67 protein-coding genes and 3 pseudogenes are annotated in these 56,068 nt (G+C 37.7%); 32 read left to right on the top strand and 38 right to left on the bottom strand.

The window, feature by feature from the left end; all coding sequences use genetic code 11:
- Positions 1-98: 98 nt before the first annotated feature.
- The 7 genes and pseudogenes from MCS_RS06935 to MCS_RS08885 all read left to right on the top strand — a co-directional run bounded on the left by MCS_RS06935 (position 99) and on the right by MCS_RS08885 (position 8,255).
- The gene (locus MCS_RS06935; protein WP_004856840.1) at positions 99-389 is read left to right on the top strand and encodes a CopG family ribbon-helix-helix protein; all 291 of its coding nucleotides are present in this window, start codon (positions 99-101) and stop codon (positions 387-389) included.
- Positions 386-658 carry a type II toxin-antitoxin system RelE/ParE family toxin gene (locus MCS_RS06930; RefSeq protein ID WP_004856836.1) on the top strand — a complete coding sequence of 91 codons (273 nt, stop codon included), beginning with the start codon at positions 386-388 and terminating at the stop codon, positions 656-658. The genes MCS_RS06935 and MCS_RS06930 overlap by 4 nt, the downstream gene beginning before the upstream one ends.
- A 160-nt stretch (positions 659-818) precedes the next feature.
- Positions 819-1,813: pseudogene (locus tag MCS_RS06925) on the top strand (DUF3987 domain-containing protein); the annotation flags it as partial.
- A gap of 680 nt (positions 1,814-2,493) precedes the next feature.
- Positions 2,494-7,476 carry a DEAD/DEAH box helicase gene (locus MCS_RS06920; protein ID WP_004856829.1) on the top strand — a complete coding sequence of 1,661 codons (4,983 nt, stop codon included), beginning with the start codon at positions 2,494-2,496 and terminating at the stop codon, positions 7,474-7,476.
- 293 nt (positions 7,477-7,769) lie between these two features.
- Positions 7,770-7,955, top strand: coding sequence for a type II toxin-antitoxin system RelB/DinJ family antitoxin (locus MCS_RS06915; RefSeq protein ID WP_004856827.1), 186 nt, complete (start codon positions 7,770-7,772; stop codon positions 7,953-7,955).
- Complete coding sequence (locus MCS_RS08925) at positions 7,883-8,038, top strand: type II toxin-antitoxin system RelB/DinJ family antitoxin (protein WP_425290176.1); 156 nt, start codon at positions 7,883-7,885, stop codon at positions 8,036-8,038. Before MCS_RS06915 ends, MCS_RS08925 begins: the two co-directional genes overlap by 73 nt.
- 1 nt (position 8,039) lies before the next feature.
- The gene (locus tag MCS_RS08885) at positions 8,040-8,255 is read left to right on the top strand and encodes a type II toxin-antitoxin system RelE/ParE family toxin (protein WP_004856823.1); all 216 of its coding nucleotides are present in this window, start codon (positions 8,040-8,042) and stop codon (positions 8,253-8,255) included.
- On the opposite strand, the gene MCS_RS06910 is transcribed toward MCS_RS08885, so the two are convergent.
- From MCS_RS06910 to MCS_RS06890, 4 genes are all read right to left on the bottom strand, one after another.
- Positions 8,177-8,800, bottom strand: a complete 624-nt coding sequence (locus tag MCS_RS06910; RefSeq protein WP_004856820.1) for a Fic family protein — start codon at positions 8,798-8,800, stop codon at positions 8,177-8,179. The two genes, MCS_RS08885 and MCS_RS06910, sit on opposite strands and share 79 nt — an antisense overlap.
- A gap of 705 nt (positions 8,801-9,505) precedes the next feature.
- Positions 9,506-10,507 carry an enolase C-terminal domain-like protein gene (locus tag MCS_RS06900; protein WP_004856816.1) on the bottom strand — a complete coding sequence of 334 codons (1,002 nt, stop codon included), beginning with the start codon at positions 10,505-10,507 and terminating at the stop codon, positions 9,506-9,508.
- Positions 10,504-11,919 carry a phenylacetate--CoA ligase family protein gene (locus tag MCS_RS06895; RefSeq protein ID WP_004856813.1) on the bottom strand — a complete coding sequence of 472 codons (1,416 nt, stop codon included), beginning with the start codon at positions 11,917-11,919 and terminating at the stop codon, positions 10,504-10,506. The genes MCS_RS06900 and MCS_RS06895 overlap by 4 nt, the downstream gene beginning before the upstream one ends.
- Complete coding sequence (locus MCS_RS06890) at positions 11,906-13,141, bottom strand: ATP-grasp domain-containing protein (RefSeq protein WP_024864286.1); 1,236 nt, start codon at positions 13,139-13,141, stop codon at positions 11,906-11,908. The genes MCS_RS06895 and MCS_RS06890 overlap by 14 nt, the downstream gene beginning before the upstream one ends.
- 235 nt (positions 13,142-13,376) lie before the next feature.
- Here MCS_RS06890 and MCS_RS06885 point away from each other — a divergent pair, with 235 nt between their 5' ends.
- From MCS_RS06885 to MCS_RS08745, 6 genes and pseudogenes are all read left to right on the top strand, one after another.
- Positions 13,377-14,519, top strand: coding sequence for an aminotransferase class I/II-fold pyridoxal phosphate-dependent enzyme (locus tag MCS_RS06885; protein ID WP_004856804.1), 1,143 nt, complete (start codon positions 13,377-13,379; stop codon positions 14,517-14,519).
- Between the two features lie 11 nt (positions 14,520-14,530).
- Complete coding sequence (locus MCS_RS06880) at positions 14,531-15,496, top strand: NAD(P)-dependent oxidoreductase (protein WP_004856802.1); 966 nt, start codon at positions 14,531-14,533, stop codon at positions 15,494-15,496.
- A complete protein-coding gene (locus tag MCS_RS06875; protein WP_004856797.1) occupies positions 15,459-16,829 on the top strand; it encodes an FAD-binding oxidoreductase in 1,371 nt (456 codons plus the stop codon). Before MCS_RS06880 ends, MCS_RS06875 begins: the two co-directional genes overlap by 38 nt.
- Complete coding sequence (locus MCS_RS06870; protein WP_004856794.1) at positions 16,823-18,220, top strand: hypothetical protein; 1,398 nt, start codon at positions 16,823-16,825, stop codon at positions 18,218-18,220. Before MCS_RS06875 ends, MCS_RS06870 begins: the two co-directional genes overlap by 7 nt.
- Complete coding sequence (locus MCS_RS06865; RefSeq protein ID WP_004856791.1) at positions 18,208-19,551, top strand: MATE family efflux transporter; 1,344 nt, start codon at positions 18,208-18,210, stop codon at positions 19,549-19,551. Before MCS_RS06870 ends, MCS_RS06865 begins: the two co-directional genes overlap by 13 nt.
- A 121-nt stretch (positions 19,552-19,672) precedes the next feature.
- Positions 19,673-19,861 (top strand): annotated as a pseudogene (locus MCS_RS08745) (recombinase family protein); the annotation flags it as partial.
- A gap of 29 nt (positions 19,862-19,890) precedes the next feature.
- Here the strand turns inward: MCS_RS08745 and MCS_RS06860 are convergent.
- Positions 19,891-20,274: a Fic family protein gene (locus MCS_RS06860; RefSeq protein WP_004856790.1), complete on the bottom strand. Its 384-nt coding sequence runs from the start codon at positions 20,272-20,274 to the stop codon at positions 19,891-19,893.
- Between the two features lie 16 nt (positions 20,275-20,290).
- On the opposite strand from MCS_RS06860, the gene MCS_RS08880 reads away from it, so the two are divergent.
- The 4 genes from MCS_RS08880 to MCS_RS06845 all read left to right on the top strand — a co-directional run bounded on the left by MCS_RS08880 (position 20,291) and on the right by MCS_RS06845 (position 24,530).
- Complete coding sequence (locus tag MCS_RS08880; RefSeq protein ID WP_081486278.1) at positions 20,291-20,434, top strand: type II toxin-antitoxin system mRNA interferase toxin, RelE/StbE family; 144 nt, start codon at positions 20,291-20,293, stop codon at positions 20,432-20,434.
- Positions 20,435-22,240: 1,806 nt separating this feature from the next.
- Positions 22,241-23,068, top strand: a complete 828-nt coding sequence (locus MCS_RS06855; protein ID WP_004856788.1) for a hypothetical protein — start codon at positions 22,241-22,243, stop codon at positions 23,066-23,068.
- 85 nt (positions 23,069-23,153) lie between these two features.
- Positions 23,154-23,654, top strand: coding sequence for a hypothetical protein (locus MCS_RS06850; RefSeq protein ID WP_004856785.1), 501 nt, complete (start codon positions 23,154-23,156; stop codon positions 23,652-23,654).
- Between the two features lie 96 nt (positions 23,655-23,750).
- Positions 23,751-24,530, top strand: a complete 780-nt coding sequence (locus MCS_RS06845; RefSeq protein WP_004856784.1) for an LbetaH domain-containing protein — start codon at positions 23,751-23,753, stop codon at positions 24,528-24,530.
- Between the two features lie 770 nt (positions 24,531-25,300).
- Here the strand turns inward: MCS_RS06845 and MCS_RS06840 are convergent.
- From MCS_RS06840 to MCS_RS06820, 5 genes are read right to left on the bottom strand one after another with little or no spacing between them, the layout of a single operon-like run.
- Positions 25,301-26,392 carry a phage tail protein gene (locus tag MCS_RS06840; protein WP_004856780.1) on the bottom strand — a complete coding sequence of 364 codons (1,092 nt, stop codon included), beginning with the start codon at positions 26,390-26,392 and terminating at the stop codon, positions 25,301-25,303.
- Entirely contained in the window at positions 26,392-27,219 is an 828-nt protein-coding gene (locus tag MCS_RS06835; RefSeq protein ID WP_004856776.1) for a baseplate J/gp47 family protein, read from the bottom strand. Before MCS_RS06835 ends, MCS_RS06840 begins: the two co-directional genes overlap by 1 nt.
- On the bottom strand, positions 27,216-27,557 hold the full coding sequence (locus MCS_RS06830) for a GPW/gp25 family protein (protein ID WP_004856773.1): 342 nt from the start codon (positions 27,555-27,557) through the stop codon (positions 27,216-27,218). The genes MCS_RS06835 and MCS_RS06830 overlap by 4 nt, the downstream gene beginning before the upstream one ends.
- Positions 27,554-28,243 carry a phage baseplate assembly protein V gene (locus tag MCS_RS06825; RefSeq protein ID WP_004856769.1) on the bottom strand — a complete coding sequence of 230 codons (690 nt, stop codon included), beginning with the start codon at positions 28,241-28,243 and terminating at the stop codon, positions 27,554-27,556. Before MCS_RS06825 ends, MCS_RS06830 begins: the two co-directional genes overlap by 4 nt.
- Entirely contained in the window at positions 28,224-28,772 is a 549-nt protein-coding gene (locus MCS_RS06820) for a hypothetical protein (protein WP_004856766.1), read from the bottom strand. Before MCS_RS06820 ends, MCS_RS06825 begins: the two co-directional genes overlap by 20 nt.
- 49 nt (positions 28,773-28,821) lie before the next feature.
- Between MCS_RS06820 and MCS_RS06815 the strand changes: the two genes are divergently transcribed.
- From MCS_RS06815 to MCS_RS08215, 3 genes are read left to right on the top strand one after another with little or no spacing between them, the layout of a single operon-like run.
- Positions 28,822-29,094 (top strand): toxin HicA, encoded by a 273-nt coding sequence (locus MCS_RS06815; RefSeq protein ID WP_004856763.1) that lies wholly within the window; start codon positions 28,822-28,824, stop codon positions 29,092-29,094.
- Positions 29,084-29,401: a type II toxin-antitoxin system HicB family antitoxin gene (locus MCS_RS06810; RefSeq protein ID WP_004856761.1), complete on the top strand. Its 318-nt coding sequence runs from the start codon at positions 29,084-29,086 to the stop codon at positions 29,399-29,401. Before MCS_RS06815 ends, MCS_RS06810 begins: the two co-directional genes overlap by 11 nt.
- 42 nt (positions 29,402-29,443) lie before the next feature.
- On the top strand, positions 29,444-29,590 hold the full coding sequence (locus MCS_RS08215; protein ID WP_004856758.1) for a CopG family antitoxin: 147 nt from the start codon (positions 29,444-29,446) through the stop codon (positions 29,588-29,590).
- 48 nt (positions 29,591-29,638) lie between these two features.
- On the opposite strand, the gene MCS_RS06805 is transcribed toward MCS_RS08215, so the two are convergent.
- The 11 genes from MCS_RS06805 to MCS_RS06755 all read right to left on the bottom strand — a co-directional run bounded on the left by MCS_RS06805 (position 29,639) and on the right by MCS_RS06755 (position 38,422).
- Entirely contained in the window at positions 29,639-29,917 is a 279-nt protein-coding gene (locus MCS_RS06805; RefSeq protein ID WP_004856756.1) for a hypothetical protein, read from the bottom strand.
- A complete protein-coding gene (locus tag MCS_RS06800) occupies positions 29,914-30,651 on the bottom strand; it encodes a phage regulatory protein/antirepressor Ant (protein ID WP_004856752.1) in 738 nt (245 codons plus the stop codon). The genes MCS_RS06805 and MCS_RS06800 overlap by 4 nt, the downstream gene beginning before the upstream one ends.
- 313 nt (positions 30,652-30,964) lie before the next feature.
- Positions 30,965-31,318: a head-tail joining protein gene (locus tag MCS_RS06795; protein ID WP_004856749.1), complete on the bottom strand. Its 354-nt coding sequence runs from the start codon at positions 31,316-31,318 to the stop codon at positions 30,965-30,967.
- Between the two features lies 1 nt (position 31,319).
- Positions 31,320-32,396: a major capsid protein gene (locus MCS_RS06790; protein ID WP_004856746.1), complete on the bottom strand. Its 1,077-nt coding sequence runs from the start codon at positions 32,394-32,396 to the stop codon at positions 31,320-31,322.
- A gap of 12 nt (positions 32,397-32,408) precedes the next feature.
- A complete protein-coding gene (locus MCS_RS06785; RefSeq protein WP_004856745.1) occupies positions 32,409-32,777 on the bottom strand; it encodes a head decoration protein in 369 nt (122 codons plus the stop codon).
- Positions 32,774-33,040, bottom strand: coding sequence for a hypothetical protein (locus MCS_RS06780; protein WP_024864292.1), 267 nt, complete (start codon positions 33,038-33,040; stop codon positions 32,774-32,776). The genes MCS_RS06785 and MCS_RS06780 overlap by 4 nt, the downstream gene beginning before the upstream one ends.
- Positions 33,037-34,119: a S49 family peptidase gene (locus MCS_RS06775; RefSeq protein WP_004856742.1), complete on the bottom strand. Its 1,083-nt coding sequence runs from the start codon at positions 34,117-34,119 to the stop codon at positions 33,037-33,039. The genes MCS_RS06780 and MCS_RS06775 overlap by 4 nt, the downstream gene beginning before the upstream one ends.
- A complete protein-coding gene (locus MCS_RS06770; RefSeq protein WP_004856741.1) occupies positions 34,109-35,665 on the bottom strand; it encodes a phage portal protein in 1,557 nt (518 codons plus the stop codon). The genes MCS_RS06775 and MCS_RS06770 overlap by 11 nt, the downstream gene beginning before the upstream one ends.
- Positions 35,665-35,913 carry a phage head-tail joining protein gene (locus tag MCS_RS06765; protein WP_004856737.1) on the bottom strand — a complete coding sequence of 83 codons (249 nt, stop codon included), beginning with the start codon at positions 35,911-35,913 and terminating at the stop codon, positions 35,665-35,667. The genes MCS_RS06770 and MCS_RS06765 overlap by 1 nt, the downstream gene beginning before the upstream one ends.
- Before the next feature lie 3 nt (positions 35,914-35,916).
- On the bottom strand, positions 35,917-37,863 hold the full coding sequence (locus MCS_RS06760) for a phage terminase large subunit family protein (protein ID WP_004856734.1): 1,947 nt from the start codon (positions 37,861-37,863) through the stop codon (positions 35,917-35,919).
- On the bottom strand, positions 37,853-38,422 hold the full coding sequence (locus tag MCS_RS06755; RefSeq protein ID WP_004856730.1) for a hypothetical protein: 570 nt from the start codon (positions 38,420-38,422) through the stop codon (positions 37,853-37,855). The genes MCS_RS06760 and MCS_RS06755 overlap by 11 nt, the downstream gene beginning before the upstream one ends.
- An 84-nt stretch (positions 38,423-38,506) precedes the next feature.
- Here MCS_RS06755 and MCS_RS06750 point away from each other — a divergent pair, with 84 nt between their 5' ends.
- The 3 genes from MCS_RS06750 (at position 38,507) to MCS_RS06740 (ending at position 40,265) form a co-directional block, all read left to right on the top strand.
- Positions 38,507-38,773 (top strand): BrnT family toxin, encoded by a 267-nt coding sequence (locus tag MCS_RS06750; RefSeq protein WP_004856729.1) that lies wholly within the window; start codon positions 38,507-38,509, stop codon positions 38,771-38,773.
- On the top strand, positions 38,751-39,056 hold the full coding sequence (locus MCS_RS06745; RefSeq protein ID WP_004856727.1) for a BrnA antitoxin family protein: 306 nt from the start codon (positions 38,751-38,753) through the stop codon (positions 39,054-39,056). The genes MCS_RS06750 and MCS_RS06745 overlap by 23 nt, the downstream gene beginning before the upstream one ends.
- 162 nt (positions 39,057-39,218) lie before the next feature.
- Complete coding sequence (locus tag MCS_RS06740) at positions 39,219-40,265, top strand: Fic family protein (RefSeq protein WP_004856725.1); 1,047 nt, start codon at positions 39,219-39,221, stop codon at positions 40,263-40,265.
- A 64-nt stretch (positions 40,266-40,329) separates the two neighbouring features.
- On the opposite strand, the gene MCS_RS06735 is transcribed toward MCS_RS06740, so the two are convergent.
- The 7 genes and pseudogenes from MCS_RS06735 to MCS_RS06705 form a co-directional block, all read right to left on the bottom strand.
- On the bottom strand, positions 40,330-40,608 hold the full coding sequence (locus tag MCS_RS06735; protein WP_004856721.1) for a hypothetical protein: 279 nt from the start codon (positions 40,606-40,608) through the stop codon (positions 40,330-40,332).
- Positions 40,605-41,360, bottom strand: coding sequence for a phage antirepressor Ant (locus tag MCS_RS06730; protein ID WP_004856719.1), 756 nt, complete (start codon positions 41,358-41,360; stop codon positions 40,605-40,607). The genes MCS_RS06735 and MCS_RS06730 overlap by 4 nt, the downstream gene beginning before the upstream one ends.
- A gap of 677 nt (positions 41,361-42,037) precedes the next feature.
- Positions 42,038-42,289: a hypothetical protein gene (locus MCS_RS06725; protein WP_147290501.1), complete on the bottom strand. Its 252-nt coding sequence runs from the start codon at positions 42,287-42,289 to the stop codon at positions 42,038-42,040.
- Positions 42,290-42,659: 370 nt separating this feature from the next.
- Complete coding sequence (locus MCS_RS06720) at positions 42,660-43,376, bottom strand: enterotoxin A family protein (RefSeq protein ID WP_004856711.1); 717 nt, start codon at positions 43,374-43,376, stop codon at positions 42,660-42,662.
- A gap of 74 nt (positions 43,377-43,450) precedes the next feature.
- Positions 43,451-43,741 (bottom strand): annotated as a pseudogene (locus MCS_RS08735) (phage antirepressor Ant); the annotation flags it as partial.
- Positions 43,742-44,160: 419 nt separating this feature from the next.
- Positions 44,161-44,745, bottom strand: coding sequence for a hypothetical protein (locus MCS_RS06710; protein ID WP_024864293.1), 585 nt, complete (start codon positions 44,743-44,745; stop codon positions 44,161-44,163).
- A 3-nt stretch (positions 44,746-44,748) separates the two neighbouring features.
- Complete coding sequence (locus MCS_RS06705; protein WP_004856706.1) at positions 44,749-45,069, bottom strand: hypothetical protein; 321 nt, start codon at positions 45,067-45,069, stop codon at positions 44,749-44,751.
- A gap of 333 nt (positions 45,070-45,402) precedes the next feature.
- Between MCS_RS06705 and MCS_RS06700 the strand changes: the two genes are divergently transcribed.
- Positions 45,403-45,585 carry a type II toxin-antitoxin system HicA family toxin gene (locus tag MCS_RS06700; protein WP_004856704.1) on the top strand — a complete coding sequence of 61 codons (183 nt, stop codon included), beginning with the start codon at positions 45,403-45,405 and terminating at the stop codon, positions 45,583-45,585.
- Between the two features lie 20 nt (positions 45,586-45,605).
- On the top strand, positions 45,606-46,028 hold the full coding sequence (locus MCS_RS06695; protein WP_004856701.1) for a type II toxin-antitoxin system HicB family antitoxin: 423 nt from the start codon (positions 45,606-45,608) through the stop codon (positions 46,026-46,028).
- A gap of 3 nt (positions 46,029-46,031) precedes the next feature.
- Here the strand turns inward: MCS_RS06695 and MCS_RS06690 are convergent, their stop codons facing one another.
- The 3 genes from MCS_RS06690 to ssb are packed head-to-tail and all read right to left on the bottom strand — an operon-like array spanning position 46,032 to position 47,157.
- Positions 46,032-46,574, bottom strand: coding sequence for a hypothetical protein (locus tag MCS_RS06690; RefSeq protein ID WP_004856699.1), 543 nt, complete (start codon positions 46,572-46,574; stop codon positions 46,032-46,034).
- 11 nt (positions 46,575-46,585) lie between these two features.
- Positions 46,586-46,714 carry a hypothetical protein gene (locus MCS_RS08860; RefSeq protein WP_280641964.1) on the bottom strand — a complete coding sequence of 43 codons (129 nt, stop codon included), beginning with the start codon at positions 46,712-46,714 and terminating at the stop codon, positions 46,586-46,588.
- Positions 46,711-47,157: a single-stranded DNA-binding protein gene (gene ssb, locus MCS_RS06685; protein WP_004856695.1), complete on the bottom strand. Its 447-nt coding sequence runs from the start codon at positions 47,155-47,157 to the stop codon at positions 46,711-46,713. The genes MCS_RS08860 and ssb overlap by 4 nt, the downstream gene beginning before the upstream one ends.
- 188 nt (positions 47,158-47,345) lie before the next feature.
- Here ssb and MCS_RS06680 point away from each other — a divergent pair, with 188 nt between their 5' ends.
- Positions 47,346-47,627: a type II toxin-antitoxin system RelE/ParE family toxin gene (locus MCS_RS06680; protein ID WP_004856694.1), complete on the top strand. Its 282-nt coding sequence runs from the start codon at positions 47,346-47,348 to the stop codon at positions 47,625-47,627.
- Positions 47,628-47,643: 16 nt separating this feature from the next.
- The gene (locus MCS_RS06675; protein ID WP_004856691.1) at positions 47,644-47,937 is read left to right on the top strand and encodes a HigA family addiction module antitoxin; all 294 of its coding nucleotides are present in this window, start codon (positions 47,644-47,646) and stop codon (positions 47,935-47,937) included.
- 49 nt (positions 47,938-47,986) lie between these two features.
- Here the strand turns inward: MCS_RS06675 and MCS_RS06670 are convergent, their stop codons facing one another.
- The 4 genes from MCS_RS06670 to MCS_RS06655 all read right to left on the bottom strand — a co-directional run bounded on the left by MCS_RS06670 (position 47,987) and on the right by MCS_RS06655 (position 50,552).
- Positions 47,987-48,313, bottom strand: a complete 327-nt coding sequence (locus MCS_RS06670; protein WP_004856689.1) for a hypothetical protein — start codon at positions 48,311-48,313, stop codon at positions 47,987-47,989.
- 155 nt (positions 48,314-48,468) lie between these two features.
- Positions 48,469-48,987: a hypothetical protein gene (locus MCS_RS06665; protein ID WP_035452307.1), complete on the bottom strand. Its 519-nt coding sequence runs from the start codon at positions 48,985-48,987 to the stop codon at positions 48,469-48,471.
- On the bottom strand, positions 48,902-50,083 hold the full coding sequence (locus tag MCS_RS06660; RefSeq protein WP_004856684.1) for a DUF1376 domain-containing protein: 1,182 nt from the start codon (positions 50,081-50,083) through the stop codon (positions 48,902-48,904). Before MCS_RS06660 ends, MCS_RS06665 begins: the two co-directional genes overlap by 86 nt.
- Entirely contained in the window at positions 50,073-50,552 is a 480-nt protein-coding gene (locus MCS_RS06655) for a crossover junction endodeoxyribonuclease RuvC (RefSeq protein WP_004856681.1), read from the bottom strand. The genes MCS_RS06660 and MCS_RS06655 overlap by 11 nt, the downstream gene beginning before the upstream one ends.
- Before the next feature lie 29 nt (positions 50,553-50,581).
- Here MCS_RS06655 and MCS_RS06650 point away from each other — a divergent pair, with 29 nt between their 5' ends.
- Positions 50,582-51,454, top strand: a complete 873-nt coding sequence (locus tag MCS_RS06650; RefSeq protein ID WP_004856678.1) for a hypothetical protein — start codon at positions 50,582-50,584, stop codon at positions 51,452-51,454.
- 1 nt (position 51,455) lies between these two features.
- Here the strand turns inward: MCS_RS06650 and MCS_RS06645 are convergent, their stop codons facing one another.
- From MCS_RS06645 to MCS_RS06635, 3 genes are all read right to left on the bottom strand, one after another.
- Positions 51,456-51,893 carry a hypothetical protein gene (locus MCS_RS06645; RefSeq protein ID WP_004856675.1) on the bottom strand — a complete coding sequence of 146 codons (438 nt, stop codon included), beginning with the start codon at positions 51,891-51,893 and terminating at the stop codon, positions 51,456-51,458.
- Between the two features lie 149 nt (positions 51,894-52,042).
- Positions 52,043-52,408: a hypothetical protein gene (locus tag MCS_RS06640; RefSeq protein ID WP_004856671.1), complete on the bottom strand. Its 366-nt coding sequence runs from the start codon at positions 52,406-52,408 to the stop codon at positions 52,043-52,045.
- A 99-nt stretch (positions 52,409-52,507) separates the two neighbouring features.
- Positions 52,508-52,783, bottom strand: a complete 276-nt coding sequence (locus MCS_RS06635) for a helix-turn-helix domain-containing protein (protein ID WP_004856669.1) — start codon at positions 52,781-52,783, stop codon at positions 52,508-52,510.
- A gap of 94 nt (positions 52,784-52,877) precedes the next feature.
- On the opposite strand from MCS_RS06635, the gene MCS_RS06630 reads away from it, so the two are divergent.
- The 4 genes from MCS_RS06630 to MCS_RS06615 all read left to right on the top strand — a co-directional run.
- A complete protein-coding gene (locus MCS_RS06630; protein ID WP_004856665.1) occupies positions 52,878-53,531 on the top strand; it encodes a LexA family protein in 654 nt (217 codons plus the stop codon).
- Between the two features lie 19 nt (positions 53,532-53,550).
- Positions 53,551-54,606: a type I restriction endonuclease gene (locus MCS_RS06625; protein ID WP_004856661.1), complete on the top strand. Its 1,056-nt coding sequence runs from the start codon at positions 53,551-53,553 to the stop codon at positions 54,604-54,606.
- 408 nt (positions 54,607-55,014) lie between these two features.
- Positions 55,015-55,419, top strand: a complete 405-nt coding sequence (locus MCS_RS06620) for a hypothetical protein (protein ID WP_004856660.1) — start codon at positions 55,015-55,017, stop codon at positions 55,417-55,419.
- Positions 55,420-55,456: 37 nt separating this feature from the next.
- A partial coding sequence (locus MCS_RS06615; protein WP_004856657.1) for an antA/AntB antirepressor family protein occupies positions 55,457-56,068 on the top strand: 612 nt, incomplete at its 3' end.

Raw genomic sequence — 56,068 nt, 5'->3', positions numbered from 1 at the left:
AAATAGATATAAAATATCTATTCTAATAGTACCTATTGAAGAAACAGTAAAAATACATTACATTAGAACTACATTGTAACACATTAAGTGGTCGTAAAATGGCTGAGACAACATTTACCTTTCGCGTCGATGATGTATTAAAAAATGAATTTTCCAAAGCAGCAAAGGCGTGTGATAGATCTGCTGCACAATTATTGCGCGATTATATGCGCGATATCGTAAAAGAACAAAAAGAAAAAAGTGCACACGATTTATGGTTTCGGGAACAAGTTCAATTAGGGATAAATTCTGCTAATGCAGGTGATATAATATCTTCTGAAGAAATCGAAGCAGAAGCAAAGGAATGGCGCTTAAAAACACAAAGTAAACTCGATAGATCGATTTTATGAAGCTAATTTGGACACAAGTAGCACACGTTGACCGCAAAAAGATACGTGAATACATATCACAAGATAATCCTTCTGCTGCCTTAAAGTTTGATCAACTTTTATCTGAAAAAGTAGAAAAACTTGTTAAACTTCCTACTCTTGGTCGTTTAGGACGAATTGTAAATACACGTGAACTTATTGTACATCCAAATTATATCATGATTTATGATATTTCAAATGGCGTTGTGCGTATTTTACGTGTGCTTCATACAAAGCAAAAATTTCCTTAATTAACTGTATTTTTATTTATTTGGTAATTGAAGCAAATTATTTTCTACAATACTGCGCTCCTTATCAGTAAGTAATGATAGATTACTATTTTTATAATGTTGCGAATATGATTGCATAATGCACTTTGCACACCGCTTAGTTGCTACTCGTAAAAATAATGATGATACTCTTGGTAAACGACGTTTTATTATCAATGATGTCATGGTCGAAAAGCTTGGGGAACTGTTAAAAGAAACCCCCGTGGTCTCTTAATGGTGCGTGATGAATTGTCTGGTTTTTTAGCCAATCTAGAACGAAGAGAATATCAAACAGACCGTGCTTTTTATCTAACAGCTTTTAATGGAGATGATCAATTTACCTATGACCGTATAGGGCGTGGAACCATTTTTATCCCTCATGTCACTTTATCCATAATTGGAGGCATTCAACCTTCTCGCATTCTCCCCTTTATACGCAATGTTTTATATGGCAAAGGCAATGATGGTTTCTTACAACGCTTTCAAATGCTGGTGTGGCCCGATGATACAAAAAATTGGAAGTGGGTTGATAGACCTCCCAATCAAGAGGCATGGGAAAGCTATCAAGGGGCATTTCGTTCTCTTTCTGGTAAACCCCTTTGTTCACCAGAACATCCGCTTGTGATGCGTTTTTCTGCCGAAGCCCAAGAAATGTTTCGTGAATGGATGCAAAAGATTTTTAAAGAAGCCAAAGAGAATAACCTTTCTGAAAGCTTACAAGCGCATGTTTTGAAAATGCCTAAAACCATAGTAAGTCTTGCATTGATTTTTGAATTAACCGAAGGGGGTCGTTTTGAAATTGGACTCTATGCCATCACAACAGCCTTGCGTTGGTCAAACTATCTGTTAAGTCATGCCAAACGTCTTTATGCGGCGCATGATACATTAACAGCAGAGCGTGCAAAATTAATTGTAGAGCGCTGTGATCATTTACCCGATGTTATTACAGCAAGGGATATTCACCAAAGAGGTTGGAGGTCTTTAAAAGACAATCAAGCCATTAAGCAAGCTTTAGAGCTTTTATGCCGTTGTAAATATATTCGTGAAATCTCTGGAGATAATAGCTCTCAAGGCGGTCGACCTACCATACGCTATAAATGGCATCCTTTGGTCAAAAACAACAGCATAAAACAATAAAGCCATTGTAATTTTTTGTTATCCTTCAAACCTTCAAAGATCTTATCGTTCCCTACAGAGAGTTCACGAATTATCTTTGAGAGTTTTGGTTTTATAATTTTTAAAAGAAGAGACATACAGAGGTCCTTTTAAATCTTGTGTCAAAGATATCCAAAACACAACCTCTATAGATTTCGAAGGGGTTTTGAGTTTTGACGGTTGCTTCTTTTGTATAAAAAACGATAAAAAGTAAAAACGTTATATTTCAATGTGTTAATATTTTACAGATCTTTAAAAAACAACCTATATTGATAATACAACCTCTAAATTCAATCAATAATATACGTTTTGTAGGGGTTTTGACAATTTTTATACCGTCAAAACCTATCTATAAAATAATTCATAAAACTTATCAAAATACTCATTCTGATATTTTAAAGCCCATGGTGCATTTGTCTTGATTAACAGGTCAATTAACACATCAAATAAATAGAAAATTTCACTATTTTGCTGATCTAACCTCTCTCATGGGTTGTGGATAAACAGCCTTTAAAAAACCTTTTGAAAAAATTTATCCGCTTTTGAATGACTTTACCTCTTCTGATACTCGCTATTTATCCTAAATGGATTTAATTAACTTCATTTCGATTCTTTTGAAGAGAATTAATCAATAGAATATATTGTTATGGAGTTTATTCTTTATGTCTCACCTTCATAAGTCTGATCATGAACATGTCACTTTACGCTCTTTGTTAGAATATTATCGTCAACAAGCAAAATCACCCCGTGAATTGGGAACATTGTTTGAAAATCTTGTAAAAGCTTATTTATCTGAAGACCCTTTACAAAAGCAGGAATACGAAAAGGTTCAGACTTATTTGGAGTGGGCTAAGGAGCATGATGAAGATGGACGTGATATCGGCATTGATCTGGTCGCTACAATCCGTGATCAAGGAGGTTATGCAGCTATTCAATGTAAATGCTATGATACTTCTCACATCATTAAAAAAGAAGATATTGATAGTTTTATAGCAGCTTCTGGCAAAAAGATCTTCACCCGTCGTATTCTAGTTGATAGCACGGAAACAGATTGGAGTGATAATGTCGAACTGACTTGTGAGGGGCAAGAGGTTCGTATTCAACGCATAAACCTTTTTGATTTAGAAAACAGTCAAATCGATTGGGGGGCATATAAAGAAAAAGGTAAAGCGACCCTTAAAGAGCAACTCAAAAAAAAGCTTTTAGATCATCAGAAAGAAGCACTGAAAGATGTCTGTGAGGGTTTAAAAGAAGCAGACCGTGGCAAGCTGATTATGGCATGTGGAACGGGCAAGACGTTCACTAGCCTTAAGATAGCAGAGACCATAGCAGGAAAAGGCAAGCGTGTGTTGTTTTTGGTGCCTTCCCTTGCTTTGATGTCACAAACAATCCGTGAATGGACCCTTGATACAGAAGTGCCCTTGCGTTCCTTTGCGGTATGTTCAGATACACAAGTGGGCAAGCGTCGTAAAGGGAAACATGATGATGAGGCTAGTCTCGATGCCTCTGATCTTGTCTTGCCGGCTACGACCGATGCGCAAGCACTTGCGCGTAAAGCCAATAAGACTTCTCTTGATGTGATGACCGTGGTCTTTTCGACTTATCATTCAATCCAAGTGATTTCCGATGCTCAAAAAGATCATGGGTTACCCGAATTTGATCTGATCATTTGTGATGAAGCCCATAGAACAACTGGTGTTGTGTTGGGAACAGACAAGCATGAATCTGAATTTATCAAGGTTCATGACAATAACATTATTCGAGGCAAAAAACGCCTCTACATGACAGCAACCCCAAAGATCTTTAGTGACAAGCTGAAAAGGAATGCTGTCTTATCCAATAACGTTTTGGTATCCATGGATAATGAAAAACTCTATGGCAAACAACTTTATACTTACAACTTTTCGCGTGCTTTAGAGGATAAGCTGTTATCACCTTGTAAAGTTATCATATTAGTTGTCAACGAAGGAGAAGTAAGCCAATCCATTCAACATCTGATTACCGATAAGAATTATGAACTTATTCTCGATGATAGGACCAAGATTAATGGCTGTTATAGAGCCCTTACCAAAATGGACTTGAAAATTGATCTTGAAGATGACCCCAAGCCCATGCGTAGAGCTTTAGCTTTTTGCAAAGATATTGATACTTCTAAACGCATATGCAAAAGATTCAAAAAAGAAAAAGTGCAAGAATCTTTGCGCGCTCTTCATAAAAACTATAAAGATACTCCCCCTCTTAACTGTACCCTTGCTCATATTGATGGAACCTTTAGTACTAAAGAGCGTACAAAACAACTTGACTGGTTAAAGGAAGATGCGGGGGAAAATACTTGTCGTGTACTTACCAATGTACGCTGTCTTTCTGAAGGTGTTGATGTTCCTGCTCTTGATGCCGTTCTATTTTTACACCCGCGCAAAAGTCAAATTGAGATTATTCAAGCGATAGGACGCGTCATGCGTCGAGCTGAGGGTAAAAAAAGAGGCTATATCATTCTACCCATTGGGATACCCGCTGATATTCCGCCGGAAATAGCCTTAGAAAACAACCAAAAGTATAATGTCATCTGGCAAGTTCTCAATGCTTTACGTGCCCATGATGATAACTTTAATAAAATAATTCACCATATGCACAAAAAACAAGACGTAAGCTATGCTCTTGAAATTGTTGCTGCTTCTCAAGAACTTGCGTTAGAAGATACGACCACGGTTATTGATGATTTACCTATACGATCAAAATTAGAGTATTCAGGACTTAATATTGGATTAGCAACTTATGAATCTTCTCAAACATACGAAGCACAAGGAGAACTCCCCCTTTTTTCTAAATGTAAAGATGTCATCAGAGCTGCTATTGTCAATAGATTTTACGATCCTAGCTATTGGAAAAGATGGGCAATAAATGTTGCTGACCTTGCTCAAACTCATATCGCACGCTTAACTGAAGTTTTAACGAAATCAGAAAATGAAGCACGGCGGGTGTTTAATGATTTTATGAACGAATTGCGTAGCAATTTAAATACGACTATCTCCGAACAAGATGCGATTGAAATGCTTGCACAACATCTTGTGACGCGTCCAGTCTTTGATGCTTTATTTGAAGGGCATCAGTTTGTTCAAGAAAATCCCGTATCTTGCGCTTTACAACGTGTACTCGATGCCCTTGATAATTTTACTCTTAAAGAAGAATCTCAAGATCTTAAAAATATTTTTAGGAGTGTACAATTTTACACGCGTGGAATTACTACTCTTGAAGCACAACAAAGTTTAATTGTAGAGCTTTATAATGAATTTTTCCGTTATGCTTTTCCACGTACGGTAGAAAAATTAGGGATTGTTTATACCCCCATTGAGGTTGTGGATTTTATTATTCATTCTGTTGATGATGTATTGCGCGATGAATTTGGAAAGAGCCTTGGTTCACCGGGTATCTCTATTCTTGACCCTTTCACTGGAACGGGTACCTTTATCACAAGGCTTTTACAATTAGATCTCATAAAACCAGAGGATATGGAATATAAATATCGTTATGATATTCATGCCAATGAGATTGTTTTACTCGCTTATTACATAGCAGCCATTAATATCGAAGCAACCTATCATGGTCTCATGAAAGGGAATTATATCCCTTTCAAGCATATTGGTTTAACTGATACGTTTCAAATGCTTGAAAAGAAAGACTTGTTGCAAAAATTATTTAAAGAGAACAATGAATATTTAGAGCACCAGAAAAAACTGGATATCCAAGTTATCTTTGGCAACCCTCCTTATTCAACAGGGCAAAAAAGTGCTAATGATAATGCAAAGAATACATCTTATCCGATATTAAATGACCGTATTGCTGAAACTTATGCTGTTCAATCTAAAGCAAGCCTTATGCGAAATCTTTATGATAGTTATATCCGTGCTATTCGTTGGGCTAGTGACCGTATTGATAATGCTGGAGTTATCGGCTTTGTTTCTGGTTCTGGTTATATAGAAAAATCAACAATGGGCGGTTTACGAAAATCTTTAGCCAAAGAATTTACCAGTATTTACGTGCTTAATTTACGGGGGGATATTCGTAAAAACATGTTAAGCAATGGGAAAGCTCAAGAAGGTGAAAATATTTTTGGCAATGGAAGTATGACTGGTATTGCTGTAACACTATTTATCAAAAATCCCAATGTTTCTGGAGAGTGTAAAATTTATTATCATGACATTGGTAATAATCTTTCCACCGAAAGAAAACTTGAGATGCTTCAATACTTTGGTAGTGTTGGTGGTATTGCACGTGAAGACGGGTGGAAAATAATTACACCAGACAAGCACGGTGATTGGATACATCAACGTGATGACAGTTTTGAGAGGTTTATAGCATTAGGAGATAAGAAAGATCATAATAAAAAGCTCTTTGAAGCGTTTTCTTGTGGTATTGTCACTAGTCGTGATGCATGGGCATATAACTCAAGCCGTGAAGTTTTAGCAAAAAATATGAGTAACATGATTGATTTCTATAACAGCGAGGTGAAACGTTTTAATGATGCTTATGGACATGTTGATCGCAGAATACGTAAAAATGCTATAGACAATTTCGTCAATACAGATGAGAGCAAGATAAGTTGGAGCCGTGCACTTAAAAAAGATTTGGAAAAAGGAAAGATTTTTGAATTTGAGACTACATGCATTACGCAAAGTTCATATCGTCCTTTTACACAACAATGGCTTTATTATAACCAGAGTTTCAATGAAATGGTTTTACAAATGCCGCGGATATTTCCAATGGGGCAAGTAGTCGAAAATAAAGTAATACAAATTACAGGCATAGGAACACGAAGCGGTTTTTCTGTGTTGATGGCTAAGAATTTGCCTAATCTAGATGCAATAGAAAAATGTCAATGCTTTCCACGCTACATTTACCAAAATACTACGATCTCAAAAAATAAAAATGAAAAACAGTCACATTTGTTTGCAAATGCTACAGAAGAAAGCAAAAATGCTGATTTACAACGGCGTGATGCCATTACGGATGAAGGGCTAACCCATTTTAAAACTGCTTATCCGAATGAAACAATCACTAAAGATGATTTATTCTATTATATTTACGGAATTTTACATTCAGAAGATTATCGTACACGTTATGCTGATAACCTCTCTAAAGAATTGCCTCGCATCCCTTGTGTAAAAAGTGCTGATGATTTTTGGAAATTTGTTACAGCAGGGCGTGAACTTGGTCATTTGCACGTGAATTATGAAACTGTAGAACCCTATCCTGTTACCTTTAAAAAAGGCAATCCAAAACTGACTGATATCCAAAATCCTGAAAAATTCTATTATGTAACTGAAATGAAATTCGCAAAAGCAGGTAAAGAGAAAGATAAATCGACTGTTATTTATAACAGCAATATCATCATGACAGATATCCCTCTTGAAGCTTATGAGTATATCGTCAATGGTAGACCCGCTCTTGAATGGGTTATGGGACGTCAATGCGTTAAGACAGATAAAAAGAGCGGCATTGTGAATGATGCCAATCGCTATGCTGTTGAAACCATTGGCAACCCTGCCTATCCATTAGAGTTATTTCAAAGGGTTATTACTGTAAGTTTAGAAACAATGAAAGTCGTTAAAAACTTACCAAAATTAGAAATAAGAGAAGCTGAATAACTTATAAAGCATGCTCACATAATGGGTATGATAAACTCATAAGGAGTATAGGGTACTCTATACCTCTCTTGTTAATTTGCTTACATAAAATCTTCTTTACTATGAGGGATAACAAAATAAAGTTAAGAGAATAGGATTTTGCAACATTCCTCTTAATTATTGCGAAGCAAGGATTCTTTTCGTGGAGTTTTTTTGCCATACCTGCTATCCAAAGGGTTTTTAATTCTAAAAAATTGACTTGAGGCTATAGTGTAGCTACATTATAATAAAGGTTATGAATGGAGGTACCAATCATGAAAGCCGATTCTGTTGTTCGCGCTCGCATTCCTGCTGAAATGAAAAAACAAGCGATGATTACTTTAGAACGCATGGGATTAAGTGCATCAGATCTTATCCGCATAACTTTTTGCGTGTCGCTGAAGAAGGTTGTTTGCCTTTTGAGCTTAAAGTACCTAATAGTATCACACGTAAAGCTATAAAGGAATTAGATGAAGGTAAGACATTTAAAAACGCTGATGCCCTTAAAAACGCTGATGCCCTTTTTAAGGACTTAGGCATTTAATATGCTGATACCTGTTCGCTCAAGACAATTTAAACGTGACGTGCGCAAGGCGGAAAAACGCGGTAAAAATATGAATAAGCTGCATACACTATTAAGTCTTCTAATTGAAGAAAAGCCATTACCAAGACGTTACTGTGATCATCCACTAAAAGGCGATTGGGTAAGGTGTATAGCTAAGAAAGTAACATTAAAAATAGTAATCATAAGTAAAGGATGAAGATTGTTTAATTCATTGGTTTTATTAAACCAATCAATAAGCTCTTGCATTCGATACGGCGTATCAAATGGTGTTGCTGTTTCAAAAACAATACCAACCATTTTGCCTTCAGAATTGAATGCTGCTACATCATTACGTAATGTCTTATATTCCCCTCTATGACGTTCATCTTTATCGCTCTCATATAAAAGATCACGATGCAACTGTTTAATATGATTTTCTGTAATAGGAATATCTTTCCAAGATTGAAAGATTATTTCCATAACTTTTGCATAACCAATAACTTCTTGTTCATCACGGCTCTTAAAACTTTTAATTTCTAAGTTTAACAAAAGCTTTTCAATCTCACGGTCTGTTAATTTGTTTCCTTCAATACGTGTAGAAGATCCAATACTTTCAACAGTAGCAATATGGCGCAGAGCATTCAAACGTTCTGGAGCAAGAGTTCCAAAAGCACGCCACACACCTTTGAACTCATCAATCTCAGTAATCTCAGTAATGAGAGCCAACAATTCTTGTGTAATTTGGAGTGTATCTGTTTGCATACCGGATTACAATAAGACTTTTTACATTTGTTAATGTTGGTTTATGGTAGAGCCGTATTGCTAAGAGATTAAGAGTTAGCATAAATACTTTACCTTTGTTCATTGAAGGTAGGAATATAAACCACACAAAAATTAAGATAAGCTATACTAAGTTGATCACCCTCCTCCATGACCCGTTGAAAATCCTTTTTCAACTAATGATGTTAAGCTGGTAAAATGTCTGTTTGCATATCGGAATATATGCCTGATTTATCCTATTGCGATTAATTATACGTACATAATAAATACATGTTATTTATACAGTATTTATTCATTAAATAAGGAATTTTCCGTTTTTCTTTAACAGGTTTATTGCTAATTTATCAAATGATAACAAATGTATTACGCCTAGCCAATTACCTTCATGCAATATAATTTCATCAGCAAAATCTCCACTAGCCTCTAGAATAGCAAGCCTTGATTCAACAGCTGGTATATTCATTACTATTTATAGAAATCAAAAAACTGCGGATGTCTTCTCGTGCCAAGTTTTTACTCCCATCATTTTCTTTGACAAGAAGGGCTATTTGTTAAAATGATAAATTGCTAGGATATATTGGCTGTTACAGGTGATTTACGTCCTTGGAATTAGAAGGATATCTTTCTCTTTTTACAATAAAGAAAGCATTAATAGTCTTTTTACCCATATGTTGATTTTCTTCACTTTTATCCCCATAGCTCTTTCTTTGGTTTACTTATTCTACCAGATGACCACACCATAGCATTGTCGATATCTTGAGATAACATGGTTGGTCCATCTAAATCAATTAGATCACCTTTTTGCGCTAGCCACCAACATGGTGCTGCAGAAAGTGAAGTGCCAAGCATACAACCTATGAGAACTTGCAGCCCATTAGCCTTTGCTATCTGAATGGCGTTCAAAGCGGCTGTAACACCCCCAATTTTGTCAAGTTTTATATTAATCATATCGTAATATTTTAAAGCTATGTCGAAATGATTGACATTTAAAAAACTCTCATCGGCACAGATCAATACTGATCCGCGTTTAACCTGCAAGAGCAGGTCCTCATTACCGAAAGGAACAGGCTGCTCTAAAACTTTGACGCTATTATTGTTAAGCTCGTACAGCCATTCGCTTAAAGACACATTTAAACTGCCGTTTGCATCAACAATTAACTGAGTATTTGGAAAGACATCCTTTACTTTCGAAATTACACTGGTAGAGGTAGAATTATCAACCTTTAACTTGATGATTGGAAGTTGTTTATCGGTGAAATAATCTAATTCTTTGTTATTTTGCAGAATTCCGATAGTTTGCGCTGTACAGATTTCTCTGGAAGTTTCTATCCCAAGAAGTTTATTTACAGGGGTCTGGAGAATTTTACATTCTAAATCTATTAGAGCACAATCGATAGCATTTCGTGCAGGACCGGGGTACATAACTTCTAAGAGAGCTATCCGATTTATTCCGCATAATAACAGTTTTCGCACAGCTTCAATTTCAGCTTGCACACTTTCAAGATTATGACCTCTTACAGAATAGGGATTACATTCGCCTCTACCAATTATTCCTTTATGTTCAAGTATTACTGTTAAAGTAAGTACGTCATAGTGCACTTCCCCTGCTATACGAAAAGGGTAAGTTAAAGGTCGATTAATGATTTCTGTGTGTATGTTAGTGACTTTAATTGTATTTAAATAAGTCATAAAACTTTTCCTTTTAAAAAATCCTCAACCCTAATTAGTTGCCTTTTTCCAGAAAGAAATGTATTTAACTTATCTGTCACAGAGATAGAAATCTGCATTTTTACATAATGAAATAGTGAGGAGAAGCGAGTGATGAATTCTTTTACACACCGATTATCTAAGCCTTTAGAAGGGTCAATAGGCTTTATATAAAGGATTGCCTTATCTTGGGCAACTTGAACAATTTGATATGCCAGTACATTTGATTTATAGTCGACTAGAGTTTCATCGCAAAGTCCCAAGATTACATCTGCTGGTACAAAATTGTTAAATCCGTCCAGTAAATGTTCATCTTCTCTCCCCCTAAAGGATTGGATCATCCGAAAAGTAGATCCACAAGTACAATTTTCTGATGATGAGAAACGCACCAGATCACCTTGGTCATACCTTACAAAGGGCATGGCTCTATTACCAAAAGATGTTCCCACGAGTTTTCCATATCCATCCCTACCAACATTGATGAGCTCGAAGTAACCACTGTCCTCTACTAAGTGATACTGGCGGCAGTTACATTCATATGCAATTAATGACATTTCTTCAGAGGAATATTCATCTAGTACTGGAATCCCCAGTTTTTTAGATAAGTTAACTCGCTCTTCTAAACTACTACGCTCTGAATTTGTACCGATCGCTTCGATGCCAATGCTCTCTAAGTTAAGTCCTGTGCTAGCAAGCCTTTGTAAATAGCTTGGAAGAGAAAGCAATAATGCAGGTTTTAGCTCACGTAGATGTGTTTCAACAACTTTTGTAGGTGCATCTTGGGAAACAGTAACATATTTATAATCTCCCAAGAGAGAAGTAAAACGTTCTGCTACGAAATAAATGCCATAACGAAGGTCAGTTGCTTTCATTTGGCGGCCCAAAAGTAATTCGCAGTGTCGCATATACCGAACATGTCGAAAGTAAACACTATCGCTGTCTTGATAAATAGTCAAATTTAAACCGCTAGAGCCAGAGGTGCGGGCAGAGTGTAATACTTCTGGTTTTATCGTAGACATACATTGCTTATCAAATTCAGCTTCTACCATCATTTCCTTTGACACGATAGGTAAACATTCAAAGTCTGACCACGTACGTAAACATCCAGCTTCATATCCTGCATTTTGGTATAATTCCCTATAAAATGGTTTTGTTAAATAAACAAAATCAACTAACTCTACTAGTTGCTGAAATTGTATCTGCCGACGAATGGCAGGTGGAATCCGTAGAACTTTTCGTAAGGTAGATTTTTCTTTCATCCATTTTTTATACAACTTTTTTTGCGCTTCTACTGTCTCGCGTAAAAAGCGCTTGCTACGTCGTATGTATGGTGCAACTTCTAAATTGGTTGTGCACTGTGTTTCTACGTCAAAAACTTTACTAGATTCTCTCATTTTCAAGGCTCTTGTTATCTGGAGATACAAGGCGATGAAGTTTTACGCCTGAATCTTTTTCAAAGAGGGAAATACGTTCATTGCTTATTGAGATAAATTCTTCCATGCTATTAGCTTCTACAATTGAGAATCCTAAACGAACAAAAAAATCTTTAGGAGCTGCAGCTACTTTTTGCCCTGGTTTAACTTCCATGTAATGCTCTTGCAAAGTATTACTCAAATCTAGAGACGGAAAATTATTACTCACGATACCACCTTCTGTAGGGATAAAAAAGACAATACCAATTCCGCTTGTTACTGTGGAGATAAATTTGTGAGGAATCCCAAGGTAGCTCAATACAAGACTTGTTCCTGTTACACGACGTTGTAGATATGGAATTTTATCCCCACCTAAGCGCCCCGCTATTTCAACTGGAATAAGTTTATTATTAGATTGGAAATACTCAAGATGAAATATACTGTCACGAATATCAAGTGCTCTAACAACCTGGATAAAAAATTCTTTCTCCAAAGGAGAAGGTTTAATTTCTCGTGAACAAAAATGTCCTATTTCTTCAAAAAACGGCAAAGGTGTTTTGAATTTGACTGTTTTTGCTAGAGCAACTGCATTACCATTTTGCACATATCCCTCTATGCTATATTCTTGACCTAAAATTACGCTTTCTACTATAAAATTATCTGAATACACATTATTTTTTGTATTAAAGTATTCACGAAGTTCTGCTTTTGAACAGACAAATTGCACACCAATGCTAGAATAGCCCTTCTCTGGCTTAATAACTATTGGAAAATCTATAGATTGTTTTTGTAATGAGGTGGGGGAGCCTACACTATATTTGGGAGTCATTATATTTGCATGCATAAATGCCTCGCGTTGGGCATATTTACTTCTAACTAAATTTGTCTGATAGGGAGAAAGAAAATATATTCCTAACTTAGCGAAGAAATCAGCTGCCCAAAATAAAAGACCTTCAATATAGCAAATGCCTGTTACATTAGACCAGTGTTTTGATTTACATAGTAAACGCTCAGCTTCAGATATGGGGTCTGCACCAAAGTTTATTTTTATTGATTTACTAATTATCCCTATGTCACTATGCTCATCTACTTCATCGTCCGCCAACCAAATTTCTAAGCCTGCGGCGTGCATTTCTTCTAAAATATAGCCCCTGTATGCAAAAAATCCTTTACCAACGACTAAAATTTTTGTGTGTGATACCAATACCACCCCCCTCATGGATTGCAGATGTGAATATAGAAAGTCAATTTCTATATTAGATCTTGCGACATATTATATACATGTTTGTAAGAGTATATTTTATTTGCTACATGTCAATTACATATTTATATTTTTTATTGATTTAAATAAAAAAACTAAGCTATTATATGATTTTTACTTAATTGTTATTTTTGATTGTCTTAGATTTTATTATACTATTAAATGGGGGGGGTAATGGATGGTCAAGGTAGATAGTTTTATTTCTAAAACAACACTTACAGATTATGAGCAGGTAGGATTTTCAATTGAATTAAATTTAGCAGATGGACATGCTTACCAAGAATGTACGGACTGTCAGCAAAAAATAGTAAAGAGAATGAGTGAGATATGGCATGCGACAGAGCAGCAGCCTATCTTGGAGGCGGAGAAATCATTTATCCATTGTTATGGTAATTTAATCTCTTCTTCTGGATTGAGCGAAGTAGCATATTCTATGATACTTCCAACAGCTTCAAATTCTATTGATTTGGTGGCATCTTACTTAAGTCATAGAAATATGAAAACTCTTCTTACTTATCCTACCTTTGATAATCTAGCACTTTTGCTCCATAGGCGTGGTGTACCTGCATTCCCAGTTACTGAAAGTGAACTTATTGATCCTATTTATCTAAGAAAGAATCTTTCTGAAGTTGACGCATTATTCCTTGTAAATCCAAATAATCCTACAGGAACTAATTTAAAGGAACACGAATTTATCCATATAGTTGAGGAATGCAAACGAGCTAATAAAATAATTATAATTGATGCTAGTTTTAGACTTTATTATCCTCAAATTTGGGACTCTTATGAGATTCTTAATAAAACAAATTCTTCCTATATTATATTTGAAGATACAGGGAAAGTTTTTCCTACACAAGATATGAAAGCAAGTCTTATGTCATGCTCTGCTGACCATATGTTTATGTTGAGAGAACTTTACAACGAGATTTATCTTTGTGTTTCTAAATTTACTTTAGGCGTTTTATCAGAATTTTTTGCTGAAGCATTTACAGGTGTTAGTCCATTAGTAAATTTTCATGAGATAGTTGCTTTGCGTAGAAAATTTCTTCGTAATAAAATTAATGCGAGCCATATAGATAACAATGCTAAAAGTAGTTTGATTGGTGTTGAATGGATGAGGATTCCGCAGTTTAGTTTAAACGACTTAGATTTCGTAAGAAAAGTACAAGCGTTAGGAGTAGCAGTATTGCCGGGACGTAATTTTTTCTGGTCTAATGTCGGAAGTCCAGAGACTACAAACAATTTTCGGATAAGCCTTATGAAACCGTTGGGTATATTTCAACAGGGCGTTAGCATTCTTGCTGAGTACCTAGAACACTAGGGAGGTGGTAAATGAAAGTTTTAGTTTCTGGTATTGAAGTACCTACAGAAATATTAAATTATGTAAATTTATGTAATGGGCAGATTTTAACATTAACAGGCGAAAAATCTAAAGAAGAACTGGACCAAATTCTACCTAGCACAAACTTTTATCTTCTTGGTGGGAATGAATATTTAGATCATGAACTTCTTGATAAAGCGACGGAATTGAAGGCCATAGTTGTCTTGGCGGCTGGTGCGAGTTCTTTTGTAGATATAGAAGCAGCAAATGAACGTGGAATCACAGTACTTAATACTCCTGGTGCAAATGCACTTGCTGTAGCAGAATTTGCTGTCGCACAAATGCTAGCAACGCGAAGAAATCTTATTGGGTCTGTTTTAAACTCAATGGTACGATGCCGTTCTCAAGAAGTAACAAACTCTCGTATTGGGATATTGGGGTTAGGTGCAATTGGTTATCAAGTAGCACGCATACTTCGGTCAGGCTTTAATTGTGATGTCTCATACACTAGTCGCTCTCGTAAGTTAGACGTAGAAGAAAAGCTTAAAATAACTTATGTTTCTTTAGAAGAACTTTTTAATACAACTTCTACAGTAATTGTTTGTTGCGATCTGAATGCACAAACAGAAGGTTTAATAGGCTCTTCGCTTTTTGGAAGAAAAGCTCGTACAATCGTAGGAATATCTGATATACGAGTTTTTGATATTTTAAGTATTATTAATAACTTAAAAGATGGACATCTCGACGCAGTGACTCTTGATGTGAGTTTAGATCTGTTCTCTTCTTGTCTGCCTTCAAAAATTAATAGAAAAGAATTATCCTATCATGGGCTCTATGTAACACCTCATATAGCGGCTAATTCACATGAAGCTTGGGCACGTATGATTGTCATGGGTACAGATAAATTACTCCAAAGTATGGATAGCAAAGAAAATCATTATGCAAGAAAATATTATAAAGGCCCAGAGACGGCTTAGGGATGAAGTTGATCCTAATAATTTAATCTTCCCAGAGGAAAGAGAGTATGAAAATATTCGTTTGGCTTACAATCGTATGCATGATCGACGGCCAATGGCAATTATTCAAACGCTTGATGTAGAAACTTTACGAGCTGTATTAAAAATACGTAGAGAATTGGGTTTGAATCTTGCTGTTCGAGGTAGAGGACACCATATCGGCGGATTTTCTACAATAGATAACGGGATACTGATTGATTTTTCGCCGTTTAGAGGTGTTCAATATAATTGGGATTTAGATTTAGCAATTATACAACCTGGTGCATGTCTTCAAGACATTGATAGACAACTTGAGGTACATAAACGTTGTATACCTGCAGGCACGGTAAGTGATACAGGTATTACTGGTTTAACGCTTGGAGGGGGCATAGGTTGGTTGGTAGGATCAGCTGGTCTGACGTGCGATTATCTACATAGCATGCGTATTTTGCTTGAAGATGGAGAGCTTATTGAGGTAAATGATAAAAGCCACCCTGGACTTATGTCTGTGTGTCGTGGTGGTGGGATGGGCGGATTTGGCTTAATCCTTGAACTCCGCTTTCATACACTTCCATTACAAAAAATTACCGCTGGCTCTATTTTCTTCTCTCAGAAGGATTGTGTAAACGTATTAAATAAGCTTAGTAAAAGCCACTCTAAAAAACAATATTCTACCGTTTCAATGGCTCCAGTTCTCCGTAAAATTTATACTGGGGTTGAGCTATCAGTAGACTTGTGTTCTTTTGGCGATGATTTGAGTGAGTTAAATCGTTTGCAATCAATTATAGGAGGCGACTGGTCAAATGTAAAAGAAGTAGCTTATACAGACTGGCAATCGAATTTTGACTCTGATTTTTTGCCTCCGATGCGAGGTTATTGGAAATCAGTGCATTTTGGTTCAATACTTCCGAATTCATCAGTATTAAAAGAAATTTGTGATAAAGCTCCGTCCTCACGTTGCGCAGTCATGATAGAATTTTATAATCAACGAATTTTACAATTAAAAGCAATAAACTCATGCTATCCTCTGCGGAGTTCAATGGTAGGTGTTTTGGTGTCTGCACGCTGGGAGGAATTGAGCCATGATAACCTTTTTATATCTTGGGTAAAACAATCTGCCAACAAGCTTGCTATCTACGGCACTGTTGGGGAATATTCTAATTATTCTAGCGCGAATGAAACACATTTAATTAAAGGGTATTCTATAGACAAGATTAAAATGTTTTATGAATTAGGCCAGAGGTATGATCCTCAACAGGTATTTGCACATGGACATAGAAGCCGTATTTATAAAGGAGAATGTCTTAATTGTTAGAGAAAAAATTGGATGTTTTCACTATAGCGCGTATATATTGTCCAACGGCATTTCAACTTATAGATATTGATTCTAATTTGTCATTAAATGACTATGCCTTAGTAACTCATAATGCTAGCCAACTAAAATTCGTTGGCTCTTTAGTGCAGGAAGAGCGAAAAATTTTTGCTGAATGCCTATATTCTGAAGTTGAACAACGCTGGGGATCACAACGGGCGCAACAAGCACATGATGAAATTTTACAGAATCCAGTAATCCAAACAGGACCTCATTATCGCTTGATGTTTGATAATGATTTTAGTTCCACAATGGCATTTTCGATTCGTGGTCACGAACTTATGGGAAATGTCACCAATATAATGTTTACTTGTTCAACTGTAACTCTAGAAGAACAGGCTCGTTATGGCCCAGCTTGGCTTCGAATGGATGATACATCCTATAGAATTTTTGAAATGCCTCGGCGACGATTGGCTAAGAAAAGTGTTAGCGAATACCAAGATGATATTGCTTTATCATCAGAAGTTCAATCTTGGCTGCGTAGGCAGTTTCTGAAAGCAACGTTTCCAGAACATTTACTAAATACTAAAACAGCTATTGTAACGCACATTAATAATCTTAATGAATACGTATTCGAGCAATTTAGGCAGGGGCATAATATTTCTACTATCACATTACGAGAACCATTTTTTGCCATGTACGCAATAGAATTGTTGGAGCGACCTAGTTTTATGCGACGTCTTATAGATGATGGACGATTAGCAAAAATGGTTGAATTGCTTAAACTAGAGTCACAAGGGCTATGGAAAAATTTCATTCCCACTGCCACAGATCTATTTTGGCTATCGGTTGAGGGACGTGTACGTCCTCTCCAGCTAAGAGATGGTGCTTTATATTCAGATCGTTTTGGAGTGCGTATTGATTTTGAAACTAATTCCATTGTACAAAATCTTCGAACAGGACGATTAGTCCCTAGTTTATTTTTTATATTTTTAAGTGGTTCTTTATTGCCAAGAATTCGTTTTTTAGGGGGAGCATATCAAGTTTTGTACCAAGAAATTTTCCAAAAAATTTTATTGAAAATACTAAAAATGGATGTGCAAGATGAACAAAGGCTTGCTAAGGATATTTTATCAACAATTGTAACTGCTTGGGGGCATAATGTTGTACAAAAAAACGCATGGCATGAAGTCCAAAAAGACAATAAAGGCGCATTGCGCTTCTCCTTTAAGAACTGGATATCTCCTCTTAGCTTAATGAGTTCTCATTATGCATCTTTTACGCAAGATTTGCGATGGAAAGACTTGACAGAAAAAATCAATACGTTTTGTTTAAAAGATCCGGGTTTAATATGCCCTTCAATAGGGAAGGGTATTTCACAATGTTTGTTGTGATGAAGCAATTACTCCTTCTTGGCATGCCACTGGCTATTGGTTTTATCTCTCAGATGATGATTTCCTTCACAGATGCGGCACTTGTGGCACATTTAGGCGTTCAAGCCTTGAGTGGTACAATGTTGGCTCTAAGTATGTTTAGTTTTGTTATGTTGTTGGGACTAGGGATTATTACCGCAGTTGCACCAAAACTTGCGGAAAGTTTTCGCAAACAAGATAGAGATGCATTGAAGGCATGGTTTGATCAAGGAATATGGCTTTCCCTTTTGATTGGAATAATAAGTGCAATCATTTTACTCAATACGAGGAATATTTTATGTCTTCTCGGCCAAAATGAGGCAATTGCCAATATAGCGCAGAAATATAATAGTGGCGCTGCTATAGGGGTAGTGTTTTTTTATCTTTATGTAAATAGCCGTGGATTACTGTCAGCAATTGGTCATCCAAAGCACTTAACTTGGATTATGCTTGCCGCTATTCCTGTAAATTTTCTCATCTCTTGGCTGCTTATTTTTGGTATAGGTCCTGCAAGCGGATTTGGTGTCTTTGGTGCTGGAATTGCGAGTAGTTTGATCCGTATTTTGATTGTTATGGCAGTAGCAATAATTCTGTCCCGCAATTCTACTTTTAGTTCCTTTCACTTTAATTATTTAAGACCAAAGTTAGAAATTTCACGAATAATACAATTACTGTTCATAGGACTTCCCATTGGTATCCGTATTCTTATTGCGGAGGGCTTTCCTTCTGTCATTGCCTTCATGATTACAGCTTTTGGGGTCGAAGCTTTGGCTGCGCATACGATTGGAATGCGTCTTGATATGCTTATTTCTGTGGTAGCTTTGGGGATTTCCAGCGCAGCTGCGACCATAGCAGCGTGGTATCAAGCCGATCGGAATCATATGGCTCTAAAACAGTTACGTATGAATGTCACAATTTTTGCTATAGCTTATGTCTTGTTTTTATCAGGGGGTGTTTATTTTTCTTATGAATTCATTCTTTCAATCATCTTTGACATTTCTTCAGTCCACGTTATTGTTTTCTCTTGGGAGTTGCTTCCATTTATCTTATTGTCTTTTGCTTTTGGCACTTTAGGAGCCATGCTCAATGGCATACTTGTGGGTTTGCTTGATACGTTTTGGCCAACAATTGTTGTAACAATAAGCTATTGGGGGATAGGCTTATTTGGGGGAGCTCTCATGGCACATTTTTTTGAATATGGTTTTATGGGTTATTGGCTTGGCATGATTGGTGCAAGCTTAATCGTTTCTCTCTTTAATTATATGCGCGTGGGTTATTTAATAAAACGCAATTCTATTTTGGTGGTATGGTGAGTATTATAAGAGTGCCGTAAGCACTCACTGTGTAGATATAGCTTCACTGTCTATATAGTCTGTTTACTTCTGTGTAAATAATAATATAGGTTACAAAACCTGCTTAATATTGAAAATAAGAAGTATTGTTACGCAATTAAAGCTGGACAATCACATTGATAAAGTTCAAGCACTTATAAATGTTGGTTTATCACAGAGCCCTATTGCTAAGACATTAGGAGTTAGTGTGAATACCTTGCGCTTATTTATAGAACGCAAAAATATCAAACCTACAAAAACTAAGCCAATTATCACTATGCCAAGAGCATAGGAGAATTAGGGTAAGCTATACCAAGTTGATCACCCTCCTCCATTACGTATCAAAAGACCTTTTTCAACTAATGATGTAAAGGTTGCTTTAAGCGTATTGGGAATTGCTCCAATTTTACGGACCATATCGCGGGTTGTAACACGTCCATGATCACGAACATAGTCAATAATATTAAGAGCCAATTCAGACAAATTCAAAAGAGCATTTTTTTCACTTTCTATTTTCATTTCTAATTGGCATTTTTGTTTTTGTAGAGCACGTAAAAAAAAGAGTATCCAAGGTTCCCAATTAGGTGTCTTCGTATAAATTGTCTTTTGCGTTTGATTCAAAGCTAAATAGTAACTTTCTTTATTATTCTCAATAACGCTTTCAAGTGACGAATATGGTACATAAACATAGCCTTTTTGTAACAAAAGTAGAGTTGTTAAGATACGACTTAAGCGCCCATTCCCATCTTGGAAAGGGTGTCATGATATTCATATCGAACCAGATTGGCTGCTTATTTATAGAATAGAAGGAGATAAATTACATCTTATTCGTACAGGAACGCACTCTGACCTTTTCAAAGAATAATTATATGAAAAGTTAAAAATACTCTAACTTTTCTCTACATAAAGAGCGCAGACCGTAAAAAACTCGCTCTTGAAGCTATAAAAAAGCTCCAAAAAGATGAGGGATAGAGAAAAAAACTAATAGAATCAATAAAGAATAAAATTCTTACTATTAATATAACTTATTGACTTAATTATTATTGAGTATCCCTTTTTAAAAGGAGTGTTTATATGCGTTATTCTAAAAAGAAGAAACTTGCACTTTTATATACTCTACTTTGGATTGCTTTAAGACTTTTAAGAAACCCACTCTTAAAGTGAATACACTTCTTTTAAATTGCCTTTAAAAGATTATACCGTAATCTAAAATGATAGCTTTGTTTAAAGAGAGTTATGTATATTCATTTTGCTTATAGGTTTTGAAGGTTCCTAAAACTCTCAAAACCCCTTCAAAATCCCTTTAAATGTATATTACAGGTTGTATTTATGTGTTGTATTTAATATAAGCTGTTTATTTAAAACATTAACTTATTGAAATATAATAACTTTTACTTCTAATTAAAAAATAAAACTAAGTAATAATAAAAGGAACCTTCAAAACCCTCAAAACTCATAACCATAATAGTCTTGATAACATTTCTTATGAGTTACAAGCTATCTTTTGAAAGGCTTAAAGGATCACATGCTTTTCATAAAGCACATTTTAATCACTTACTAAAATCATAAATTTATCTATTCAAATGAACTGATAAAATTCATAAAAGGGATTTTAATAACGTAATCAGTTTTTACTTTCATACGCTTTTTATAAGACGTGTTGTAATTACTTACTAAAATAATCTAGTTTATCAGTTCAATTTACTGACACATAACTGACAAGTTTTAATCAACTCACATCATTGGTTATCTTTAAAGATTGTACGATTGATATGAGTTGTGTCTTAAAAAACATTAGCATATTGAAAAATATATTGATTTTATTTTTTACCATTTAAAAAAGAATAATATAGGATTTAAAAAGAACTGACAACACTGACACAGGTCTATTAAAAGGGATTTTGCTCATCTCTATAATTATCAATCTCTCTTTAGATGTTTTTACAGTAAATCACAATTATCCTATTTATCGTTTCTCTCTTATGAAAATGAAAAATGATGTGGTAGCTATAAAAAACATGACAGCTATAGAGAATGCGTAAAAACAGCAGGCTTTCATAATCACATGCAAATGAACGCATTGGTTATAAGAACGCGGTGCCTATTAAGGTTGTTAAGTTGCAAATGTGTTATAAGCAAAATTCACAAAAAAATTTAAAATTCATTTAGTAAAAAAACTGATAGGTTATAAATATAAAAATACGCATGATGAGAGCGTTTCTAAATATTATAAATGTATAGATTCAGAAAATAACACTATCGTTTCATAAATCTTATAATATAGCTTTAACAGCACATAAATATAAAAGAATAAATTAATAAGCATATAAACAATATGAATACGCAACGTATTTAAAAAAGTGCCAAAAATATCAAAAAAGATAAAATAATAATTGACAATAAATACGTATTTTGATAAATAAGTAATCAAGTGATTGAAAAACACTTTGTGATAAGCGGATAGGTTACGATACAGCCTTTCCAAAACCTTTTAAAACTGGCTATCTTTTATGCTTTTGTTAGTATATGAGAACTTTGTCGGGTGTGCTTACACCATACAATACCCTTTTAAGGGAAAAGTGTAAGCAACGGACTTATCACCGTGTTTTTCAACGCCCGGCGCCTTTATAGGTTGTCAATTGAAAAACAATTTTATGATAAGGAATTAGCTATGAACGCTACAGTTAATAAATTAAATACCCCTATTGCAAATGAAACCACGCCTGTTCAAAAGCCGCAATGTGCAAAAAAATACGAATTTACCAATGAAAGTTTCACTTTTGATGGGATTACTTTACACCGTATACGTGCTTTAAGAGATTTTGATGATGTCAAGGCGGGGGACCTCGGCGGTTTTATTGAAAAGGAAAGCAACTTGTCACATGATGGCAATTGCTGGGTATATGATAATGCCGCGGTTTTTTTGCACGCTAGTGTTTATGATAATGCTAAAATTTATAATGAAACTAAAATTTTTAGACATGCCAAGATTTATGGCAACGCTATAGTCAATGGCAATGCGTGGGTTTTTGATAACCATGCTCGTATTTTTGACAATGCCAAGGTTTCTGGTAACGCTAGGGTCTGTGGTCATGTCTATGGCAATGCCGTGGTTTGTGATAATACTAATATTGCAAGTGATGCTCGTATTTTTGACAATGCTCGCATTTATGAAAATGCACATGTGTGTGGTTGTGTCTATGGCAATGCCCATGTCTATGGTAAATCACGCATTTATGTCGGGGCGTGTATTCATGGCAATGCCCATGTCTTTTGTAATGCTTGGATTAAGGATTATGGGAGTGTCTATGGCAATGCCAAGGTTTCTGGCTCCGCTCGTGTGGGTTGCCTCGCACAAATTTATGATAATGCCAAGGTCTATGGTAAATCCAATATTGATCATCAGGTAAAAATTTATGGCAATGCCGTTGTGAATAGCCATGCAAAAATTCGTAATGATATCTGTGATGATAATCAGTCACTAAAAGACGCTGCCTAAATGACGCGCGGGCGCGGCGGGGGCTCCCCTCTTTCAAATTCTTTCATTCAAAAATTTAATAATCTTCTTATAAAGGAATTGTGCTATGCAAAAGAAGTTTGCACTCACAAATGAAACGCGTGTATTTGGTAATCATACCCTTTATCGCATCCAAGCATTAAAAGACTTTGCTGATGTTAAGGCTGGTGATCTTGGTGGTTTTATTGAAAAGGTAGATAACCTCTCTCATGAGGGCAATTGCTGGGTGTATAATGAGGCTCTTGTTTTTAAAAATGGTCACGTTTATGAAAATGCAAAGGTTTTTGGCAATGCTATCGTTGCTGGCTATGTCTATGGTAATGCTCATGTGTATGGCAAGGCTATTATTTATGATCATGCCTATGTTTATGACAATGCTAGGGTTTATGAAAACGCCCGTATAGCAAATAACGTGCATGTTTGTGAAAATGCTCATATCCATGGCATTGCTGTTATTCGTGAAAATGTTGGTGGGTCTACTGAGATTAAAACCTATATTGAACGGCTCTCCCCTTATGGTGAATTAGAGATTGTCTATGTCTCACCAAAAATAAAGCAGCATAATTGAACGCACGGGTGGTGCGGGGGCACCCCCTTTTCAACCAAATATTCCCATTCCAAATTTTAGCAAATCTTTATCACATTAGATTGTGAGGGTGTTCTTATGTGCAAAAAATACATTATAACAAATAAAAACAAACAAATTAAAGATCGGATGACTAAACAGATTACAAACCTTTATCGCATTAAAGCTCTAAAAGATTTTGATGATGTCAAAGCTGGCGATCTAGGCGGCTTTATTGAAAAGGAAGCCAACCTCTCTCATGAGGGTAATTGCTGGGTTTATGATGATGCATGGGTTTATGGGCATGCCCGTGTTTGTCACAATGCAAAAATACGTCATAACTCTCAAATCTGTGGTCATGTCTATGGCAATGCTGAGGTCTATGGCAAGGCTTTTATCTCTCAATATGCAAAAATTTATGACAATGCTTGTGTCTATGGCATTGCCCATGTGGCTGGTTATGTTTATGGCAATGCCCATGTGGGAGGGAGCGCCCGTGTTTATACAGAAGCACATATTTATGACAATGCTCACCTTTCTCATAATGCGTGGGTTTATAATTATGCAAGGGTTTATGGGCATGCTCAGGTTTCGGGTTCTGCCTGCGTTTATAGCCATGCTAAGATTTATAATTATGCTGTTGTTAATAGCCGTGCAAAAATTTATGGCAAGGTTTATGGCAATGCTAGCGTGGGGGGCAATGCTGAGGTTTATGGTTCTGTTTATGGCAATGCAAAGATCTCATATTATGCAAAGGTCTGGGGTAAAGCTTATGGCAAGGCAAAATTAAACAGACAAAGTAAGCTAAGGGTGGTACCCAAAAATTGTGAGGTTTATGAAAGCGATAATGTTGTCAAGATTGTTGATACAGAAGAGTAAAAAAACAAGCGTGGGGGCGCTTTTCTTATGGCTATAAACGCATCATAAAAGAGAGAATTCAAAAAAGAAAGCCGTGCCATTTACGTGACGCGGCTTATGAATGAAGATATAACAAATGACTGATAAATATGAGTTTACCTTCTCCTCTTTGTCTCAATAAGTGTCCTCAAATTTGAGGGAGGTGAAATCACTCAATCCAAATTTGGATTAACCTCATTTGATTTCGTATTTTTAAACTGTAACTTTTAAAACGTTTTTTTCTTTCTTGCATTATGTCATTAAAAGGCTTTTGATTTCATACCTGCTATTTCGTACCTTGGTAAAAAAATACCGCGGTTATAAAATTGATCTTATCTTTAAATCTTTTTATGCAATCTTTAAAAGGTTCGGTGTTATGATGATGCTGTTATGACAGCTCTCTATTTTGCGCTCGCCAATTTTGGCGAATGTTAATTTGTTCCTTATGCTATTAACAAACCAATCTTTAAAACAAGATGTGATCTTTAAACGTATGTTATTGAAAATTCCAAACAACTAAATTTTAAAACAATGCGATTTTTAAGTGATAAAAACGTATCATAAAATTTATGAACTGTTATGAATGATAGCTGCTTTTCATTTCATTTGAATACACACATGCGTTATAATATTTACATCATGATTAGCTTTTTATGCTCTATTCATACATGGCAATCTTATGTAAAAAATGGTCAAATGAATCACGTATAAAAGAATGGATTCTTAAGTGGATTCATATAAAATAATTGCACTCAACATATTGACTTTATTAGTTTTTTATGTATAATATGATGCTGTATCTCGACACCGCCACTCAGTTCATCAGGCTCCAACCAAAGTTTGCCCAAGGGGATATCAAGGGGAATATCTTGTTTTGGAGAAGCATGAACGAGAATGGAAACAAATGCTGCTTGTTTGTCTTCAACATCGTGAAAATCTGTGCGGGCTGCAACAAGAAGCGCCGTGCCCCTCGGGGAGGGCTGGAATCTGCCGCTTGAATGGTTATAAACACCATCCAAAGCCTGTTCGACAGGCTGTACAGCATAGCATCTGCGAAACCCAATCACGTCATCTTGGCTGTCTCTTAACACGAGATAAAGCGTGCGGCCATGAAACCACTCTGCCATGAGTATGGCGCGTTCATGTTTTTTGACCGAACACCACGGAAAATTTGCCATGTCCCATGGATAATCAATAAGGTCCCAGCTTAATTCTTCGTCCCCATCATCTATCCAATTGCCAATAAGCCTGCCTTCTTCTCTTGTGAGAGTGTGATTGATTTCTGTTGTGCGCCCAAAGGAAAACAAAGTGCCCCCAGCTGTTAAGCGTACACCGCTCTCATACTCCAACATGCTGTCATCAAGGCGTGACATATTGCATTCAACAGCTTGCACATCATAACCCATGACACCACGGCGAAAATCAGAGCGCAAACTTTTGGAAAGGTCGGTGATTGCTTCAATAGCTTCAAGGCTTTTGCGTTCAGGCAACTGATCAAAATCAAGTTGAAAGGAATTCCACCATACCCGCCCCGTCCATGCAGGCATAAAGTGTGCTGTAATCCGGAGCCATTCAAGACCCATCTCTATTGCCGCAAGAGAACCGCGAATATTTTGCCATGCAAGACCCTGATCAATCAAATCATAAAGGTTTGGAACATAAGGCGTAAGCTCTCCAAGCCCATATTCTTCAATGAGCCACGGTAAGAAACGGGGAGGGCGTGTGATCAGTTTAGAACGTGAAATCCCCAAAACAGAATCATCAATATCTTGATGAAAATCGCAAGCATCGGCAAGGCGTTTTTCAAATTCCGTTGCGTTTGTTGGGAGTAGGGAACCAACCATTAGCGCGCACGCCCTTTGAAGTTTAAGGTGATTTTTCCAATCGATAAAACTTCTTCATCACAAACCGTACTGTCCCTTGTTGGTGTAATGGCGATCACTTTTTGGACACCAGGGATCATCAGTTTCGAAATCCACCACGATAAGCTTAATTCACGGCCAATGGCTTGTTCTTGTCTCCATGCTGCTCTTAAATTTGCTTCCATTGTCGTGAGAATTTTCAAAGATGTTTCCGGTAACAGCCAAACATCTGCTTCTAAATCTATTACTTTTTTTACAGCAGCGTGAACAATGATTGTATCATTTGTCATGATGATATTTTTTTTGTTAAGAGCTTGTGAGACTGTTTGTAAGAGATCTTCGGATGCTGTTCCTTCTTCATTATTGCCAAAAAGAGCAACATAGATGGTTGGGTCTTTGCCTTTACGGTAAATAATCGCATCCTTAACACGACTATCTGCTGTTAAGGCTATAAGCTTGTAATAGGGCTCTGTCCCGCTACCTTTGCCACCACGGGCATGAAGCTCTATGCGTTCACGATATCTCTCGTCACTTTCACCCTCCATGCGGGCAAGACCATGCCAGTTTCCCAAAGCATCAAGAGATTCACCGGTTGCAAAATCAAGAATGTTGTTGCGTGCCGCTTCGTTAATACGCTGTCTTAACAGCAGTTCTCGATAGCTAAAAGCCTCAATGACTTTTACAGCCGGATCACTTTCAAGAATGGTATATTCAGGCAAAAGCTCTTTTAAATGGGCAAGAGCAGCAGCGCGTATTTCCTCAAAAGAAAGTTCTGTGATGATTTCGGGTTTTGCAAGTACTACATTCATTTTATCAATAATCCTTCCATGGTAATGGGCTTGCCGGATGGCAAATAAATACCTTCAAAGGACAAAGAAACTTGTCCAGCATCAACCATTTTAAAATCAATTTTTTTCAATTTAAAACGCGGTTCCCACTTGTCTAAAGCCTCAGCAACAGCGGCATAAAGAGCAACAGCAAAAGCATTATTCACTGGAGCATCAATGAGTTCTGCAACACGTGAACCATAATCACGACGCATTACACGCGAACCAATGCGCGTTGACAAAATATCAAGGATTGATTGGCGTAAATGATCAATGCCGGTTAATGGCTTTCCTGTTGTACGGTCCATTCCACTGTTCAATTGGGACCTCCTGTCATAGAGCCACCAGAAGTAACACCACCATGAACATGGCTGTTTCCAATATTGGTGCCGTTATGCTTTAGTCCACTGGAGTGAATGGAAACATTATTCCCAGAATGAAGAGAGAGACTATCATTCGAATTCAGTGAAACGCCACCACCGGCTTTCAAAGAGATGCTGCCTTTTGCGTTTAAATTTATATCGCTTTCTGAAACAATCTTTATGCCATCTGGTGCGGTAAGCTCTAGCTTGCCACCATCACCTTTTAGTGACACACCATCAGCGATTGTCAGGATAAATTTTCCGCCGGATTTGATGTGAATTCCATAAGTGTTTTGTTCATCATCATATTCAAGGCGAGTTCCATCAGGGTATATAGTTCGGTGAATGCTGCCCTTATCGGCTGCTTGATTAGCATCGGTATGAAGTGAACCAACAATCACCCCTTGTGATAAATCCCCTGATGATGAAACAACAACAACTTGCTCTCCAATATCACGCCCTTCATAAGAGCGTGTTTTACCGGCGCGGGCTTGTGTATCTGGAATCCAGTCACTGACAAGATTGCCACTTTTTACCCGATAGCGTGCGTTTTTATGGTCGACATGGCTAATTTTTCCCACCACAACCATATTGGCCACACGTCTCTTTAGATCTGTGATTTCTTTATCGCGCCGCTCTAACATGTCCACCTTCAATTTTATGGTATTTATCTTTATTTCTCACGCCTGTTTCTGGTTCAAAACTTAAGAAAGGTTCAACGAGTCTTGCTGTTACACTGCCTTCTTCTTCATACATGTTGGGGATATTCGTCACATAAGTGACTTCAAAGGTTAAAATCGCACCATGGAGCGCTAGGGCGCCATTATCACCAAAGGCAAAAGCAATATTTTGCAGGCGGCATGTCTCAACTGTGTTGTTGAGATTGGGATTAGCGTAGAAAACCTCCTCAACTTCCCATGCTAATTGATCAACAAAACGTGCTCCATCTTCACATGTCGCATAACATTCAACATCTAGCGTTAAAACACGCCGTCTTACTCCATAATCATAGCTATCTTCAATCGTTTCACTTTGTGTTGAGATATTAATTGCAGGCGTGTTCTCAGGGGAGAAGTTGAAATCACGCATATTGAAAACATTGTTACCAGCTGCCGTCTTTGTTGCTTTAATCAAAGCAACAAAGCTTTCCCTTATCGTCTCTCTCGGATGCATGAGTGTTCCTGTCCAATTAAGTGTATAAAATGATTGACTAGGATTAATAATGATACTACTATTGGTTATGAGCAATAAAGTTGAAAAAATAATCAGCTTGATGAAAGCATCACCAAAGAACATTAAGTTTTCAGATTTGTTGGCTGTATGTGTCTATTTCTTTGGAGAACCACGGAACAATGGTTCAAGTCATTTTGTTTTTAAAACACCGTGGCTTGGTGATCCTCGTGTGAATATTCAAAAAGATTCTGGTAACAAAGCAAAAGCTTATCAGGTCAAACAAGTCTTACAAGCGATAGAAAGGATGAAACATGAACAATAATCATTATACATATCGTGTTTTGTGGTCGCAAGAAGATGAGGAATATGTTGGATTGTGTGCAGAATTCCCATCCCTTTCATGGTTAGATGCTCAAGCAGAGAAAGCTTTAAAAGGTATTATGGACCTTGTTTCAGAAGTTGTTGAGGATATGCAACATAATGGAGAAGAAGTTCCTGTGCCTTTGTCACATGGTAAATACAGTGGTAAGTTTCAATTAAGAATACCACCAGAACTCCATAGAAAACTTGCAATACAAGCTGCTGAAAATGGTGTGAGTTTAAACAGATACATTTCTTCTAAACTTTGAAGCTTTGAAAGATTTATACGCAGTAAAAGAAATTTAATTTTTATGAAAACCTCTAAATTAAAACAAATGCCCGTTTTTAAGACGGATGAAGAAGCAGAAAACTTTGTTGATACTGCAGATCTTACAGATTATGACTTAACTGGTTTTAAATCCGTTCATTTTGAGTTCTTACCTAAAGAAGTCTCTTGACCACCTCCCCATTTTTGAGAACAGGGAGGGGAGTTGTGTTTTTTTAAGTTAAGCAACCTTTTTAATGAGGGGTTTTAAATCTGGTTCGTAAGCTCGCAACAAAGAATCCATGCTATGCGGTAGTTCTGAATCTCCAAAATCTGTTAGAACTGTTAAGATTTTAAGTATATTGGGCACCTCATTTTGAAGTTTTAAAATCAAAGCTTTTTCCACTACGCTCATCGTATCAACCAAAGCAGTACACTCTTTGTCGCTCATATTTTCATGTCTAGAAAACTGTGATAACGCCATCCATAAATCGCATAAGAAGTTAGTATCTACCTTCATTGCACACCTCCATGGATTTGTTCTCTCAAACAAGCCAATCCTTTTGGTGTAATTTTCGTTGAAGGTAAGACCTTTTCTGTACCATCAGGTCTTTGAATGGTGATAGCAGGGCAATCCATAAAGCCTTTCTTTATCTTATCTTGATAAGGCAACAAAGGACCACTTGGAGCACGTCGATACACCCAATCATTCTTACGTAGGTAATTAGTTAAATCCTTTGGCCGTACTTCCAACATCTTTGCAGCTTCAATAAGACCGAACAAACCATCAGAACGCTTTAAACCTTCCAAAGCTTCTGCTTTTGGTTTGAGCGTACTCACCTCATTTCTCAAATCTTCTAATTGATTGATACTCTCTAAAAGGAGTTGCTTAATCGTAAGAGGATTTTTCAAAGCATTGGCAAGATCTACTCGTGGTGTTGTAGCCTGCCTTTCCAATTCTTGCCAACGGTCAATGATTTTAGCTCGTAAGGCAGTGCTGTAACCTGAAACAAGAATTAAACATTCACGCTTGGGGAGATTATAGCAGTTTTGAGGCTTGCCCTGTTTGTCTAAATAGGTGCCCCCAAATTTGGGGAGACCTCCTTCAGTGTATAATTCTTCAAGTATTTTTTTAATATCACGCATGACATGGTCATGTCTTTTACCACATAATTCGGCAATTTCACGACTAGACATAGTCTGAGTGGTAGCACTATTAGCAGTGCTTTCTTTAATTTCTATAAGAGTGTTCATGAGAACTCCTAGTTGTTAGAGGTTTCTTAATGACACTCCAGAAGAGTGCCGGGCGCTAAGAAACACGGCAACTAGCCCGTCGTTATGCTTTCCCTGTGAAGGTATTTTATAGCATAACCACACCCGACAGATCTATTATACGCATGTAGCATATAATGAGTCAAAGCTTTTAAATTGCGGAAAAACAGTTATTTCGGCAACCAATCCGCTAGTTGTTTTAAGGTGTTTCTTAGGCACCTAATTCGACAATAGACACATTGTTGCCACATTGTCAATAGGTGACTTCATATTTTTAAAATAAATAAGCGTATCTTTACTTTATTTCCCGCAAGATAAGCTTATACATACCAGATTCAGAGGCTTGGACATCTGTGATAGTGAAGTGCTCTTGAGAAGAGGGAGCTTTGCTGTCTTCAGGGGAAATGATTACAACACTATCTTCCGGTTTTGGTGGTAATCCTCCAATGTCATTGATACAAAGATCAAGTTCCTTTCTTGCAATTGTAGTAGGGATTCTACCACCGGCATCCGATTCCGAATGCTTAATGGTGTAAATCGCTGTGATACGAAAAGATTGCTCGTTGTCCTTTCGCGTGTAGATGATGGGCTGCCCAAAAGTATTGCGCACATCTTTAACCATTTGGTTTAGCAGCCCGTGCCATCGCATGTTATTTCGCTCCAATCACTGCTTTAAACAGCATTTCAGGGCGTGTGCAGATGTAGAGCGGATAGCTGTAGACCTCCGGTTTTACCCATGCATTACGGTCGTGGTCGACGATTAGCATCGTGTAGAGAGGTTTTCCAACCGTGTTGGCAAAATCCAAGCTTTCACCAGGAGCAAAGGTTTTTTGGAATACACCAGGTGCATCAACAGGAAAGAATTGACATTCATTAGGTTTAATTCCTATGGCGCGCTTTGTTCCAGCCTTCGCACTCACATTATAGTTGTGAATACTTCGGTAATTAATGAAAGTGATACCAGCAAAGTCAAAACTACCAAAGCTTCCCGAGCCACGAGCACTTGGTGTTGCAACACCTCCTGCGCTATTGAGTGTCTGTGCTAAGGCTGTGTTTAAATAGGTCTCACGAATTGTTTTATGGTTTTTCAACTTGGAAAAGAATTCATTTCCACAAAGCCCAATAATCCGTGAACGATCAGAAAATGCTCCTTTTGAAGCCTCAATCATCCTCATAATGACTTGGTCAACATTGTCAGCAACATTGGTGGTTTCATTATTCAGTTTAAAGTCAATGGGCTTTGGTGGTGTAATTTCCCATTCTTTGTACCAATCGACAATTACCGAGCCATCAGCATCAAGGACAACACCTTGAACAGCGCCGAGTTGCATATTCTCCCATGTCAATTCGATTTCAGAAATCAGTTTCTTTTGTTTTCTGGTAATATATTTCATTGCTGTCTCTAACTGATCTTCTGCGCCAAATTCACGCCGGTTTTGGATTTCTTCTGATTTTATGGTATCACTTTTGGCAATCCGTGTTGTTTTGAAAAACCGAAGATTACGACCCTCTCTATCACCTTCTGCCAAAGGTGCGCCACGTTCACTGGTTTGAATAAGCGAAAATGTATTATCACGCCGTTCAATCCCAACCACTGTGGTACTGGTTTCAACTTCCTCAAAAAGATTAAGAGAGCTCACAAGACCAGGTTGAAACTCATAGTTTTCGATGGCTTTCATCATTGTGATGCTTGAGAAAGCATCATGTTTAAAAAAATTCATATCCATGTGTGCATTCTCCTATCGCAATAGAATGTTGTTCTTGTCTTCTAAAGACTGAATGGCTGCTTTCTTTTGCTCATCCGTGATGGCATCTGGCCATAGCAGTTCAGAAGCTTTTACAGTGCATAAGCGTGCTGTAATCACAGCGCGTTGATCTGTTTCTGTTGCATCAATAGTGGCAAAAGAAATCCCTGCCGGTGTTTGGCTGCCATCTGATGCTGCTGGATTAAGGGGGATATATTTTTCTGATGCTGTAATTTTCCCCATGACAGTTCCCGCTTCAATGAATGCTCCTGATGCAAACACCACTTCTTCGTTTGACATATCGGGGTCGTAGGGTCCAAGATAAGCGCCATTGCGTACGTCGTCATAAATAATATTCGTCATTTCACTGCCCTCCAAGCTGCTTCCCATTTTGCGTGAATCTTTGCCTTGCTCGTCCCATCACTATGAGGGGTATAAGGCGAGAGTTTTAAAGACGCGCTTTGAGAGCTAGCAGCCGTCAACACACACTGGCGTGCTTTTTCGAGACTCATACCGTTTTGAATAGCTTTTGCTGCGTCAAAAGAAACGCCTAATTGCTTTGCTTGCTTTTCAAGGTTGGTCAGTGCTTTTGCGCGCTTTCTTTCTTTTTCAAGCACGGCTTTCATATCTTCGCGCTTGTTTTCATTGTCTTCGTTGTCTTCATCCTCATCTTCGTTTTCTTCTTCATCGTCGAAGTCTTCGGCGTTTTTGTCGATGTCACTATCGTTTTCGTCCTCTTCCTCGTCATTGATGATGTCGACAATTTTTTCATCATCATCTTCTTCAGCGCGGTATTGTGTGCGTGCCATGTGTTTTGTCCTTCTTTTGTTGTTGATGTTGGGTTTTGTGATATGGAATCCGTTAAGGCTTCCAAAGCTTGCGCAAGGGTCCCCTGCGCATCTGCTAATCCAAGTTTGAGAGCTTGGGTGCCTATAAAAGTTTCTGCCTTCGTGTCACGAATTGCATCAGCATTTAAGCGTCTGTTTTGCGCCACCAAATCGACAAACATCTCGTAGAGCAGGGCGCAATCGGCTTGCATTTTTATCTGTGCTGTATCGCTCAAGGGTTCATGAGGATTGCCATGAACTTTGTGATCACCTTCAAAGACAAAGGTCCATTTATGCCCATGTTTTTCATCTGCACGGGATTGGTCAAGATGGGCGCAAACGACACCAATCGAGCCCACAACACCCGTGCGTGCAACCCATATTTGAGAAGCCGCACAAGCAATGGCATAAGCTGCTGAACAGGCAAACTCATTGGCATGAGCCCAAATGGGTTTGTCGTATTTTTTTGAGAGTGCTTGAAACTCTTCAACCAAATCAAACACACCGCCGGCTTCTCCACCACCACTGTCAATATCCAGTAAGACAGCGCGAACATCAGGTTGTGCAATGGCCTCACGAAAAGAAGCCCTTAAACCTTCATAAGAAGTTAACCCTGAGAGAGCTCCAAGCCATGCACCGCGGCGCACAAGCGTGCCATGAACCGGTAGGATAGCAACATTGTTTTGCACTACATAAGTTTCAGGGGGTCTGAAAGCTTCTGTATCCCCTTGTCCAAACGCCCCGATGGGAAACTTTTCTCCCTCAAAAAGACGCGGCGCAAGAGCATTCAAAATGATATCAAGTTTTGTCGATGCAAGCATATGAGGAACACCAAAAAGCCGTGATGCCAAAAACGGCATGTCGAGATTATTCACCATTTGCATGTGCCTCACTGCCTTGGTTGCTTTCATAAGTGTCAGAAGGTTCTGAATCTGCGGTATCAATTACTTGATTGCTACCAGCGGGTGCCGCCATATCGGTGTCAAAAGATAAGCCGCGCGCACGAGCATCTGTGTGTTCTTCTTGCATTTCGGCATGAATGCTGTCGATATCAAAGCCGCGCTCGGCAAGTGCCATGCGTCGTGTTTTCAAGCCTGCACGGATTTCTTCTTTTTCCGCCGAGATATCTTTGTTTGGATCAATCATTTCCAGGGGTGGTGCAAAGCTTTCACATTGGAGCCATGGCAAGGGATTTTCTTCCCACTCTGGCAAATTGACGCATCCAGAAAGCACTGCCATTTCAACAAAGCGCTCCCAAACAATGCGATTGAACTGAAAAGCAATGATATGTTCGCGCCATTGTTTGACGTGCCGTCTAAACTGAATGATAGAGGTACGCACATTGGAAAAATTCCCCCGCGTAACGTCTCCAGTCACAACGGCATAAGGCATATTGAGAGCCGAGCAAATTTTTAAAATATTACGATATTGAAAGGCTTCATAAGAACCACCAACCTCAACAGGACTGGAAAATGTAATTTGTTTTTCGCCATCCACTATGTTGACTGATCCAGGGTAAATTTTATCCACGTCAGCTGCCTCTTCGGTCTTCTTTGGGGGCGTCGTTTGCTCACGATTTTCCTCTAATTTCGCATCATGAGATTCCTTCCCTGTAATAAACACCGCAAAAAGAGCTGCTGTCCTTTTTCTATCAAGTTCTGCATCATCATAGGATTCGAGTTGAAAGATTTTTGTCATACAGCGTGTTATTTTGGGAGAACCGCGCAATTGTCCAGCAATACGGCGCTCTTTGATGTGAAGGACCATTTCAGCAGGGACACGCACGCGCTCTTGGCTCTCAAAGACTGTGCTTGCAGAACAATCATCATAGGGGTGATGTTTCCAAAAATGATAAGCAACGCGCTTATCACTGGCATTAAATTCAATCCCCATACGAATGTAATTGCCTTCAATCTCAGCAGGTCCATTATAAGTGAGATCCAGCATTTCAGTGGGATAAACTTGCAACTGAAGTGGCACACCAGAGCGCCCGTAGAGGTCAACATAATGTAATCTTACAAAGCATTCTCCGGTTAAAAAGACCTCTCGTGCAATCGTTGCTTGAAGTCCATAAAAATTGGCATCTTCATCATAGTCCGCCTCATCAACCCATTGCCACCATAAGTCTAAAAGCTTTTTCTTTTCTTCTTGAAAACCTTCAATACGAGGATAAGGTTTAATCCCATCACTGACAGCCGCAGAGACCCATTCCTCTGTTGCAGACCCATAAAGAGCTTCATTGTCATAAAGCCATCTTGAACGGGCAACAATAGTATCACCGCATTCCTCAATGGCTTTATTAATATGTTTTTTGGCGGGGTCAAAACCACCCATGCGACGGCTTTTACTTGCCGCTTCAAAATGGGGATTGTGTTGACGAGAAATTTTAAAAAAGCCTGTGAGTTTATTAAAAAAACCAGCCATTAATAGCCTCGTGATATATTAAAATAGAAAACGCGTGAACGCTTGCGTCCTTCAAGGTCCGCTATTTGTGTATTGATCATCTCAAGTGCTCTGCGCAGTTCTTCAACAGAACGGTTGCTGACTTGCTTATCGCCATGGCGTACCGATTGTGCACCTGAATAAAGAGCCTCTTCAATTTGCTCACGCCGCCTTTTTAAGTTTTCAAGTCTCAAAAATTTGCTGTTAATTGGTTCTAAAGTTTCATCCACAAATTACCTCCAATCCTCTTGCATATAAGGATTCATCATTGTTCTGAATGGCTTCTTTTGAGGCTGTGCTATCTGAGATCTTCTTGGAGCAGGAGAGGGGGAATGTCTTGGTGTTGGCTGCTCTAAAGAGCCCTCAATTTTAAGTTTTTCCAAACGCTCTTCTAAGATATCGACTTCTCGATTAAGGTTTATTCCTGCCGAAATCAGACCTTGTAAAGCAGCATAAGCATAAACCCTACAGTCCAAGGCTTCATTTCTTGCTTTTTCGCTTTTTTGCCATTCAATGCGCTTGAAGCCTTTAAAATATTTGATGACTTTTCTTTCAGCGGTTAGCTGATCAAAATATTCCCGATCAAGGTTTTTGTGAAAGTGTGTTGCACCAGCACCCGATGCTTCAGGACCGGATTTTTTAAACCGTGCCGTGATAATATCTTTTGCTGCATCAACACCAACAATATAGAGATTAATCTGCCCCTTGTTGTTTCTACTTGGACGGCGCGGCCATACCGCACGCCATCCCGCTTGCCCCTTAATTCCCCAGATACGCCGCCCTTCACGGGGGCGCACGTAATTATAAACCGCTTGTGTGTGTCCACCACCGGTATCAATACAAGCAGCCGTTATCTTGATGCCATCTTTATAGCCTGGATGTGGCCAGCGTCTTGTAAGATATTCATCCAGCTGGTCCCACACTTCAAAAGAAGAGGGATCACCAGGAATGACGTGATAATCAATATGCCAGCTTTCTTCACTGCGTCCCCATCCCACCACTTCAAGTTCTAACCGGTCATTTTGCACATCAATACCCGCTGTCAACAACACGGCTTGTTCTGGTGCCAATGGATAATCTTCACGTTTTGCATAGAGGCTATCAGGGTCAACAACTTCGCCGGTTCTGTCCTCCCATGGCTCTCCAAGAACTGTGTTAATAAAAACTTGCAAAAGAGCAGGGTCTTCTTTGGCTCTTAAAAATTCGCGCGCACAATCGCCCCAAGTCAGCCATGGCGAATAAAGCGCTGAAATATGGTAAGAACGCAGACGAGGCTTACTTGACTCCTGTGTTGCGATCCAGCAAGCACCGTTTTCTTCTGCCATTAAGGTGGACTTACGATGTTCGGCATGTTCATGACCACAATGCGCACAAACAAAAACAGCTTTTTCGGGGGCGCCTTTTGGCCACTTGATTTGTGACCAAACAATCGGTTGTAGCGTACCACACGCATCACAAGGAACATTGTAATATCGCTGGTCTCCTAGCACAAAATCCTTGGCGATACGGCTTGTGTCACGGTGTGTCGGCGTGGACAATTTAAAAATTTTACGTTGAATAAAAGCAGAGGTTCGTTTTTCAGCAATTGTTACAGGATCGCCTTCATTATCGACATTCAATGGGTAAGCATCGACTTCATCCAAAACCAAATAGCGAATAGGAGAAGAACGCAATCCAGCAGCACTATTTGCTCCTGTAATCATCAATGTTCCCCCATAAAATTCCTTTGAAAACATTGTATTTCCACTGTCTCGTGCACGAGCAGGGGCAATGCGTTCACTTAAAGCAGGGCTAGCTGAAATCATAGGATCAAGACGAGACTTTGACAGTTTCTTAGCTGTCTCAACTGTCGGCATCACATACAGTGCCGGTCCTGGACTATGATGAATGGCATAACCACAAAAGTTCAACGCTGCTTCCGACATTCCAACCTGTGCCCCTTTCATCACAATGGTTGTTTCAGTCGGATCATAAACAGAAAGATTATCCATGATCTCTCGTAAATAGGGAGTACGTATAGTCCTCCATAATCCAGGCTCAGCACTCGTAACTGTGCTCAAATAACGATTTTTATCAGCCCACTGGGAAACAGTATAAGGCGGGTCAGGACGGCGTCCTTCATTCGCATAGCAGAAAAAGAGCCCAGCACCAGAGGACGAGGGCGAAGCATCATTTGTCATGTTCTGGATTCTCTTCTAAAATGTTGGGATCGTGAAAAGAAATAGGGACGACATTTTCCATTAAAGCTTTGCGCATATGATGATCGATAGCTCCAATAAGGCTCGCAGCATCACATCCCACTTGCGCCGCAATTTCAGCACCAAAGCGATAGGCAAAATTGAGCATTGTATCTCGATGCGCTCTTCCAAAGTTCCATGCTTCTTTTCTCACTTCTTCACGATCGACAGTTGTTTCGCGTAACTTTTCCAGAGCAATCTTTTCTTTTGCTAGCGCAACTTGCATCCGCTCCAGTTTTATCTTGTATTCATTGGCTCCATCTGTGGAGGTTTGTTTGATCTTTGTCCGCACCTTTCCATCAGGCGCTAAAAGTGAAGCAGGGCGCTTTGTTGGATTCTCATTCCAGATGCTTGTGGCAAGGGCTTCATTGACAGAACCATCTTCAAAAAGAGCCTCATCAAATTTACCTGTCTTTATCCGAGAAACCACCGCATTATGTGAAACACCCATCTTTTTTGCAAACGCACGAACCGATAGACCCTTACGCGTTTTCTTATTCATAGTTGCTCCATTTTGAATGGTATATACGAATTATTGTACACTTTAATTATTGACAAGGTTTTATTTTTCGTGTACATAAAATATATGAAGATAGTGTGGGATGAACCAAAAAGAGCTTTAAACATTGATAAACATAAGCTTGATTTTGCTGATGTTATTTACTTTGACTGGGAACATGCTCTTATTGATGCAACACATTCAAACCGCATGAAGGCTATTGGACATTTTGCTGATGGCACAACAGTTATTGTTTTTGCAAAGCTTGGCAATGAAGCGATATCCATTATCAGTTTTCGTCAAGCGAATAAAAAAGAAAGAGAGGTTTTCAATGACTATCAAAAAAACCTTTGAAACAGGATGTGGCTACACAAAAGAAGATTGGGACGCTGTGGATTCCCCACCACTAACAGATGAAGAACTTGCACGCTTAAAGCCAGCTAAAGACGTTTTACCAGCCTCCTTTTTTAAGTATGTAACAGAAGAACGCCGTAAACGCGGGCGTCCACCCGTTGAATCTCCTAAACAAGCGGTTACTCTACGCCTTGACCCAAACGTTATTGCTTCTTTTAAAAAACAAGGAAAAGATTGGCGCACACGTATGAGTGAAGCTTTAAAAAAAGTAAGCGGTAGCTAAACCAACCACCTCCGTTCTTTTTTGCAAACGCACGAAGCGATAGACCTTTTCGAGATTTCTTATTCATAATTTCTCCTAGCTTTACTTCTCTGCTATAAGAAGTAAGAGTTTACGGTGTTACGAATGATTGACAATCGGGTATAATCGGGTATATATTCCGGTATGAAAACAGATACACTCGAAATTACACAAGAATTGTTGTCTCTCATTACTGAGATTGATGAGTTCAAAGGCGCATGGCGTGCCCTTGGTACTCTTGCACCTGAGCGATTGAACGCCCTTCGCCATATTGCTACTGTTGAAAGTATTGGATCTTCTACACGCATTGAAGGGAGTAAGTTAACAGACCGCGAAATCGAACAGCTTTTGGTAAACTTAGAAATTAAACGCTTCAAGAGTCGTGATGAACAAGAAGTTATCGGCTATGCCAAGGTTATGGAAACAATCTTTCAATCTTGGAGTGATATTTCTATTACTGAAAATCATATTAAACAACTTCATCGTGATCTTTTGTATAATAGTGAGAAAGATCAACGACATCGAGGTGAATATAAGACTTTACGCAATGATGTAGCAGCATTTAATTCTCAAGGGAAAATGGTTGGCATTGTTTTTGAAACAGCTACACCATTTGATACACCATACCGAATGCAAGAGCTTATTACTTGGTTCAATAAAACCAATGAATTAAAGGATCTTCACCCCTTACTTACGATTGGTATTTTTAATGTCACATTTTTAGCTATTCATCCTTTTCAAGATGGAAATGGACGTTTAAGCCGTATCTTAACCACCCTTCTTTTGTTACAAAAAGGTTATGTTTATGTACCATATTCATCACTTGAAAGCATTATTGAGAATAATAAAGAAAGCTATTACTTATCTCTGAATCAAACTCAAAAAACAATTTATACTAAAACACCCAATTGGGAACCTTGGATACTCTTTTTTTTACGTGCTCTACAAAAACAAAAACGCCAATTAGAAATAAAAATAGAGAGTGAAAAAAATGCTCTTTTTTCCTTATCTGAATTGGCTCTTAATATTCTTGATTATGTGCGTAATCACGGACGTGTTACAACCCGCGATATGGTGCGTGAGGTTGGTGCAAGCCCTAATACACTTAAAGTAACCTTTACATCATTAGTTGAAAAAGGTCTTTTGATACGTCATGGTGGTGGACGATCAACTTGGTATAGTGCACCTTAATTTTATTGCCTTCTTAACCACCTCCCCATTTTTGAGAACGGGAAGGGGAGTTGTGTTTTTTAAGTTAAGCAACCTTTTTAATGGGAGACTCCAAATTTGGTTCGTAAGCTTTCAATAAAGGCACCATAACTGTAGGAAATTCTGAATATCCAAAATCTGTAAGAATTGCTAGAATCTTGAGTGCATTCGGCAACTCATCTTGAAGTTTTAAAATCAATACTTTTTCTATCATGCCCATGACCTGAACCAGCGCATTACAATCCCCATATCCAACGCTTTGATGATTAGAAAATTGAGATAATGCCATCCACAAATCGCATAAAAAATTGGTATCTACCTTCATTGTACACCTCCATGGATTTGTTCTCTTAAACATGCCAATCCTTTTGGTGTAATTTTTGTTGAAGGCAGCACCTTTTCTGTTCCATCCGGTCTTTGAATGGTAATCGCAGGGCAATCCATGAATCCTTTCTTTATCTTATCCTGATAAGGTAACAGAGGCGCTCCTGGAGCACGTCGATAGACCCAATCATGTTTACGCAAGTAATTGGTTAAATCCTTAGGTCTTACCTCTAACATCTTTGCTGCTTCAATTAAGCCAAACAAACCATCAGAGCGCTTTAAACCATCCAAAGCTTTTGCTTTTGGTACTAATTCTGCAATAACATGATCTTTCTGTTCGATTTGATTTTGTAAGTGATTCAAAACACCAAGTAATGCTTCGGGCTTGGAGTAGTCAACTTGTGGTGTTGCTATCTGTGGGGTTGCTACTTGTTTTAAAAGCCGTTCACATTTGATAAAGTATAAACGAGCTTCTCTACCTTTCTTATTATTCTCAAGCATAGAGAGTTCTTTTGCTACACTTAAAGTTAGATGATAATCTTTAGAGGGACGACCGCCTTGGAGGTTTTCCCCAAAATTGGTGAAAACTAAATAATCCTGATTTTCTAATAAATTATATTTGTTGATGCGATATTTAATCCAAGTAGAGAAATCTTTACCTACTTCTAAAAACGCATGCAAATCACGAGCGTTAACAGTTTGAACAGTTTCCTGATCAATAACCTGTTCTCTAATTTCTATAAGAGTATTCATAATGAATTCCTTATGGTTAGATGTTTTTGATTGACACTCTAAGAAGAGTGCCGGGTGCTCAAAAACACGGCCATAAGTCCGTCGTTACACTTTCCCCGCAAGGGTATTGTATAGCGTAACCACACCCGACAGATATTATTATACGCATGTAGCATATAATGAGTCAAAGTCTTTAATGTATAGAAGACTGATTATTTCGGTAACCAATCCGCTTATGGTTTAAGGTGTTTTTGAGGCACCTGATTCGATTATTCATATTGTCGCTACATTGTCAAGTAGCTTCTGATAATTTTTTGATATTTTTGCTAATTTCATCTCTGAATGCCGGGTGCTAAGAAACACGGCACATAGCCCGTCGTTACGCCTTTCCCAAAAGGGTATTGTATAGCATAACCACACCCGACAATATCATTATATGCTTGTAGCATACAACGAGTCAAAGTTTTTAATTGGCGGTGAAAAGATTGTTTCGGCAATCTATCCGCTATGTGTTTAAGGTGTTTCTTAGGCACCTGATTCAACAATAGATACATTATTGCCATATTGTCAAGCAGTAAAAACTATGTTTGTGAAAAAATAGTTTCTACCTGTAAACTCATTTTTTTACTATAGCGTAGAGGAAAATAATATCTAAAGTATTTGCAGGGATAGCGGTACACGTAAAATTTATATTGACGTTATTCTAGAGTAATGTCTAATATATCTTTCGATTCAACAAAACCGCTCATAAATGTTACTTTTGCTGGCTTATTCAGAATGTGAGCTATTTTAGCCAAATCAAACATGGCTTTTCCAGCAATGTTATTACAGTACCAATTCCCTAACTGTCCATTAATTCGTAAAGTACAGTAATATGTACTCATATTCATTGTAACCAAATCTATATGACCCTCTTCTACATAAGGTCCAGCGATGGAGGGTTTTATCATTGATATTATCATTATCAAGGGTAGAAGTATTTTTTCTTTAATTTTCATAATTGTTTTCTCCTTTAAAATTTAAATTAGTAGAATTTAATATCATCCTTACCCTAAAGGATAAAGATTTTTGGGATCTTTAATATATAAGTAGATTGGCTTTTTTCGGTGAGTTCCTACTGCTGATTGCTTATGTAATCCACTTTATAGGCGGTTCTATGGGCAGCAAGTCCTACATCCAATGGTTTATAGTATTTATTTTTATATTTACGCCCTAAAGAACGAGGCTTTACAATATGAATAATAAGATTATTCTTTTTATTTATGTGTTATTATAAAATATATAATTTACGGTATAAGTAGATATGTTTGTAATCTTATTTTAATCAAGATAAATAAATGGTGTTGCAAGTATAGTGTAATAAGATTTCCAAAACCACTCCGTTCCAAAAATCTGTGCTGATTTTATGGGGGAACAGGATGATCTTAACTGGCAGTGAGCATATGTAACCCATGGCACTAGATTCCAAGCTTGATGTTCAACAGGGAAAGCGGCTAGCTGCGGTTGAGCTCCTCCTGATGTAAGGCCCGCATATAATTGCTCTCTGTAATCTGGATTCCGAACAAATGGACCAACAACTCCCCCGCTCGATCTTTGCCACCCAATAATTTGTTCCCAGTGAATTACACCCAATGCAGCGACTTCTCGCTCATGTTCATATGGAGAAAATCTCCCTAACGATGCATTAACATCAATGAAATTAGGGGTAACTCTGATATGATAAATATAACCATCATGATTAAGGTAATCATATACCCAATTAGCTGCAATAGGGTAGTATCTTGTTGTAGATACATAGCCAGAATTATAGCGTGACATTCCTGTTGCAGTTCCATGTACATGATTCCATAAACTTATATCTGGTGGAGGTTGATTAGGCCGTGTTCCATCCATCCCTCGTGGTAGGAAACCGCCATCACGTTTTACTTCTTTAGGAGACTGCATAACCGCTCGATAAACTGTATTATTATCATTGTCATTGGCAAAGACATGCTGTGAAAACACAACAATTATTATAGTAATAAATAATTTAAACATTTTTTTCTAATCTCATTACTTAAATTAACATCTTTTCTGTGCTGAAAATGGAGAAGATAAGATCATGTTTTAAACTAAGCAGCTTTTACTATAGATCTTGTTAAAAACTGCTTTGCTTCTTCAATTAAGGCTTTATATTTCCTGTTTTCTTCGTTTACTCTGGAGGAATAGATTAAGACGAACATGGATAGGAACTAAAAGATATAAAGCTTTTTCAGTAGGATTCATGCCATTTCCAATGGTTTGGTAAATCAAAGCGTACGTCATTATCATAATTAACAAATTCGCTTCTTAATTTTTTTTCACACTCAATGAAATAGTGACGACCTTGGTGTCTTTATTTCATTGCGTTCAATCAGGGAAAGCTATCTAGAGCGAGACTTGATGATTAATTGCTGTAACAGCTCCAGATTTTGCGCTCCCCAATTTTGAGGACCGCAAATCTTGTGTTTTTATAAAATCATTTATCTCTTCAAATTCATATTGCCGCCATATTGTCAAGCGGCAATGTAATCTTTTTCTAAAAAATAATCGCATACTGTACAGTGTACATATTGAAATTGTTATTTATCAATGAGTTAAGTGTACAATGTACAGTCGATTTGAAAATTCTGTCGCTAGCGATAGTTTGCGCTGTCCTGCCCCGCAACAGACCCAACCCGCCGGGAAGTACCTTTTGCATTGATTTTATTGTATTTTTTATGGAAAGAACCAAAGCATAAGTGATAATTTGCTTTAAAAATTACAATTAAAGTGAGTAGTGTGTTGACATAGCTTAAGAACATTATTTAGCTTTCTTATTGGCGGCATATTCTTGACGAGCAAGTTGGTACTGTATATTGGCAATTAATCTCTTATTGGCTTTTTTTATAATAGCACTTGCAATTTCTGGCTTGGACATCACTCCAGCAATTGAGGGTCCTTCTTGTTTTGCAATAGGGAATTGATCTCCGTCTGCTCTTTGAAAAACATTCCCATTCAGCTTTTTTAATTCAACACGCTTTGGAAAACTCCCACCTTTGATAAAAGCATGGGGTAAGATTTCTTTTTTTCCAAACATTTTGTAAGTTACACCGCGTTTTGTTTCTTTTGCTTGAAAAAATTTAAGAGGTATAGGTGTTCCAGAACCAATGATATCTGTCTCGAGAAGCTTTGCTGTAGCCTTTTCTTTAATATAAACGCCTTTTTTGACACGCTTTGATTGGGCTGATGTAACATCGGCAATTTGTTTTTCTGCAAAGCGTTCGACTTGTTTTGCTGCGGTGTTTACAGCATTACGCAAAGCCCAATTAAGGCGTGGTGCTTGAAGATTGGTGAAGGTATCCTTCACCTGTTGAAGATACCATTTTTGGTGGATGATTAACTTCAACTTCTAAGCCTTTTTTGGGGTAGGTGTTGATGACTTAGAAACTTTAGATGCTTTGGGCTGTTCGAGTGAAATTTCTTCTATTGCTGATTCAGATGATGTTTGTACGACTTCTTGTTCTATCTGCTTAATCTGTTCAACTGCCTTTTCAGGTTTTGCTGTTGTTTTAACGTCAACAAAAGGTTTTGCCGCATTGGCGCGCTTGAGACGTGCATAGACCTGATTAGAAACTTCAACAAATGGATTATTGGATGTTGATGGTTCAAAGCGAACAGTGCTTTTATTGTCTCCAACCACACACATTGGTTTAGTGATGACAGCTTTCATCATTGCTCCTTTCGAGTCATAAATTAGTCCATTAATGATTTTTGTTATTTGAAAAATAGATTAGCCGGAATTACCCAGAAAACAGGGCTTTCTAGCCACGTTTCAAGTTCACATTTTACTGAATTTTAGGGGATATTTTTGAATTTTAGACGCAATAAGACTAATGCAGTGGTGTCATTAAATACGATTTTTCACATACTGTCAACAGAAAAATCAATATATTGTGTTTTTTATTTTTTTGATCAAAATGTGGTCTTTTAAAAGATGTCCTTTATTTCTCTTTAGCACAACATTTATGTTGCATTGAAACATTTTAGATGTTATATTATTATAATGAATAGCCAAGAATTGAAAAGATATCTTATAAAGCATGGTTGTACTTTCACCTCAGGGAAAGGTGGTCATTTGCTTGTAAAGCGTGGTTCTAAAAAATCTGTTTTACCTATGCATGGTACGCGAAAAGAATTAGGAACAGGATTAGTCCAGAAGATTCTTAAAGATCTTGACCTAAGATAAGCCTGAATATGGAGATGTAAATGAAATATGCAATTAAATTTATCAAAGATGACAATGATACTCTTCTTGTTGTCTCCAAAGATTTTCAGGAATTTATTACCTACGGTAACGACGAAAAAGAAGCTTTGGAACACGCTAAAAACGCGCTTTTAACAGTTATTATGGAGCGTTTTCAAGATCGTGAACCTATTCCCTTTGGACATCGTGATATTGCCTATCCTTTTGTTGAAGTATCTTCATTGGTGACTTTAAAAATTGCAATACATAACGCTATGATTGAAAAAAACTTACGCAAAGCTGATCTCGTACGTCTTTTAAAACTTCATCCAATACAAATTGACCGATTGTTGGATTTAAACCACTCAAGCAAATTAGATACTTTAGAGTCCACTCTCATTGCTCTTGGAAAAGAGGTTGCCATTAATATCCAAGATGCCGCTTGAAAACTACCGGTTTTGCGTAAAATGCTTATAAAGCACATTAAGAACAATACGCAATGAAAGCACAAGATGTGGTAGTGATTGATCTTCTATAACAAGATACTGTAATGCGGCATGAAGGTTATATTGACGGTGTAAACACTGCGCTTCTTGAACAACACCTTTTACAGCTACAAGATGTTCTGTTGCTATCTGTACCCATTTCTCTCTTGCTCCGTTATCAGAAGTTTTAGGCATTTCATCATAAATAGCACTAGGCAAGGCTTTTGCACATAGATAATTGTTTCTCACTTCAAGATATTTTTGTGCAGCATCATATTGGTCTTGATTGAGTTCGCCTTGCAAATAAAGCCGCCCGATATAGGTGCCGGAAAGCGGATTTTTAGCCTCTTCTATGGTCAAACCAAAGCGCTTAGCACGCATTTCAATTGCCAATTTATCCATGCGTTCATGCGGTGTTTTTGCTCGTGAGATGCGTCCATTTGGTTCTCTGATACATCCGTTAATCCGTGGACGACCACGTTTTGCACGTTTTTTTCTTTTTGTCATATTTTTTTCAATCAGAATGGTATGCTATCATTGTTAATGAGTGCGCTATAATCTTTAGCACCTGAAGCAACAGCATAACTTTGAGCAGTGATAGGTGAAGAGGATGCATCTCTTAATGACAGCATACCGTTATCAATCAAAATGGTATGCTGTCATTAAGAGATGCACTACGATCAGCAGCACCTGAAGCAACAGCATAACTTTGAGCAGTGATAGGTGAAGAGGATGCAGATTGCTCTTTCTTGCTATCAAGCAAATATAATTCGCCTTTAAATTGTGGTAAGACAATCTCTGTTGTATAATGTTCACCGCCATTTTTATCTTGCCATTTGCGTGTCTGTAATTTGCCTTCTACATAAACTTTTGAACCTTTGTTGAGATACTGAAGTGCAATTTTTGCCAAATGTGGATTAAAAACCACAATGGAATGCCATTCTGTTTTCTCTACTTTTTGATGGGTATTTTTATCTGTATAGCTCTCAGAAGTTGCCATACGAAAATTGACCACCTCAGCTCCAGAAGTCATTGTTTTGCTTTCGGGATCAGCACCAAGGCGTCCGATTAACATCACTTTATTTAGCATGTTTTTTCTTACCTTAAATTTGTATTTTAATACATAGAAAATCTTAGCATGATTTGCATATTTTTTCAATTATTTCAAAATGATATTATTGTTTTTTAACATATAAAATTATGTCTTAAAGCGCTCTTTGATAAATATCGATTGACATAAATGCATGGTGTATAGTATCAAGTATCAAGAGGGTATATATGGCAATCGTTAGTTTTAAGCATAAAGGGTTGAAATTATTCTTTGAAAGAGGAGTCTGCAAAGGCATACAACCCGCGCATGCTAAAAAATTAGCAAACATTTTAGTAATTTTAGATACAATATCCGCGCCTGAACAAGTTACTCTTAAATCGTATCGTCTACATGCGCTTACAGGCGATTTAAAAGGTTACTGGTCAATGCGTGTTAATGCAAATTGGCGTGTTACTTTTCGTTTCATTGGGACAGACGTTGAACTGGTTGATTATCAAGATTACCATTGAGTTTTGAGGTGTTATTATGATGTACAATCCTCCACACCCTGGCGGCATTTTGAAAGAAGAATTGCTTGATGAATTAGGGTTAACAGTAACAGAAGCTGCAAATCGTCTTGGCGTTGCACGTTTAACTTTATCCCGCGTCTTAAACTGCCATGCGGCGATTAGCATTAATTTAGCTTTACGGTTAGAAAAAGCGGGTTTAAATGATGCGGAATTCTGGCTTAAATTGCAACAAAAACATGATTTGTGGCAAGCTCGGCATAACAGCCCAATCCCACATATTTCACCTTTAGAGCAAGTAGGGCATCTTTAAAAATACTTAGTCCATTTTTCTTCACACCTAGAGGTCATGTTCTTTAAAATCAAGCAACTTCTGATAGTTTTTTTACGCCTTTATTGATCTCATCTATGAGGGGTTCGTAATTGAGAACGCTTTTAGGAACATTACCACCATAAACCCACGCCTTCACTTGCGCTTTGGTACTAAAATCTGCTCCTTTTGGTGTATCGTAATACTGTCCACCATCAAACTTTTCACACTCTCTTGTGCCATCAGGATATTCGTAGAGGTTGTAAAAATACTCGGCCGCTCCGTCTCCCCAAGGGACATAACCAACAGCTGTTGCAACAAACTTTTTTTGCATTGGCTGTTTATGGTTTTTTAAGAACAGATCTTTTAATATTCTCATGCTTTTAGTCCATAATTTTACCAACTGGTCTATTTGTCTCAAATTTGACCGTACAGAGCTGTTTAATTCCTAATGTTTTAAGTTACATAAAATCTTTAAATCACTCTCTACGGTGCCATTTTATCGATTTAAATGCGTATCTAATCGTAAAACCATCAGCACTTTTCACTATTTTGCTGTTTTCCTTCAATGTCCTTTAAAATTTCTTCAAGACCTCTTTGAAGCTTTTCCAAGCAGACTGATGTTAACGGTGCCTCTTGTGCTTTTTCCGTTCTCTCAGGCTTTTCAAGGTTCTTTAGAAGACGATTAGCTTGCAAGCGAATATCGCTTTCAAGCTTTTCGCAATAACGATAAAAATCTGCTGTTGAGGGCATAAAGGTTGCATTTAATCCCTCTGCTTTGCCTTTTAAAGCGTTCTTTGTTGCCGTTTGCAATGCCCAGCTGCTCACACCTTCAAGAGCGTAAAGATACGCAAGAGCTGTTGACTTTGCATCTGATCCCAATTGGCTTTTGAGACCACTTGAAAGGACAAGATACGTCGTTTGGATTTCCTCTTCGCTCGCTTTTTTTTCAAGTTTTTTCAACGCATTATTGACTAATGAAGTAACTCTCTCCACTTCTACAATCGAGGGCTTTTGACCCGTTTTCCAAAGGAATGGTGGTTCTTTCTCCATCCTCGAATAAAAATTTGTAAACACTATCTGAATTTTTGATATCGGACATGTGCTGTGCAACTCGATAATTCCACCCGCGCTGTTGTCCTGTTTGTTCAATGCTTGCTTTTCCATAATTTTCTCCTTGTTTGTAATTTTTTGAATTTCTTACCCAGTTACGCCATGTTGCTTGCCAATCGATTTTGGTTGCATTTGCTCCGGCTTTTGAACGCCAATAATCTCGGAATTTTGCAATCTCGACTTTCACGCGCTCCGGAGGCAAGCCCTCTGCAATGGCAAAATCGTAATCGGGTTCAAAATCCGCAGGCAATCGACAACCGCGATTAGCTTTCGCTCGTTTTGCTTTTTCTGGAACGTTCTCTTGCTCGTGAATGGGAGGTTGGTTGTCTACACCCGTTGCGATTTGCTCTGATGTAGTCTCAACAGCAGCAACCTCTGTTGGTTCGTCAACCTGTTCGTTTGTTTCTAAACTTTCAGAACCAATTTCTTTTTTTGCTAAAACGATAGTTTTAGTTTTTTTATTATAACTGTTAATGTTAGTGTTATTGTTTATGTTATATATATAGGCATCATTAAGCATGTCGTAAGCATCATGCTTAGCATCCTTAAGCATACTGTTAGCATCATGCTTAATAACTTTAGCATCGTTAAGCATGGCTTTAGCATCGTTTTTATCAGGATTTTCAGAGGCTTTAGCATCATCACAAGCATCATTTGTATGTTTATCCCATCTTGCCTGCGCTGCTTTCTTTGCTCTCTCTGATAACTTCTTTGACCGAGATGTCTTCGATACCTTATCTAAGCTTTCATTAGAGTTATTGAGTTCTTCTTCAACTTTTAAACTCCATAAACACCCATCGTCTAAACGTTCGATATGACCTGTGCTTATTAAAACTTCTAACGCTTTCATAAACATTTTTACTGAACAACCAGTGTAATTAGCCCAGACCTTTGTGTTATTTAAAAGCGGCTCTCCAGTATAAAGCATTTGCAAACGCAATTTTATATAAACATTGCATTCAATGGGAGATAAACAAGCAAGATCAAGAATCCACCTATCTGCAAAAAGCCTCGTCCACGGTAATTTACTGGACATATATACCCCCTTCTTTCATTAAATATAAAATTGCTAAAGCATCTGCTTCGTTGTCGTCTTTCGGATTGTGTCCTTTTGTACGCACTGCCTTAATCATTTCTTCTTTTGAGGCGTTGCCTTTTCCTGTCGTCGCCTTCTTAATGGTGCCAACAGGAATGCCTTCATATGGTATCTGATGATGTTCACACCAAGCCGTTAAGTGACCTAATAAACCACCGTACACATGCGCTGCATCCGTACCAATATGCCGGCGCACCTCTTCAAAATACACCGCATCAATTTCATCAACAGACCTCTTTAGTTCAATAAGCCACCGTTTAAAGCGTAAATAACGCATACCACCGCCTTCAAAACGGCGTGATTGAAAATCTTCTGTATCGCTTGTTATATGACCATCCGCACCGCATATCGCCCAGCCTGTCTTGGTCCCTAGATCAAGACATAAAATGGTTTGTGCGTTAGTGATCATAATCCCCCCTTAAGGCTCTACGTATTTATATGTTTGCTATGACAGAGCGTGTTGTGATTGCCTGTCTTGAAAAAATGTTTATGAAAAAGTATCCTCCCAACGATTCTAAAAAAGTGGGGAGGGGAAAGATGCAAGAATGGATAAAGATATTTCTTACAGGTTTTGTGTCATTTGCTGTGTCGCTTTCTGTAGCGCTTATTTTAAGAAATAAAGACCGTAAAGAAGCAACCAAAATCCGCAAAGATGATTTAGAAAAAGCTGCAAAGAAACGAGAAGAAGATAGGGAATGGATAAGCAAGCAATTTGCAGAAAGCCAAGAACAGACGACAGCCCTTAAAGAGCAAGCGATATCGACAAAAGATCTTGCCAAATGGTCAGAGGAACATATTAAAATTTTGTTAGATAACAAAAGAGTACAGGATTTAGGACCGCCACTTTCCATATATGCAACTGGACCGCATCTTCCAACAAAGGACAAGTGGACGCTTCTTTTCTTAAAGGTAGAAAATAATGCACAAACTGTCGTCCATATTTTAAATATAAAGCTAAAAGATGGTTCTCGCTTTATTCTTGGATATGGCATCATATACAAACCTGAAACAAGATGGCAGCAAATGCAATCACCATATGTTAATCCTGATGCTAAGCCAACGTCACACAAATCACGCGGCTTCTGTGATAAAGCGAAGAATTTTCGAACGGGACCAGAAATCGATGTTAATATTTCTGTAGCTCCCTCAGAAGGCAAACCTTCGAGAATCCTTATTTTTGTAGCAGCACGTGAAGAAGATATAAAAGACCAAGTTACTTTAATCATTACCCATACATCCCCACTGCAACCAGAAACAAAAATGACTGTAACAACACAAACCAGCCTCATAGACTTTAAAAAAGTGGATTAACTCAATTCAGACGCACACTACACGCATCATTTATTAATTTGATTTCTTCTTCTCTTTTTTCGATGAGTTTATCCCTTAAGAAATCAAGCCTATTTTTGACTAAGGCTATAAATAAGATTAGCTCATTTAAGCGATAAAAAGATGACAACTCTTGAGAAAAATAATTATCAAACCAAGTTGTAAAAGCTTGCGTAAACACAGATGAAAACCATTGATTAAAATCATCGTACGGAAATAACGGAAAATAATTTCTATCATCACGCACAAAGATACTATGCAGCATATAGACAAAACAACCTGTTGATGAGGGATCTATACTTATCTCAAAACATGCATCTTGAGGCGAAAGGACACCATAATATATGCCTTCCTGTCCAATCTTATTAACAAGGTCGATCAACTGGACTTTACTTATAGTGATCTGTGGGACATCTATCATCTTTGATCTTTCTTTTTAAGAGTCTAAATGCTGCTGTTGTGACAGGGCGCGTTGTGATTGTCTGTCTTGCAAAAATGTTTTTGAAAAAGGAACCTCGCAATGATTCATTGTTAATTAACAATCCTCATTTTTGGCTCAAATGACGCAAGTTAAAAAACTTCTCCTGCAAAAATAAAATCGATCAATCTCGGTTCTTCTTTTTTGTTGATTAACTCAGTGATTTTATTATTTAATTCATCAATAACTTTCATCTGTGAAGCTAACTTTAGCCTTTGGCTGTATAGCGTTTCATTTTTTTGCTTAATTAAAGAGGATAGGTTTTCAAGTACTACTTGCTGTTGTTCAATTGACTTATCTCGCTCTGCAAGAGTTGCTTCATGCCATCTCATCCAATTATCAAATTGTGACTTATGCCATTCTTCTTGTTTCGCAAGAACTTTTGTATGAGTTCTATGTCGTTTTATAAGATCTTCTACGCTACAATCACGATCCGGTATTTGTATAAATTCTTCCACCAATCTATCTCCATTCTCAATTTTCGTATTACAACCTATTAATCTACAAATCCGTGTGTAGAGTTTCTTCAATATTCCGTTTCTCATGATCTTTCTTCTTTAAGAGTGTGAATTATGCTGTGGGTGTTTGTTATCAGCTGTAGTCAGTGGCACGCCTACCTCTTCAAGAGAGGGGCTTGGGTATAAATCGACATACCAGTCAACGGGACGAACAATACCATTGGTTGTCTTTTCAATCTTTAAGACAATTTCAGGCTCAGGAAACCGCAAGCCGCGTAAATACCTGTTAATCGTACTCTGTGCTACGCCAACTTGCTTCCCAAATTCGGCTTGAGATAGTTTATTTCGTGTGAGATATGATTTCAATTTTTCCATAATTCAAATAAATACCATAAAGGACTGCTTTAGTCAATAAAAAATACCTTTATGGACTTTGTTAAATAAGCAGTCTTGGTGTAAGGTTTAGAGCATGCATATAATTAAAAAATTGAGGAAAGATTTGGGACTCACACAGGTGAAATTGGCTGAAAAAGCTGGTACCACGCAACCTCAAATAAAACGGCTTGAAAAAGGTGAGCGAAAATTAACCAAAGAGTGGGCGGAAAAGTTAGCACCACATCTTGGTGTAAAGCCATTTAATCTTCTTTTCCCAGAAAACGAGGAAATACATCCCATATCTAATGCTATTGGAATGATACCGGTGATAGGAAAAGTTGCTGCTAGCTCGTGGATGTCGGTCGAAGATATGGATTTTGGATTTGATGACATAGAATATGTACCCAGCACCTCGAAATACCCAGCTCACTTTCAATTTGCTTTAAAAATCGAGGGCAACTGCCTTAACAAAATTGCTCGTGATGGTGATCAACTTATTTGCGTAGACATAATAAAAGCCGGCATTAATGTGGAACCTAACGATCTCGTGATAGTTGAACGCAGCCGATTCAATGGTCAAATGATTGAGCGTACAGCTAAACGTATACGTCAAACTATTAGTGGATTTGAACTATGGCCTGAAAGTACTGAACCCAATCATCAAGAACCTATCAAAATAAATGGGGCAACTGATGGAGAGGAGATTCGTGTAGTTGGGAAAGTTCTTTGGATTTTAAGAAAACCCTGAAAACAAAGGAGAAGCGGGAATGGGGACAGTAGACGAGAGCTTAAAAATAATAGCTGATAAAGTCAAAAATCATTCAGATACTATGTTAACTGAAGAAGCGGTCAAAACAGCGGTCGTTTTACCCTTTCTGCGCGCACTTGGGTATGATATTTTCGATCCACTTGAAGTCATTCCCGAGTTTACTGCTGATGCCGTTGGTAAAAAAGGTGAAAAAGTTGACTATGCTATCCGTATAGACGGTGAGATACGTATTCTTTTTGAGTGCAAACCGATATCTTGCGAATTGAGTTCAAAGCATTTAAGTCAATTATATCGATACTTTAGTGTAACGAATGCTAAATTCGCGATTTTGACAAATGGTCGATTTTTTCATTTTTACACAGATCTTGATGCTGCAAACAAGCTCGATAATAGGCCATTCCTTACTTTTGATGTAATAGAATACAATACTGTGGTACTTACAGAGCTTAAAAAGTTTGAACGCTCAGCATTTAATATTGAAAATATATTGGTGACAGCCGAGCAGCTCAAATATGTATCTGGAATAAAACAAAACATCCAAAAAGAAATAGAAAATCCGTCCGAAGGTTTTGTTCGTGTTGCTTGTGCGGATGTTTATGAAGGGCGCCTGACTGCTAATGTCTTAGAAATGCTCACAGGTGTTACTAAAAATGCGTTTCGCGAAGTAATATCTGATGCGGTAAAAAGTCGGCTTTCTAGCGCTTTACAAACAACAACTGAAACCGACAAGCAAGATAATATTGCTACATCTATTGGTAATGAACATGTCATAATAACGACCGAAGAGGAAGTTGAAGGCTTCATGATTGTCAAGGCAATTGCGCGTGAAGTTATTTCTGCCGACCGTATTGTTATCAGAGATGCAAAGTCGTACTGCGCCATTTTAATTGACAATAATAACAGAAAGCCGTTGGTTCGACTGCACTTTAACAGAAAACGTAAGCAACTAGCCCTTTTCGATACTGATATTGATGAAAAAGTCGGTATTGAAACGCTAGATAATATTTATGATTTTGCAGACAGAATAAGAGAAACAGCAAAAAAATATTTATAAGATATTCTAACAACCTATGTATGCCGCGCTGAAGCGGGGTTTTTTTGTTCGTCCGCAGTTTTTATAAAAAAACTACGGCGTTATCTACCCATCGATTGGCTCTGTCTGCACACTGCCCCAATTTTTCCTGCACATAAATTTCAAATACAGCTAACTGATTTATTTTTTTACGGGATACTAGGAAGTATCATGCCTCTACACTGAACGCTACAATACCCAAACCGATTCGTAATAAATATTAAAGTTCATTTATAAAAAACCATTTTAGCATAAAATGACTTGACTATAATAATCCTTTACGGTATATTCCTCTATAACAACATATCACGAAGAAGCAAAAGCCGATCTGGTGTAGATTAAATTACATTGACACAAACAATTGCCAAGAGGCGTTAGGGAGGGGAAATTATGGATAAGCCAATTCTTATTAATTCTGATGAGATTTTATTAGTTGTCTACGATAATGATCAACATATTGGTCGGTCAGGTCCACTTGATGAAAGCCAAGTTTTAGGGATCGTTAATGAAGCGGATGATGTAATCCAAATCTTTCGCATCAATCTTTCTGAAAAGAACTGTGAAGACATTTCTGAAGAAATTGCAGAAGCATATGTAAAAGAAAACTTCGAAGATCTCGATGAGGACAGCAAAGTGCAGTCTTATGTATATGAAAGTGATGCTTACCATAGTCTTTTAGACGATATCGCAGAAGAAAAATATAATGATGAGATGTTTGGTACCTATGAAGAGCAGAACCGTTTGCAACCATGTGATGTCATCCCCAACTGTTCACCATACATAGTGCGTTTTTAAAAGCGCCCCTTTCAATCCCACCAATATGAGGTTCGTAATGGAAAAGCCTATTGCTATCCAGCACAATACAATCAAACACGAAACCGTTCAAACGGTCAACGCTCGTGAATTGCATGCATTTTTGGAAGTTAATTCCAATTTTAGAGATTGGATTAAAAATCGTATTAAAGAATATAATTTCCAAGAAAATCAAGATTTTATAATTTTCGCTAAAATTTTAGCGAAATCCTTAAGAGGGCGTCCAAGCATGGAATACCACCTTACCTTAGACATGGCAAAAGAACTTTCCATGTTAGAGCGTAATGAAAAAGGTAAAGAAGCCCGTCAATATTTCATTGAATGCGAGCGGCGTGTAAAACAAGTTGTTACACCACAAATCGATTACTCAAGTTCACAAGTGATGATTGGCTTTTTGAATTACCTACAAGGACAAATAAATCAAAAAGATACTATCATTGAAGATTTAAAACCAAAAGCAATGGCTCTTGAAAATTTACAGCGTTATAATGGGCTCTTTGGTCTTACAGAAGCCGCTAAAATACTCGAGATGCAACCAAAGCAATTCATTCTCTTCTTACAGCAAAAAGGTTGGGTTTACAGACGAGCAGCAGGTGGAAATTTGCTTCCTTATCAAGACAAAATCCAAAAG

Source organism: Bartonella doshiae NCTC 12862 = ATCC 700133 (assembly GCF_000278155.1).
Classification (GTDB): Bacteria; Pseudomonadota; Alphaproteobacteria; order Rhizobiales; family Rhizobiaceae; genus Bartonella; species Bartonella doshiae.
This window is presented reverse-complemented; position numbering and strand designations above follow the sequence as displayed.

Excerpts from the sequence above, each read along its gene's own strand:
- MCS_RS06935 (WP_004856840.1), top strand. The coding sequence starts at position 99 with ATGGCTGAGACAACATTTACCTTTCGCGTCGATGATGTATTAAAAAAT.
- MCS_RS06930 (WP_004856836.1), top strand. The coding sequence starts at position 386 with ATGAAGCTAATTTGGACACAAGTAGCACACGTTGACCGCAAAAAGATA.
- MCS_RS06920 (WP_004856829.1), top strand. The coding sequence starts at position 2,494 with ATGTCTCACCTTCATAAGTCTGATCATGAACATGTCACTTTACGCTCT.
- MCS_RS06915 (WP_004856827.1), top strand. The coding sequence starts at position 7,770 with ATGAAAGCCGATTCTGTTGTTCGCGCTCGCATTCCTGCTGAAATGAAA.
- MCS_RS08885 (WP_004856823.1), top strand. The coding sequence starts at position 8,040 with ATGCTGATACCTGTTCGCTCAAGACAATTTAAACGTGACGTGCGCAAG.
- MCS_RS06910 (WP_004856820.1), bottom strand. The coding sequence starts at position 8,800 with ATGCAAACAGATACACTCCAAATTACACAAGAATTGTTGGCTCTCATT.
- MCS_RS06900 (WP_004856816.1), bottom strand. The coding sequence starts at position 10,507 with ATGACTTATTTAAATACAATTAAAGTCACTAACATACACACAGAAATC.
- MCS_RS06895 (WP_004856813.1), bottom strand. The coding sequence starts at position 11,919 with ATGAGAGAATCTAGTAAAGTTTTTGACGTAGAAACACAGTGCACAACC.
- MCS_RS06885 (WP_004856804.1), top strand. The coding sequence starts at position 13,377 with ATGGTCAAGGTAGATAGTTTTATTTCTAAAACAACACTTACAGATTAT.
- MCS_RS06880 (WP_004856802.1), top strand. The coding sequence starts at position 14,531 with ATGAAAGTTTTAGTTTCTGGTATTGAAGTACCTACAGAAATATTAAAT.
- MCS_RS06875 (WP_004856797.1), top strand. The coding sequence starts at position 15,459 with ATGCAAGAAAATATTATAAAGGCCCAGAGACGGCTTAGGGATGAAGTT.
- MCS_RS06865 (WP_004856791.1), top strand. The coding sequence starts at position 18,208 with ATGTTTGTTGTGATGAAGCAATTACTCCTTCTTGGCATGCCACTGGCT.
- MCS_RS06855 (WP_004856788.1), top strand. The coding sequence starts at position 22,241 with ATGAACGCTACAGTTAATAAATTAAATACCCCTATTGCAAATGAAACC.
- MCS_RS06850 (WP_004856785.1), top strand. The coding sequence starts at position 23,154 with ATGCAAAAGAAGTTTGCACTCACAAATGAAACGCGTGTATTTGGTAAT.
- MCS_RS06845 (WP_004856784.1), top strand. The coding sequence starts at position 23,751 with ATGTGCAAAAAATACATTATAACAAATAAAAACAAACAAATTAAAGAT.
- MCS_RS06840 (WP_004856780.1), bottom strand. The coding sequence starts at position 26,392 with ATGGTTGGTTCCCTACTCCCAACAAACGCAACGGAATTTGAAAAACGC.
- MCS_RS06835 (WP_004856776.1), bottom strand. The coding sequence starts at position 27,219 with ATGAATGTAGTACTTGCAAAACCCGAAATCATCACAGAACTTTCTTTT.
- MCS_RS06825 (WP_004856769.1), bottom strand. The coding sequence starts at position 28,243 with ATGTTAGAGCGGCGCGATAAAGAAATCACAGATCTAAAGAGACGTGTG.
- MCS_RS06820 (WP_004856766.1), bottom strand. The coding sequence starts at position 28,772 with ATGCATCCGAGAGAGACGATAAGGGAAAGCTTTGTTGCTTTGATTAAA.
- MCS_RS06815 (WP_004856763.1), top strand. The coding sequence starts at position 28,822 with ATGATACTACTATTGGTTATGAGCAATAAAGTTGAAAAAATAATCAGC.
- MCS_RS06810 (WP_004856761.1), top strand. The coding sequence starts at position 29,084 with ATGAACAATAATCATTATACATATCGTGTTTTGTGGTCGCAAGAAGAT.
- MCS_RS08215 (WP_004856758.1), top strand. The coding sequence starts at position 29,444 with ATGAAAACCTCTAAATTAAAACAAATGCCCGTTTTTAAGACGGATGAA.
- MCS_RS06805 (WP_004856756.1), bottom strand. The coding sequence starts at position 29,917 with ATGAAGGTAGATACTAACTTCTTATGCGATTTATGGATGGCGTTATCA.
- MCS_RS06800 (WP_004856752.1), bottom strand. The coding sequence starts at position 30,651 with ATGAACACTCTTATAGAAATTAAAGAAAGCACTGCTAATAGTGCTACC.
- MCS_RS06795 (WP_004856749.1), bottom strand. The coding sequence starts at position 31,318 with ATGCGATGGCACGGGCTGCTAAACCAAATGGTTAAAGATGTGCGCAAT.
- MCS_RS06790 (WP_004856746.1), bottom strand. The coding sequence starts at position 32,396 with ATGGATATGAATTTTTTTAAACATGATGCTTTCTCAAGCATCACAATG.
- MCS_RS06785 (WP_004856745.1), bottom strand. The coding sequence starts at position 32,777 with ATGACGAATATTATTTATGACGACGTACGCAATGGCGCTTATCTTGGA.
- MCS_RS06780 (WP_024864292.1), bottom strand. The coding sequence starts at position 33,040 with ATGAAAGCCGTGCTTGAAAAAGAAAGAAAGCGCGCAAAAGCACTGACC.
- MCS_RS06775 (WP_004856742.1), bottom strand. The coding sequence starts at position 34,119 with ATGGTGAATAATCTCGACATGCCGTTTTTGGCATCACGGCTTTTTGGT.
- MCS_RS06770 (WP_004856741.1), bottom strand. The coding sequence starts at position 35,665 with ATGGCTGGTTTTTTTAATAAACTCACAGGCTTTTTTAAAATTTCTCGT.
- MCS_RS06760 (WP_004856734.1), bottom strand. The coding sequence starts at position 37,863 with ATGACAAATGATGCTTCGCCCTCGTCCTCTGGTGCTGGGCTCTTTTTC.
- MCS_RS06755 (WP_004856730.1), bottom strand. The coding sequence starts at position 38,422 with ATGAATAAGAAAACGCGTAAGGGTCTATCGGTTCGTGCGTTTGCAAAA.
- MCS_RS06750 (WP_004856729.1), top strand. The coding sequence starts at position 38,507 with ATGAAGATAGTGTGGGATGAACCAAAAAGAGCTTTAAACATTGATAAA.
- MCS_RS06745 (WP_004856727.1), top strand. The coding sequence starts at position 38,751 with ATGACTATCAAAAAAACCTTTGAAACAGGATGTGGCTACACAAAAGAA.
- MCS_RS06740 (WP_004856725.1), top strand. The coding sequence starts at position 39,219 with ATGAAAACAGATACACTCGAAATTACACAAGAATTGTTGTCTCTCATT.
- MCS_RS06735 (WP_004856721.1), bottom strand. The coding sequence starts at position 40,608 with ATGAAGGTAGATACCAATTTTTTATGCGATTTGTGGATGGCATTATCT.
- MCS_RS06730 (WP_004856719.1), bottom strand. The coding sequence starts at position 41,360 with ATGAATACTCTTATAGAAATTAGAGAACAGGTTATTGATCAGGAAACT.
- MCS_RS06725 (WP_147290501.1), bottom strand. The coding sequence starts at position 42,289 with ATGATAAAACCCTCCATCGCTGGACCTTATGTAGAAGAGGGTCATATA.
- MCS_RS06720 (WP_004856711.1), bottom strand. The coding sequence starts at position 43,376 with ATGTTTAAATTATTTATTACTATAATAATTGTTGTGTTTTCACAGCAT.
- MCS_RS06705 (WP_004856706.1), bottom strand. The coding sequence starts at position 45,069 with ATGAAAGCTGTCATCACTAAACCAATGTGTGTGGTTGGAGACAATAAA.
- MCS_RS06700 (WP_004856704.1), top strand. The coding sequence starts at position 45,403 with ATGAATAGCCAAGAATTGAAAAGATATCTTATAAAGCATGGTTGTACT.
- MCS_RS06695 (WP_004856701.1), top strand. The coding sequence starts at position 45,606 with ATGAAATATGCAATTAAATTTATCAAAGATGACAATGATACTCTTCTT.
- MCS_RS06690 (WP_004856699.1), bottom strand. The coding sequence starts at position 46,574 with ATGACAAAAAGAAAAAAACGTGCAAAACGTGGTCGTCCACGGATTAAC.
- ssb (WP_004856695.1), bottom strand. The coding sequence starts at position 47,157 with ATGCTAAATAAAGTGATGTTAATCGGACGCCTTGGTGCTGATCCCGAA.
- MCS_RS06680 (WP_004856694.1), top strand. The coding sequence starts at position 47,346 with ATGGCAATCGTTAGTTTTAAGCATAAAGGGTTGAAATTATTCTTTGAA.
- MCS_RS06675 (WP_004856691.1), top strand. The coding sequence starts at position 47,644 with ATGATGTACAATCCTCCACACCCTGGCGGCATTTTGAAAGAAGAATTG.
- MCS_RS06670 (WP_004856689.1), bottom strand. The coding sequence starts at position 48,313 with ATGAGAATATTAAAAGATCTGTTCTTAAAAAACCATAAACAGCCAATG.
- MCS_RS06665 (WP_035452307.1), bottom strand. The coding sequence starts at position 48,987 with ATGGAGAAAGAACCACCATTCCTTTGGAAAACGGGTCAAAAGCCCTCG.
- MCS_RS06660 (WP_004856684.1), bottom strand. The coding sequence starts at position 50,083 with ATGTCCAGTAAATTACCGTGGACGAGGCTTTTTGCAGATAGGTGGATT.
- MCS_RS06655 (WP_004856681.1), bottom strand. The coding sequence starts at position 50,552 with ATGATCACTAACGCACAAACCATTTTATGTCTTGATCTAGGGACCAAG.
- MCS_RS06650 (WP_004856678.1), top strand. The coding sequence starts at position 50,582 with ATGTTTGCTATGACAGAGCGTGTTGTGATTGCCTGTCTTGAAAAAATG.
- MCS_RS06645 (WP_004856675.1), bottom strand. The coding sequence starts at position 51,893 with ATGATAGATGTCCCACAGATCACTATAAGTAAAGTCCAGTTGATCGAC.
- MCS_RS06635 (WP_004856669.1), bottom strand. The coding sequence starts at position 52,783 with ATGGAAAAATTGAAATCATATCTCACACGAAATAAACTATCTCAAGCC.
- MCS_RS06630 (WP_004856665.1), top strand. The coding sequence starts at position 52,878 with ATGCATATAATTAAAAAATTGAGGAAAGATTTGGGACTCACACAGGTG.
- MCS_RS06625 (WP_004856661.1), top strand. The coding sequence starts at position 53,551 with ATGGGGACAGTAGACGAGAGCTTAAAAATAATAGCTGATAAAGTCAAA.
- MCS_RS06620 (WP_004856660.1), top strand. The coding sequence starts at position 55,015 with ATGGATAAGCCAATTCTTATTAATTCTGATGAGATTTTATTAGTTGTC.